The organism is Ruegeria sp. BE9 (assembly GCF_056538765.1).
Map to the genome: position 1 here is coordinate 55,613 of NZ_JBQFTS010000011.1, position 57,389 is coordinate 113,001.

Consider the following 57,389-nt stretch of genomic DNA (forward strand, 5'->3'; position numbering starts at 1 on the left):
AGGCGCGCCACCATCGCGCGGGTATTGGCAAAAATGATTGCCGTTTGCGCATCATGATACCGCAGCAGGTTAATGATGGCTTTTTCGGTGTCCGACGGTGCGACGTTCAGTGCGAGATACGAAATATCCGCGTGTTGCGCATCCTTGCTTCCGATCTCAAGACGCCGCGTATCTTCTTTCTGGTAAGCCTGAGCCAGTTTGGCGATGCCGCGTGGCACCGTCGCAGAGAACAGCAGTGTTCGGCGATCTTTGGGCGTGTGATCAAGGATAAACTCGAGATCCTCGGCAAAACCCATGTCCAGCATTTCGTCCGCTTCGTCGAGCACAACCGCCTTTAGATCAGTGAAATCGATTACGCCGCGTGCAATGTGATCTCTAAGCCGCCCCGGCGTCGCAACAATCACGTGGGCACCGCGTTCGATAGCTCTGCGCTCGGTTCGGGCGTCCATACCGCCAACGGTGGACGCGGTCACGATCCCGGCTTGACCAAAAAGCCAGTCGAATTCCCGACGTACTTGCATCGCAAGTTCACGTGTTGGCGCGATAACCAAAGCCAATGGTCCAGCCGGCGGCGCAAAGCGGCCATCCTCACCCAATACATCAGCAGCGATCGCTAGACCAAAGCCAACTGTCTTACCTGAGCCGGTTTGCGCCGAGACCAGCAGATCAAGCCCGGACAGTTCTGGATCTGTAACAGCCTCTTGCACAGGCGTCAGCGCGCTATACCCTTTTTCTGTGAGGGCTGCTGAAAGAGTTTGCGGTAGGGCGGAGAAATCTCGCATGGATCACCTGATAATGAGCAAGGCCCCGCAAATAGGGGTATCGCGGCAGGATGTATAGCCCTTTCCGCCGCCAAGCGTTGCGCACTGCTCAAACCGGCTTTGACGCATGGGCGCTTAGGTAGGGCCTTTTGAACAGGCATCACTGCTCTGACCTACACCCAGATCACCTGATCCCCACACCAAACTGGCATGCGACCGCCGAAACCCTCACTTTTCCGAGGGATCGCTTTCAGCGTAGTCCCGCAACCGTTCGATATCGGCGATCTCTGCGTGGTTTCGGTTGATCTTCACGCCCACGGGTTTGAGTCTCGAAAACGCTCTGCTCAGGCTTTCCGGCTTCATCCCCAAACGTCCGGCGATCAACATCTTGTCGTAGGGCAGCTCTACGTCGCAGCCGTCAGCCTCTTTATCGCAGAGATTCAACAGGAATTCGGCCACGCGTTGCGCGCCGGTCTGAGCCTTGAGTTGTTCCAGTTGGGCAACCAGCGCATGCAAATGCGTAAATGTTGACGCCAGGATGGAAACACCGATCTCTGGGTCTTCTTTCATCAAGGACAAAAGAACCGGGCTGGGAATGTGCATCACCTCGCAGGCAGATACGGCCTCGGCGGATACTGGATAGGGAACGTTTCGCAGGGCAACCGCCTCGCCAAAGCTTTCACCACGGGTAAAGACGCTGACCACCGCCTCAGCGCCGGTTGGAGCCATCCGGAACAGCTTGACCCAGCCTGCCAGGACCACATGAACAGCTTTTGCCTCTTCCTCCTGCAGAAAAATCGTTTCACCACGATCATAGCTGCGCCAGATGGAATGACTGAGTAGCGTGTCGACATGTTGGTCCGGTAAACTCTTGAGCAGAAGAGATTGCCGCGCGATTGCTTTTTGTGCTTCGTGAGCCACGAAGGTTCCCCCTTTTCCCTGGTCGATCTTCTGACCGGTACATCCTTCCGGCTCAGGCTATGCCAAAGCATCATGACACGCACTAGTGTTTTCACACGTCAACTTGACAATTGTCATGTCCCGCACCCCGGCACTTGCCTAATCTCGCTCCAAAGCCAGTATTCCGGGGAGCCAGAAAGATGGACTACGAGCGATTTTTTACCCAGAGCCTCGATGACCTTCGAGAAGAAGGAAACTATCGCGTGTTCATCGATCTGCAACGGCGCTGTGGGTCATTTCCAAACGCGCGTCAAACCGACGGACAAGTGCAGCGGGATGTGCGTATTTGGTGCTCGAACGACTATCTTGGCATGGGGCAGCACCCAGCCGTGACCTCGGCAATGCACGATGCCCTGGATCGCTGCGGTGCCGGCGCTGGTGGAACACGGAATATCTCGGGCACCACGCATGACCATGTTGTGTTAGAGGCCGAACTGGCCGATTTGCATGGTAAAGAAGCTGCCCTGCTGTTCACCTCGGGCTATGTATCGAACTGGGCGGCCTTGGGTACGTTGGCTTCAAAAATCCCCGGTCTGATTGTTTTCTCTGACGCTCTGAACCATGCCTCGATGATCGAAGGTATTCGCCACTCACGGGCTCAGAAAGTGATATGGAAACACAACGACCTTGAGGATCTTGAGGCCAAATTGGCCGCCGCCGATCCCCAAGCCCCCAAGATGATCGCCTTTGAGTCAGTCTATTCAATGGATGGCGATATTGCCCCAATCAAAGAGATCTGTGATCTGGCCGACAAATACGGTGCCATGACCTATCTGGATGAGGTCCACGCCGTTGGCCTCTATGGCCCACGCGGTGGCGGTATTGCCGAACGTGAGAGGCTAATGGATCGTCTGACCGTGATCGAAGGCACTCTGGGCAAAGCCTTCGGTGTCGTCGGCGGATATATCGCTGCTTCGGCCGCGCTCTGCGATTTTGTGCGCAGCTTCGCAAGCGGGTTTATCTTTACTACCGCGCTGCCCCCGTCGATTGCAGCTGGTGCCGCGGCTTCAATCCGGCACCTGAAACAATCAGACACCGAACGCGACTTGCAGAAGGCCCGCGTGGCTCAGGTTCGTGCCCGGCTCGACGCCGAAGGCATTCCGCATCTGCCCAACCCAAGCCACATCATCCCGGTGATGGTCGGCGATCCGGTAAAGTGCAAGTTCATTTCGGACACTTTGCTAGAAGAGTTCGGCATCTACATTCAGCCGATCAACTATCCGACAGTGCCAAAAGGGACAGAGCGCCTGCGGATCACTCCATCACCTGTTCATACGGATGCGGATATCGACCATCTGGTCGGCGCGCTATCGACCCTGTGGCAGCGGTGCCAGATTGCTCGGATGCCGATGGCCGCCCAATAACTCAAAGCGCCCCTCGCTTGAAAAACTGCCGCCCGACCGGGCGGCTTTTTTCGTTTCAGACCAAGTAAAGGCAGAAAATCAGAACTGCAAAACCGGTCAGGACCATTGTGAAGCCTCGCAGCCAACCGGGACTAACTTCCAGATCCAGATACCGTGCAAGGATTACCCGTGCCTTCATCAGCGCCAACAGCAAAATGCCCCCTCCGAGTACGGCGGAAGGCAGCGGGATCATGGTCAAAACCGCCGACCCCAGGCTGAGGCCCAGCAAAGCAAGCCAGGCACGTGTAAGGTTGTTGATGCTCATGCCCCTTACCCCAACAGGTAAATTACCGGAAACAGCATAATCCAAACCAAGTCGACCATGTGCCAGAATTGAGCGCCTGCCTCGATATTCCGGGCGTCATCCTTCCAAGCAACCAGTAGCAGGATTCCCACTCCGGCCAGTACATGCGCGGCGTGAAAACCTGTCAGCAGATAGTAAAAAAGAAAGAAAGGGTGCGTTTCGAAATTGATCCCCTGCGCCGCCTTGTCCGCATATTCCGTTGCCTTGATGATCAAGAAAACTACGCCCAGCATAGCTGCCCCGAACAAAGCCAGCCGTGCAGCCCCTCGCCGCGCGACTTGCCGCCAGTGTAGAGCCTGCGCGGCCAGATAGCCGGATGTGACAAGAACGGCGGTGTTGAACGCGGCGCCTGTACGATGCAGATGGGACTGCGCCTCGGCAAAGCCCGCCGGATCGGTCAGACGCACGCCCATGAAGGCGATCAGCCCGGCACCGAATACCAAAAGCTCCGAGAAGATCAGTACCCACATCAGCAACTCGCCCGGTAGCTCGTCAATGAAGGACGTGTCGCTCATGCGCCGACCAGCTGACGGTAGATTTGCGGCAATGCCATCGTCAAACGGTGTGGATCAGGAATGACGGCAAATCCGCCCTGCCCGAACATGCGCGGGAACCAACTTTTGCCCGTCTTGTCAATGGTCACGCCGAATACCGAATGCCCGGCCCTCCGCGCTTCACGCACGGCTTGGCGGGTGTCTTCGATACCGTGGCGACCCTCGTAGTGATCAAGATCATTTGGTTTCCCGTCCGTGATTACCAGCAACAACCGGCGCTTGCGGGATTGTTTAGCCAAATCGGCCGAGCAATGGCGGATCGCGGCCCCTAGCCGTGTGTAGTGCCCGGGCCGCAATGAGGCGATGCGTTGTTCGACCTTCCCACCCATCGGTTCATCAAATCGCTTGCAGCGCTGGACGTAGACGCGCTGACGCTTCAACGAGCTGAACGCGTGAATTGCAAAATCGTCGCCACAGGCGTTCAGCCCCCAAGCCAAGGCAGCCAGCGCCTCGCGTTCGATATCGATAACTGCGCGACCAGTGACGGCACTTTCGGTGGAACGACTGACATCCAGCAATATCGAAACTGCCAGATCGCGCGCAACGGGACGAGACTGCATCCAGATGCGTTCATTGCCTTCACCACTGGCCATCCTGTCGGTTTCAGCCCGAACTGCGGCTTCGATGTCCAACTGCTCGCCGTCCAGATGACCGCGTGTCATAACCCGACCGGGACGCAGAGCTTCGAATTGGCGCTTAACGGCACGAATACGGCGTGCAGTAGCAGCGTCTTTGCCAAATTCAGCGGCGTCTTCGCGGATCTCCGCGTCTGACAGCAGAACGTGAACGTGATCCGGCAGATACTGACCGGTGCGAACGTCCCATTCAGGGTAGAGGATACGACCCGACAAACGCTCTCGGTTCACGTCTTCGGGCGCAAGGTCGAGGTGCAGTTTCAACTTGGTAGGCGGCGCTTTGGAAATCTGGCCCAGCCCTATCTCTTCCTGGTCGTCCGCAGCTTTTTTGGCGTTGTCGGGATCGTCGTCATCGATCCGCCGGTTGATGTTGAGGAACTCTGCCCAGCTGAGGATCGCCTCGAACTTGTGCAAGATGAAACTATCGCTGCGTTCAGCCTGATCTGATTTGCGGCGACGTGCGCGGTGGGTTTTCTCGCCCGACTCCTCTGGTTCGCCTTCAGTTTCGGGATTCTCAACCTCGTTGTGTTCTGAAAAACCAACAGCGCGCAGTTCCGGCCATAAGGGCACTGGGCGGAAAGGCTGATAGCCTCGCTGGGCCTCGGCGTCCATTTCGAGGAATGCGAGGGCGCGATCAGACAACGGATCGGGATCGCCCAGCATGTGACGAATGATACCTTCCACAGCCGCCTCGTCGGGTGGCAAATCGGGCACTTCACGCTGATGCAGCAGACCCTTGCACAGCTCAATGTACAGTGGTCGCAAACCCGGGGCATCTTCCAGCGTGGCCTCAACCATTTGCCGGGCCGCAGCCAATGCACGCAGGTCAGCACGCAGCGGGTCATCTTCGTCAATTCGGGTTCCGGCATGGGCCGCCGCTGCAGCCAGCCAGACATAAAGCGCGCCATTTGCTTCGCGCGCTGGAAAAACCGCCAGCCTGTCCGGCAGGCGCAGCACCTCGCCATCGAACGAAGCGCGCGGCATCAGTTCAACCTCTGTCGCCAGCTTGCGACGCCAACCCAGGCGGTGACGCGAAACTTCGGGTGAGACCGGGCGTAATTCTACGCCCGGGCTACCCCCAAGCCCCCGAAAGAGGACTGCCAACCGCCCCGCGACCTCAGAAAGGTCGACCGCGGCTCCAACATGCACCTCAGGTGCATCGAGGCGGCTGGCAAGGGTGTGCCATAGTTTCCCGATCGTTTCTTCGGGTTCCCATGGCTCAAAATCGATCCTGACCATCGGCGGGCCTCACCCAAAGACAGCCGTGACAAGATCGAGGAGCCCGCGTTTGATATCCTCGTCATCTGTCAGAGGTTCGATCATAGCGGCAAGGATGGCGCGGTCGGTGGACATGCCCTGTGCGATCAACGTCGCGGCATAAACGACCAAACGGGTAGAGACGCCTTCCTCAAGATCCTGACCCTTGAGCCCGCGAAGTTTGTTCGCCAGCCGGATCAGCGGTTTGCAGCGCTCCAGCGCCAGCCCGCTTTCCTGGGCAACAACCTCGGCTTCCATCTCGGGAGACGGGAAGTCGAATTCCAGCGAGATAAAGCGTTGTCGGGTCGAGGGTTTCAGGGTTTTCAGGATATTCTGGTATCCGGGGTTATACGAGGCGACCAGCATGAAACCGGGAGCGGCCTCAAGCTCTTCGCCGGTGCGGTCGATCGGCAGGATGCGCCGGTCGTCGGTCAAAGGGTGTAGAACGACGGTGACGTCCTTGCGAGCTTCAACCACTTCATCAAGGTAGCAGATCGCGCCTTCGCGTACCGCGCGGGTCAGAGGGCCATCAACCCAGACGGTCTCTCCGCCCTTCAGCAGATAGCGTCCGATCAGGTCGGCAGCGGCCAAGTCGTCGTGGCAAGCCACGGTATAAAGTGGGCGGCCAAGGCGCGCGGCCATATGGGCCACAAAGCGGGTCTTGCCGCAACCTGTCGGGCCTTTAAGCAGAACCGGCAGGTCATTGTTATAGGCAGCGCTGAACACGTCGCATTCATCGCCTTGGGGCAGGTAGAAGGGGGCGTTCGCCGCCCCCTCATTCAGTTTTATGGAGCCGTCCATATCCATTACTCCGCAGGGGTTTCGGCTGCGCCGGGTTCAATGACCTCTTTCCGGGGAACCCAGACCGAGTAAATGAACAGCAGCGCACCAAGGACTACGACAACGCCCGAGCCGAACCGCATCCAGTAGAAGATCGCGATCTGGTCCTGCACGTCCATGAAGTAGTCTCCGACCACACGTTGCATGTGTGTCTGTACGGTTCCGCCGAAGGTCAGGACGAAAGTCATAAAGACCATGCCGCTGGTCATCAGCCAGAAGGAACCCATGTTCAGCACCTGATTATACGGATCACGGTTCTTGAGGATCGGCATCGCATAGCTGAAGATCGCCAGGTTGAGGCAGACATAGGCACCGTAGAAGGCCAGGTGGCCATGGGCCGCTGTGATCTGCGTGCCGTGAGTATAGTAGTTCACCCCATGCAATGTGTGCAGGAAGCCCCAGACACCGGCACCAAAGAACGCGAGCGTGGCACAGCCCAGCGACCACAGCAACGCGGCCTTATTGGGGTGATCACGACGGCCCTTCCAGACCATGACGAAAGCAAAAGCCATCATCGCAAAGAACGGGATCACTTCGAGGCTTGAGAAGATCGAACCAATCCACTGCCAGTACGCAGGGGTACCGATCCAGTAGTAGTGGTGGCCTGTTCCTAGGATGCCCGAGAACAGCGCGGCGGCGACGATGACATAGAGCCATTTTTCGACGATCTCGCGGTCAACGCCGGTCAGCTTCAGCATCAGGTAGGCCAGGATCGAGGCCATGATCAGTTCCCAAACGCCCTCAACCCACAGGTGGACGACATACCACCAGTATTGTTTATCCAGAGCCAGGTTGCCCGGGTTGTAGAAAGCAAACAGGAACAACAGCGCCAGACCCCACAAACCCAACAGAAGGATGTTGGTGATGGCAGTCTTCTTGCCCTTCAGAACGGTCATCGACACGTTGTAAAGGAAGATCAGCGCGGCCACGACGATGCCCGCCTTGACCCATTTGGGCTGTTCAAGGAACTCGCGCCCCTCTTTGCCCAGCAGCCAATTGCCTTCGAACAGGTTGAAGACATACGTCACAACCACGCCCAAAGTACCGACCACCAGAATGATCAGCTGCAGATAAGCCAGCTTGGTCGAATGGATCTCACGTTCAGCCTCTTCCGGGATCAGGAAGTAAGCTGCACCAAAGAAGCCCAGGATAAGCCAGACGATCAGAGAGTTGGTGTGCAGCATCCGCACGATGTTGAATGGCAGAAGCTCACTCAGGAAGTTGGGCGAAACATAGATCAGACCGGCCAGCAGGCCACCGATCACCTGGATCGCAAACAGGCCCATGGCTACCGCAAAGTAGGCGTAGGCGATTTTTTGGGATTCGTATTTCATTGCTCCGTTCCCTTTCTCAGCCGGCCTCGTTGGGCGGCCAGTCCTGAGCGTCGATATTGTCCGTCCAGATCAGGAAGTTCGCCAGATCACGGATTTCTTCGTCGCTGAGGTTGAAATTGGGCATCTGCCGGCGACCGGGAATGCCGGTCGGTTGTGCTTCCATCCAGCCCTTGAGGGTTTCAAAGGCCGATTCCGGGTCGTCCAGGACACCCCAGCGGGTCATCACATTCGCGACTTCAGGCGCAAAGTATGCCCCTTCACCCAGGATCGTGTGACAGTTGATACAAGCGTGTTTTTCCCAGACGTGCTTGCCGCGAACCACACTTTCATCGAGTTTCGCCGAATTCTCGGAATTCACGATATACCAGTGGGAATGGGCCGACAGGGCCAGGAAGATGAGGATAAAGAACAGTGACCCGCCATAGAATATGTTGCGGGCCATGCTCTTGGTCATGACTTCTCGCATTGCGCTCTCCTTTGCGCAGATTAGCTAGTCTGGTCAGCATGACGGCTGGGGCATGGTGGCTCCTTAACGAAAGTCAAGACCACCGAAAGGAAATGAATTTCAGCCCGCCTTTATAGCGCGAGGGCCGGTCAGCGCAGGCCACATGGCAATCAGGTACAGGGCAAAGGCACAGACCCACAGACCATCAGAAAGTAGCATCGCCACCATATAGCCCGCATTCAACTCGGCCCCGATCCAGCGGGACACGGCAGCCAAGGCCATGAGGCCATAAGCTACGACCATCGGCGCTGGCGCGATCAGTTCCCGACCACTGTGCCCCAGTGCGGCGCGGCTCATGACTGCCAGGGTCATGCCGCCCACACATCCAATCCCCAGAACGTGCAGCGCGGCGACTTCGTTGCCCAGGCCCAGCACCGCCAGCCCCCAGAGAATCAATCCAAATGCCAGCATCCCAAGCCCAAGGTGCAGCGCCAGCAGAATCGGTTGCCGCACCGCCCAGCGCGAACGCCAGCGTGCCATACGCAAAATTTGTACGGCACCCAAAGCCAATGCCCCTATGCCCGCTATAGTCCCGATCCCAAAAACCAAGGTGCTTATCGGCAGGAACAAGGCCAGCACCATGCCAGCCTTATCCAAAGCGGGAACCGAAACCGGCCAGCTCGCCTCGGGCGCGCCGGCGCGTTTCATGGCATTGCGGGTAAAAGCTGGTGTAATCCGCCCGCCAAGAATGGCAATCATAGCGCATAGAACCAAAAGCCCGACGCGCAGTCCTGTTTGAAGCGTGTCCGCGGTGACCCCCATCCATTCCAGATGGGTCAACAAATTCGCAACCCACAAAAGGCTCAATAGAAGAAGGAAGATCATATTATGCGGCTTTGGGCGACGAAGCAGCTGCGTCAGAATCTTTGCGGCCAGCACCGGCACAAAGGCCAGATCAACCACCGCGACAAGCACCGGTGGCAACATACCTGAAAACCACATGGCCATCCGACCAGCCAACCACAGCCCGGCAGCCAAAGTAATAAAGCGCGCTTTTGCTTCGGGTGCGCCAGTCCAATTGGGCACGGCTGTCAGAAAGAAACCGCCCAGCGCTGCGGTGGCGTAGCCAAAGATCATCTCATGCGCGTGCCACATCGGTGGCGTCATGCCATAATCCGGCGCCATATACGGCACGGCCAGCCACAGCCCCCAGACCAGCCCGACAAACAGGCCGTAGAGGCCCGCGGACAGAAAGAATACACGGAACCCCTCACCAAGAACACGGGTGACGATTGCGGGCATGGCTGCTCTCCTTGACGGTTTTACAACTCGTAGCAGCGCGACCGAACTGGCGACTTAACCAAAATCAAAACGCCGAAAACATGCCCCTAAGACTCAGATTTTCCCGAGGTTTTTTTTGGCGTTTTTTTACGGCTGGCTCTCGAATTGCGCCCCCCGTGTTGACTTTCGTCAAGGAGCTCCCCTGCGCGATGTCTCACCCTTGGACCTGCCTCACCACGCAAATGGAGAGTGATCATGTCACTTGGAATCAGCTACAACAAAACTGGCCGCGCCTTTGGGGCCGGTTTGGCGATGCTGCTGGGCAGCGTCGCTGCACCAGCCTTCGCCGAAGAGCCAACCCTCAGCGAGGAAGCGTTTGAATCATCCAAACAGCTTTATTTCGAGCAATGCGCAGGCTGTCACGGCGTTCTGCGTAAAGGTGCCACTGGGAAAAGTCTTGAACCGGTGGTCAAAACAAAGAGCGACGATGGCACCGTGACCGAATCCGGCACCCTGAAACTGGGGCAGGAACGCCTTGAAAAGATTATCGCCTGGGGGACCGAAGGCGGTATGAACAACTTCTCGGACATCATGACCGAGCAGGAAATCAAGGACATGGCGACCTACATCATGATGGAGCCGCCAAAGCCGCCTGAAATGTCGCTGGAACAGATGATGGCGACCCGCAAGGTGTACGTCGAAGAAGCCGACTACCCAACCGAGCCGCTTCATGGCCGCAACTGGGAAAACTTCTTTGTTGTCATCGAACGTGACGTGGGCAAGGTGGCCGTGATCGACGGCGACACCAAAGAAGTCCTGACTCACATCCCAACCGGTTACGCTGTGCACGTTCTGAAAGCGTCCGAGCACCATTCTCTGGAAGAACCGGAACAGCCCGGCCGCTTCTGGTACACAATGGGCCGTGACGGCAAGATGACCAAAATCGACCTCTGGCAGACACCGGACAAGATGTTGGTTTCCGAAGTCAAGATTGCCTATGACGCCCGCGACGTTGCCGTATCCGGCGACGGCAAATACGTCATCGGTGGGGGCTACTGGCCACCGCACTTTGCAATCGTTGACGCGCAGACCATGGAACCGGTCAAAGTCGTGTCCACACGTGGTGTGAACGTCGACGGGGACTATGTAGAAGAAGCCCGCGTGGCCGCCATCTACACCACCCCGAACGAACCAACCTGGATCGTCGCGGTCAAAGAGCTCGGTCAGCTGTGGCAGGTCGACTATACCGATCTGGACAACCTGCGGATCGACAAGATCGACAGCGCAAAGTTCCTGCATGACGGGTTCTTCGACCCAACAGGCCGCTATTTCCAGATCGCCGCGAACGCGTCGAACAAGATGGTGGTTGTCGATACCGAAACCCACAAGCTGGAAGCGATGATCGACACGGCTGCACTGCCGCACCCCGGTCCGGGCGCCAACTGGGTTGACCCGAATTGTGGTCCGGTTGCAGGTACAACACACCTTGGTGTCGGTACCGTAACGGTCTGGGGCAACGATCCTGAAAACCGTCCCGACGACGCTTGGAAAGTCTGCTACGAAGTGGAAACCGACGGTCCCGGCCTGTTTGTCCGTACTCACCCGAATTCGGACTACATCTGGGCTGACCAGACCAAGCACCCGGAACCTGAGATTCAGCAATCTGTCCAGGTCATCTCGAAAGAGACTGGCGAGATCGTGAAAACCATCCAAATAACCGAAGACGAAGGCAGCGCCGCTGTTCACTTCGAATTCAACGCGGATGGCACCGAGGTCTGGGTCTCCAAGTGGAACCTCTCGGACTCGAAAGAGCCCAACGGTCAGATTGTGATCTTCGACGCCAAGACATTGGAAGAGATCGGTCGCATCGAAGGGCTGTATGCCCCGACCGGCAAGTTCAACGTCTACAACCGCTCGAACCACGTCACCTGACGGCTTCGACACGAACACCGGAAAGGGCGGGCCCCTCGCCCGCCCTTTCCTCGTTTGACAATTCAGCCAAACACGCCCGCCCGACATACCGGGCCAGTCAAGACAGCCATAACGGAGCCCGGATATGACCTCCGAACCGGATAAAAAACCACCGATCTGGCGCCGGTATTTCCTGTGGGGAATGCCTGTGGCCGGCATCGCCGCGGCATTCGCCGCCGGCATCATCTTTTGGGGCGGGTTCAACACCGCCATGGAAGCCACCAACACCAAGGACTTCTGTATCTCGTGCCACGAGATGCGCGATTTCGTTTATGAGGAATACACCGGCACGATCCACGACGTGAACCGGTCTGGGGTGGGCGCGGTCTGTTCCGACTGCCACGTGCCCAAGGACTGGACCCACAAGATGATCCGCAAGATCAAGGCGTCCAAAGAGCTGTATGGCAAGATGGTCGGCACCATTAACACCCGCGAGAAATTCGAAGCCAAGCGCGTGCATTTGGCTATGAACGAGTGGGAACGGATGAAAGCCACCGACTCGCGCGAATGCCGCAACTGCCACGACTTTGAATCGATGATGCCCGAATTCCAGAAACCCCGTGCACGGCAGCAGCACCTGAACGCGATGGAGATCGGCCAGACCTGTATCGACTGTCACAAGGGTATTGCGCACTCGGACGCTCGCGATCGGGCCGACGAGGAGTACCTGGAAGAGCTTGAGGCGCCGAACCCGGACTTCATCCGTCCGATCCCGCCAGAATATCTGGCTAGCCTGGCTAAGATTGAGGCGCAGGAAGCCGCCGATGCAGAAGCTGAAAAAGTAGCCAAGGCAGCGCAGCAAGAAGCCGTTCAGGCTCAGATCGCAGCTGCTGTTGACGCAGCCGTTGCCGAAGAGCGCGCAAAGGCAAACGGCGAAGAAGCCGCAGCCCCTGCCAGCGGCGGTGGCAGCGATGTCGGTGGCAACGTCGACTGGAACGCCGTGGCAAGCGCGGACATGAAGCTGTTCTACCCCGGTCAGGCTTCGTTTGAATGGGTGCAGAACGGCAAGTTCCACGGTGGGGCTCGTCCGCTCACCAAGGGCGGCGATCAGTGCTCGACCTGTCACGCCAAGGAACTGGATGCTATCGGCAACAAGATCGTCGCCGGCGGTGATCTGGAACCCACACCGGTTCCCGGCAAACGTGGTGTGATCGACGCAACCGTTCAAGCAGCGCATGACGACGAGAACCTGTATATCCGCCTACAATGGCCGGATGCAGGCCACAATCCTGCGCCCTTTGTTGACGGCGGCAAGATGGACCCCGACAACCAGATCAAAGTTGCCATGATGATCACCGGCACCGGAATCGAGTTGGGCGATCAGGTGGGTTGCTGGGCTTCGTGCCACGCCGATAACACCTACATGCCCTTCGCTCCCGAAGGAGACGCGATTGCCGCTAATGGTGATGTTTCGGGTCGCCTGACGGCTCAGGACACGGTGACCAAGTACATCAGCGAAAGCCGCACTGAGGTTGAGGTCAAAGGCCGCCGTGGTAAGGCTCTGGGCGGTTGGGACAAGCTGCAGGCCGCCGAGCAGATCGAGCAGTATCTGGCTGACGGTACCTACCTTGACCTGATGCGTGTCTATGCGGACGGAAGCGCCACCAACGGCTACCTGCTGGAACAGCGCGTGGTCAATGAAGGTGAGATCTCCGCATCGGCCAACCTGTCCGGAGGCATGTGGACCGTGGTCTTTACCCGCCCGCTGAACTCTGGCGCGCCCGGCGACGTACCGCTGGAGGCTGGCAAGACCTACACGGTCGGCTTTGCAATCCACGATGACTTTGCCGCCGCCCGGTTCCACCACGTGACGTTGGATACCAGCCTGGCCCTGGACGACGACAGCGCGTTTATCAACGTGGTGAAGCAATAAAAAGAAGGGGGCCGGTCAAACCGGCCCCCTCCCCTTTTTTGAACAGGAGACATGGACGATGAAAACCCACCGCCTTCTTCCTGCACTAGTGTTATTGGCTGCGCCTGCATGGGCGGATGAAGTTGCCGAAATCTGCGATGAGGCCGAAGAACGCTATGTCGAGCTGTTCGGGCAGCCATCTTCTGCGGTCGAGGACGCCGAAGTGGTGCTTATGTACAAATACAATTTCTGCCCCGGCGAATTGACCGTTAAGGCGGGTACAACTGTGCGCTGGATTAATGTGGATAAACGAACCAGCCACTCGGTTCTTTTGAAGGACGGCAGCGAACCCGAAAGCGACCGACTTTTCCCCGAGGAAACAGTTGAACTGACATTCCTCAAACCTGGACCGCAGGAGTATTTGTGCGGACCTCATTGGGAAACGCAGAACATGATCGGCATGGTCACAGTCGAACCCTGAGCCGAGGCAAAACACAGGCAAGATAAAAGGAGCGCAGGAGCAAATCCTGCGCTCCTTAACTTATGTCAAGGAGGTTGGTTTGCGATTGCGTCAACCTGCCCTCATGACACGCCCGGTTCACCCAGCAACGTCCCCTTTTCGCGCGTGGAAGCTGCCGGAATACCCGGGTTCCGAAGACATTCAGACCAAGCGAGTTTGCACATGAGCGGTAAGGTTTTTCTGATAGGCGCTGGCCCCGGTGATCCCGAACTGATGACCCTGCGGGCCCTACGCATGCTGCAAGAGGCCGACGTGGTCGTTTATGACCGACTGGTGTCAGACGAAATTCTGGCCCTGCATGCAGACGGTGCGCGACTGATACCGGTAGGTAAGGCCCCCAAGTGCCACACTGTGCCTCAAGACCGCATCAACGAAATATTGCTGGAAGAAGCCCGGGCAGGTCACACCGTCGCGCGGCTGAAGGGCGGCGATCCGATGATCTTTGGCCGAGGTTCGGAGGAAGCCGCTTACCTGATAGCTCACGACACTGCGGTTGAGTACGCTCCGGGCATCACTGCCGCGCAGGGCGCATCCTGCTCGACTGGCGTGCCGCTGACACATCGCGGCCTGGCAACCTCGGTGCAGTATGTCACCGGGCATAGACAAGCTGACAAAGTTCTGGATTTAGACTGGAAACGTCTCGCCGACCCAGAGTCGACGTTGGTCGTCTATATGGGCGTGGCGAACATCGGCCAGATCGCTGTTGGTCTAATGACCGAGAACCTTCCTGGCTCGACCCCTGTTCTGGCCGTCAGCAACGCCACAACTCCTCAGGAAACCCGAATGGTCTCCCGTTTGGATCGGTTAGCATCGGATGTACGCGATTCAGCGCTCAAAGCCCCGACCCTGTTCATCATCGGCCAGGTGGTGACGCTTAGCGCAGACTACCCTATGGCCGACTTGTTGGAACAAGCTCATGGCTAGTCTTAGTCATAATAGCCTGAGCGGACGCCCGGGCTGGACGGTGCATGCGGTACTGACAACAGCAGTTGTTTTGGCCACGTCCGCCATTGCAGCCGACGCACTGGACCCCAACGCCCTAAAACGGCTGGTTCACCAAGACTGCGGATCGTGCCACGGGCTATCGCTGAAAGGCGGTCTTGGCCCTGACTTGCGGTCTGAAACGCTGCAACACTATGACCCGGATGTCCTGACCGGCGTCATCCTCGACGGCATTCCCGACACAGCGATGCCCCCATGGCGGCCCCTGATCAGCGAAGAAGAGGCCGAATGGATCGCCCGTTACCTGCTGGAACAGGAGGCACAATGAAACACCTCATTCTTGGCTTTGCAGCCACCCTGATGATGACCGCGGCCTACGCCGAACCCACCGCAACCGGAGATCTGGGCTTGGTGATTGAACGCGCCAAGGGTTCAGTGCTGTTGGTGGACCAATCCGATCGGGCCGCTTTAGCGCGTATTGAAGGGTTGGGCGACTTGTCCCATGCCTCACTGGTCTATTCACCGGATGAACGCTTCGCCTATGTCTTCGGACGTGACGGTGGTCTGACCAAGGTAGATATCGTCACCCGCCAGATCGTGAACCGCGTCGTGCAGGCAGGCAATGCCATCGGCGGCGCGATCTCGGACGATGGTAAACTTGTGGCTGTGTCAAACTATGAGCCCGGCGGCGTGCGCGTTTTTGATGCAGACACGCTTGAGATGGTGGCTGACATTCCAACCGACAGCAAGACCATCGGGCTGGTCGACGCACCCGGCCGACGGTTTGTGTTCACCATGTGGGATACGGGCGAAACGTGGATTGCAGATTTCGCCAAGGGTGATCCAGAAATCACCAAAATCACCGATATGGGCAAAAACCCCTATGACGCGCTGATAACCGCCAACGGTCGCACCTATATTACCGGCCTTTTCGGTGAAGACGGATTAACGGCGCTGGATCTTTGGGATGAAACGCCCGAGCCCATCCGCGTGTTGCCCGATTATGGGCGCGGCCAAGAGGAAATGCCCGTCTACAAGATGCCTCACCTCGAAGGCTGGGCTCTGACCGGGCGCGAATTCGTATTGCCCGCTGTCGGCCATCATGAGGTTTTGTGGATCGACTCAGAAACTCTGACCGAAACCGGACGCACCAAAACGCACGGCCAGCCGGTCTTTGCCATGGCTCGGCCCGACGGTCGGCAGGTCTGGGTCAACTTCGCCCACCCGCTAAACGACACGATTCAGGTCATCGACAGCGTTAGCAAAGAGATCATCCACGAATTCAAACCGGGACCAGCGGTGCTGCACATGGAGTTCACGCCGCGTGGCCACGAAGTTTGGCTCAGCGTGCGCGACGCCAACAAGGTCATGGTCTACGACACGCAGACCTTTGAAAAACTGCGCGAGATTGAAGCGGACAGCCCGTCCGGCATCTTCTTTACCGCCCGCGCGCACAGAACGGGGCTGTAATCGATGGAACACATCACCGACCCTATCGACCGCCGCCTGCTGGATGAGTTTCAGCGTGACTTTCCTGTAACCGAACGCCCCTTTCAAGTTCTGGGCTTTACGCTTGGTTTGGAAGAGGCCGAAGTCATTGATCGCCTGTCCCGAATGCGCGCAACTGGCCGGATAACACGGGTTGGGGCCACAATTGCGCCCGGCGCGGTTTCAGCCAGCACTCTGGCCGCCGTCTCTGCACCCGAAGAGCGTCTGGAAGAAGTCGCCGCAATGATCGATGCAGAACCTGGCGTGAACCATAATTACCAGCGTGAGGATAGCTGGAATCTATGGTTCGTCGCCACCGGCCCTGACCGGGCACATGTGAATGATACCCTGGCACGGATCAGCCACCGCACCGGCTTAAGGGTTCTGGATCTGCGGCTTGTACGCCCGTTCAATGTGGATCTTGGGTTTCGCATGTCGGGAGAAACTCGAAACGTTCCCGGCCCTCGCAAAGTGGACTGCTCGGCCATGCGGGACGGAGATCGTGCCTTGCTTCAGGCCCTCAGCTCGGGCCTGTCACTGGTCACCGACCCATTTACGCAACTGGCACGTTCGTTGGATCGAACCGCACCCGATGTGATGGCGCGAATTGAGGCCCTGCACGACGCCGGTATCATTTCGCGTTTAGGCGTAATTGTAAGGCATCGGGCGCTAGGTTGGTCAGCCAATGCAATGGTTGTGTGGGATATGCCCGCCGATCAGGTTGGCACCGCCGGCCCGGCCCTTGCTGCGCATCCCGGTGTAACCCTGTGCTATGAACGGAACCCGGTCGAAGATATCTGGCCCTACCGCCTCTATTCCATGATCCACGCCAGGTCACGCAACGAGGCGCTGGACGTTCTGTCCAGCGCCACCGAACTACCCGAATTGGCCGGTGCCCGTCACAAAGTGCTGTTCTCGACCCGTTGCTTCAAACAGACCGGCGCTCTAATCCAACCCAAAGAGGCCGCTGCATGACACTGGATAAAATCGACCGCGCGATCCTGAACCGAATGCAGGATGACCTGCCACTGACCTCAAACCCGTACGCCGCAATTGCCGCAGACCTAGGCATTTCAGAAAGCGAGTTGCTCAACCGCCTGACCCGCATGAAAGATGAGCGTGTCATTACCCGTTTTGGCCCGTTTTTCGATGCGGCCGCAATGGGCGGCGCATTCTGTCTGTGTGCGATGGCTGTTCCGGCCGAGAAATTTGAAACCGTCCTGACCAAAGTCAATGCACACCCCGAGGTTGCCCATAATTATGAACGTACGCACCGGCTGAACATGTGGTTCGTGCTGGCCACCGAAACGCCCGAGGGGATCGAGGCCGCCGCCGATGCGATCGAACGGGAAACGGGGATCGAAGTTCTCCGTTTCCCCAAATTACAGGAATTTTTCATCGGCTTCCGGGTGGCGGCATGATCGACGCGAAAGACAGAGAGATAATCCAAGCGCTGCAAGGCGGCTTGCCCCTAGTACCCGCGCCCTATGTGCAAGTGGCCAAAGGCTTGGGCATGGACGAAGAAGCGTTGCTGTATCGTTTGGCCGATATGAAATCGCGCGGCGTGATCCGCCGTATTGCTGCGGCACCGAACCATTACAAGCTGGGTATGACTTCGAACGGGATGACCGTCTGGGATGTCGCGGACGAACACGTTGCCGAATTGGGAATTCAGATTGGTCTTCTGCCCTTCGTAACACATTGCTACGAACGCCCTCGCGCCCTACCTGACTGGCCCTACAACCTGTTCGCCATGGTTCACGGCAAAGACCGCGACGAGGTCGAAGAAAAGCGCGCCGAGATAACCGCTATTCTCGGCGATGCCTGCCGAGCAAAAGATATCCTCTATTCCACGCGCATCCTGAAGAAGACCGGACTGCGCCTGAAAACGAAAGGCTGAGACATGTTCCGCCTGACCGAATACATGCATCAACTCGTTACGCCGACCCCGGTGCGCAAACGCCGCCCCGGACCGGTGAAACCTGTGGTGATCTGGAACCTGACGCGGCGCTGCAATCTGAAGTGCCGTCATTGTTATACCGTCTCGGCGGATGTGGCGTTCCCCGGTGAGCTCAACCACGAGCAAGCCATGGTAACCCTTGAGGATCTTGGCCAGTTTCGCGTCCCGGCCCTGATCCTCTCGGGTGGGGAGCCGCTGGATCGGTTCGATTTCTTTGACATTGCCAAACGCGCCCGTGATCTGGTGCCAATGCTGGCACTGTCGACCAACGGCACGCGAATTTACGATGAAACAGCCGACATGATCGCCGAAGTAGGCTTCAACTATGTTGGTATTTCTCTGGACGGCATCGGAGCTACGAATGACTGGTTCCGCGGCGTCGAGGGCGCCTTTGCCGATGCCCTTCGCGGTGTACGAGAATGTAAGAGGCGCGGCATCAAGGTTGGCCTGCGGTTCTGCCTGACCGAAGGCACCCAGCACCACCTGCCCGACCTTCTGCAACTGTGCGATGACGAGGGCGTCGACAAGTTCTATCTGTCTCACCTTGTCTATGCCGGGCGCGGCGACAAGAACCGGGGCGAGGATGCTGAACATTTGCGCACACGCAACGGGTTGGACCTCTTGCTGGACCGAGCTTGGGAGGCCGCCTCGGGTGGTCGTCCGCTAGATATCGTGACCGGCAACAACGACGCCGATGCCGGGTATTTCCTGAACTGGGTGCGTGCGCATTTCGATGCTGACAAAGCTGCGCACGTTCGCGAGCATCTGGCCGCGTGGGGAGGTAACTCAAGCGGTCTGGGTGTAGCGAATATCGACAACCTGGGCCGTGTCCATCCAGACACATATTGGTCCGACTACACAGTCGGCAACGTTAAGACGAAACCGTTTTCCGAGCTTTGGACCAGCGACGATCCAATGCTCGCCATGTTGCGCACCCGGCCACGCCCGTTGAAAGGGCGTTGTGGGGCCTGTCATCTCAAGGACGTCTGCGGCGGCAACACGCGGATCCGGGCCTTGCAACTGACCGGCGATCCCTGGGCCGAAGACCCGGCCTGCTATCTGTCTAATCAAGAAATCGGCGTAGAGGACGCGGGCGAACGCCTGCAGGTCACGCCGTTCCGGGGGAAACGTCATGATCCGGCACATCAGTTCTTTTGACACTCTGAAAATCGGCACAATCTGCTCGCTGCTATTGGCTGGAACCGCGTGGGCTGACGCCCCTAGGGACTATGCCGAGCACTGCGCCTCGTGCCATGGTGAAAACCGTTTGGGCGGGGTCGGTCCTGCGCTTATTCCTGAAACACTGAAACGGATGCGCGGCCCACGCGTGGCCGCCGTGATTGCCGAAGGGCGCACTGCCACCCAGATGCCTGCATTCTCGCACGAACTGGATGCGCTACAGATCGAGGAACTGGCAGGTTGGCTGAAATCCCCACTGGAAACCGACCCCGAATGGGGTGAGGCCGATATCATGGTCAGCCGTACTCTGGACGAAGATTATACCCCCGTCGACGCGCCCGTTTGGGACAGCGACCCGATGAACATCACACTCGCGGTTGAAACGGGCGATCACCATGTCAGCGTTCTGGATGGTGACACGTTCGAAGTGCTGGACCGGTTCGAGACCCCTTTTGCCGTGCATGGCGGCCCGAAATTCAGCCCCGATGGCCGTTATGTCTTCATCATGTCCCGCGATGGCTGGGTCCAGAAGTACGATATCTGGGCACTGAAACAGGTTGGCCGCGTGCGCGCTGGTCTCAACAGCCGCAACATCGCCATGTCGGGTGATGGTAAATGGGTGGCCGTGGCGAATTATCTGCCCAACAGTCTGACTCTTCTGTCAACCGAGGATCTCTCGGTCGCGACGGTCATCGACATCAAAAGCAAGAAAGGCAATCCCAGCCGCGTCTCGGCCGTCTATCAGGCTCCGCCGCGCGAAAGCTTCGTTCTGGCGCTGAAAGACGTACCCGAGATTTGGGAAGTCTTCTATGGTGCCAACCCTCCTCAATCCGGCTTGGGTCACGATTTCCGCATCGAAGGTCAATTCAAGAACCCCAACCCTTTCCCGGTGCGCAAGATAACCACGCCTGACTATCTGGACGATTTCTTCTTCGATCAGAGCTATGAATACGTCATGGGTGCCTCGCGCGATGGCAAGGGCGGCCAGGTAATCGATCTGGTTATTGGCCAGAAAGTCGCCGATCTGGACCTTCCGGGTATGCCGCATCTGGGCTCGGGCATTACGTGGCAGCACGGCGATACCACCGTGATGGCCACGCCGCACCTGACCGATGGTACTGTGTCGGTGATCGACATGCAGACATGGGAAACCGTCAAGCGGATCAAGACCGAAGGACCGGGATTCTTCATGCGTAGTCATGAAAATTCCCCCTATGTCTGGGCCGATGTGTTCTTTGGCCCCAACAAGGACGCGATGCACGTGATCGACAAGCAAAGCCTTGAGATCGTCAAGACTCTGCGCCCGGCACCCGGCAAAACAGTTGCCCACGTAGAGTTCACCAAAGACGGAAGCCACGCATTAGTCTCGATCTGGGAAGATGACGGCGCGGTGATCGTATACGACGCACAAACGTTGGAAGAGATCCGTCGTTTGCCGATGCGCAAACCATCTGGGAAGTACAATGTCTGGAACAAAATCACATTCTCAGAAGGCACCAGCCACTGAAGGCAAATGGCCAGTCTGGAAACTGGCCATATTGCTTTACCCGGCCACGGCTCTGACCGTGGCCATCAACCTGTTTCTGGTTGGGCTTATCGCAAACAGTGCCGGTTTCGGCGTGATTGAGCCGGTGACCGCGATCTTATGGTCCATCCCTCTGGGCGTTCCTGCATCCTGGCTGGCCGGGCGCTGGGTACGCGGCCTGATGGATGAAGCCGACGGCTAGGCTGACCCTGTAGCCCCCTGTGATCTCAATGAAAATTCTCCCAAGATTAATTTTTGGGCAGCGTGAGAACAAATGACATAAGTCAAGTATCGAATCGAGCTGACGCTCTACGACTCGGGAAAGATTGCCGAGTTGGATTCTCCATGCCTGCCCTCAACCCTCTGCACATTTCTGCCGAACGCGCCTCCCGCGTGGCTTGTGCAATGGCAGGCATCTTCCTGTTGCTATTGCAACTGCTCGGCCCGGCGCTGGCGAGTCCCGGGCAGAGCATGTGGGTAGAGATCTGCTCGGAGGCAGGCGCGGTCTGGGTTGAGGTGGACCTTGAAGAGGACACCAATGACCCAACCGCGCCCTGCCCGAAATGCGCAGACTGCGCCTTGTGCGCCGTCACTTCGGCAGCCCCTGTGCCGGACCTGCCCGTCCTGATACGCGACGGTTTTGTTCCCTCGGCACATTGCGAAAGCCGTGATCTGGTCAATGCTTACAACGTCAAGCGACTGTGGCCTGAAACCCGGGGTCCCCCGCGCGCGACCCAAAAAGAATCTGAACGCGCCCTGCGCGCGTCCATGGCGTCCACCCAAGTAATCGGAGGTGCGCCGTGGTCGTAAGTCGCGCAATCCATTTCCTGCTGGCCCTAACACTGTCCTGCCTGATGGCGATCAGCGCCCATGCCGACAGCCTCGCCAGTTTCCTGCCCGAGATTGAACCTGCGGATCTGACCCCTGGTGCTGATGCCTTTGGTCCGGTACGGGACGATGTGCAAGTTGCCCCCATTCTGAAAGGGGGAGAGACTGTCGCCTGGGCTTTCCTGACATCTGATTTCGTGGGGACCACCGGTTATTCCGGCAAGCCCATCCACGTTGTTGCAGCGATCGATGACGATGCGGTTTTGACCGGAGTGAAACTGGTCAAACACTCAGAGCCAATCGTTCTGATCGGCATCCCCAACTCGCGCATGGTCGAGCTAACCGAAGGTTATGCTGGCCTGGATCTCAAGCGTGAAGCTGAAACTGGTGGCGAGGGGCATGACCTCGACATCATATCAGGCGCAACGGTCACGATTATGGTGATCGACGACAGCCTTGTACGTGGTGGTATCAAAGTGGCCCGCGCACTGGGTCTGGGTGGTCTGTCACCCGTGCAGGCTGATGGGCCAAAGCGCGAAGTCGATATGGCGCAGGATGAGGTCTATGACTGGACCACACTGTCTGGCGACGGCTCGGTCCGGCGGCTGACACTGGATATTGGTCAGGTCAACGCTGCCTTCGAGGCCACAGGCGATCAACGCGCGATCAAACGCCCCGAACCTGGTGAGCCGGACGACACCTTTATCGACATGCACATGGCGCTGGTCTCGGTTCCGTCCATCGGCAAATCCCTGTTGGGTGAGGCTGAATACCAGAACCTCGTAGAATGGCTGGACGAAGGTGAACAAGCCATTCTTGTACTGGGACGTGGGGCTTATAGCTTTAAAGGCTCGGGCTATGTTCGGGGCGGTATTTTCGACCGAATTCAGCTGATCCAGGGCGACAACTCGGTACGCTTCTTCGACCGGCAGCAACGCCGTGTGGGAGAGGTCGCAGCACCAGATGCACCCAGCTTCACCGAATTAGATATTTTCAAAATCCCTGCCGATGCTGAGTTCGAACCGGCCGAGCCGTTCCGCCTGCAACTCTTGGTGCAGCGTGCCGTGGGCGCCGTTGAAAAAACCTTCCTGACCTTTGATCTGGGATACAAATTGCCGGAACAGTATTTGCTGCCCGTCGCGGCCCCCGTGGTGGTCGACGACGCCACCGGTGAGGCAGCCGCCAAGGCCGCCCTGTGGCAGCGCATCTGGAAAGACCGCACCGTCGAGATCGCCGTTCTGGGTGTCATGTTGTTGGTGCTGACTGCCACCTTCTTCTTCCAGTTCCACGCCACCATGAACGCGCGCGTCTTTTACTGGTTCCGCATCGGTTACCTGACAATGACGCTGTTCTTCATCGGTTGGTACGCCAATGCGCAGCTGAGCGTGGTGAACCTGATGGCTCTGGCGGGCAGCCTGCGTTCAGGCTTCTCCTGGGATGCCTTCCTGCTCGACCCGCTGGTCTTTATCCAGTGGTTCGCCGTGGCCGCTGCCCTGCTGTTCTGGGGCCGGGGTGCCTATTGCGGCTGGCTCTGCCCATTCGGCGCCCTGCAGGAACTGACCAACAAGATCGCGCGTGCGCTCAAGGTCCCACAATGGACCCTGCCCTGGGGCCTGAACGAGCGCCTGTGGCCCGCAAAATACATGATCTTCCTTGTGCTGTTCGGCATCAGCTTTGTCTCGATCCCATTGGCCGAGAAATACGCTGAGATCGAACCGTTCAAGACCGCGATCATTCTCAAATTCATGCGCGACTGGCCGTTTGTGGTCTTTGCGCTGCTGCTGCTTGGGATCGGGCTGTTCATCGAACGGTTCTACTGCCGCTACCTCTGCCCGCTAGGCGGAGCGCTGGCGATCCCTGCCCGTATCCGCATGTTCGATTGGCTGCGCCGCTACAAGGATTGCGGCAGCCCCTGTCAGACCTGCGCCAACGAATGCCCCGTTCAGGCGATCCACCCCACCGGTGAGATTAATCCGAACGAGTGCGTCACCTGCCTGCATTGTCAGGTGCTCTACCAGTCCGAGGACAAATGTCCCGTCGTTATCCGCCAGCTCAAACGGCGGGCCAAGACAGGGTCGGTCAACATCAAGACCCCCCTCGGACAACCACCGGCGAACCATCCAAACGCCAAACCGCAATCCGTTTCCTAAAAAGGAGGAACGATCATGTCGGACAACGAAAACAAACTGAACATCACACGCCGCGGAATGCTGGGGGCAACTGCCACCGGTGCCGTGATCGCCGGGACCGGCCTGGGCTCGACACTGATGACAGCACGCGAAGCCAGCGCTGCCGCCAATGCTCATCTGGAGCCCGGCGAGTTGGACGAATACTACGGCTTCTGGTCGTCGGGTCAGACCGGTGAACTGCGTATTCTGGGCGTTCCATCAATGCGTGAGTTGATGCGGGTACCTGTGTTCAACCGCTGCTCGGCCACTGGTTGGGGTCAGACCAACGAGTCGCTGAAAATTCTGACCGAAGGTCTGCTGCCTGAAACCAAGGAATTCCTGGCCGCCAACGGTAAGGTTACCTACGACAACGGCGACCTGCACCACCCGCACATGTCATTCACCGATGGCACCTATGACGGCCGCTTTCTGTTCATGAACGACAAGGCCAACACCCGCGTGGCCCGCGTGCGCTGTGACGTGATGAAATGCGACAAGATCATCGAGATCCCGAACGCGCACGACATCCACGGCCTGCGTCCGCAGAAATATCCACGCACCGGCTATGTCTTTGCTAATGGTGAGCATGAGGCGCCTCTGGTTAATGACGGCCAAGTCCTCGACGATCCGTCACAATACGTGAACATCTTCACCGCCATCGACGGTGACACCATGGAAATTGCATGGCAGGTGATGGTGTCGGGCAACCTCGACAACACCGACTGCGACTATCAAGGCAAGTACGCATTCTCGACCTCGTACAACTCGGAAATGGGCATGAACCTGGCCGAGATGACCGAGAACGAGCTGGATCATGTAGTCGTGTTCAACCTCAAAGGCATCGAAGACGCGATTGCCGCGGGCAACTATCAGGAGCTGAACGGTGTAAAGGTCGTGGACGGGCGCAAAGAGGCAGGTGGCAACCTGACCCGTTATATCCCGATCCCGAACTCGCCGCACGGTGTGAACGCCGCACCCGACAAAAAGCACATCATGATCAACGGTAAGCTTTCACCGACCGTTTCGGTAATTGATGTTGAGAAAGTCGATGCGCTGTTTGCCGAAGATGCGGATCCACGTTCGGCCATCGTGGCTGAACCGCAGCTGGGTCTTGGCCCGCTTCACACCGCGTTCGACGGCAAGGGCAACGCCTACACCACCCTGTTCCTGGACAGCCAGGTGGTGAAATGGGACATCGCGAAGGCCATCGAAGCCTATGCAGGTTCGGACGTAGACCCAATCCTAGACAAAGTGGACGTGCAGTATCAGCCAGGTCACAACTCGACCTCGATGGGTGAAACTGCTGAGGCTGATGGCAAGTGGCTGATTTCGATGAATAAATTCTCGAAAGACCGCTTCCTGAACGTGGGTCCGCTGAAGCCTGAAAATGAGCAGTTGATCGACATCTCGGGTGACAAGATGAAGGTGGTTCATGACGGCCCAACCTTTGCCGAGCCGCACGACTCGATCCTTGTTCACCGGTCTAAGGTGAACCCAGTCAATGTGTGGGATCGCAACGATCCGATGTGGGAAGATGCGCGTAAGCAGGCCGAGGCTGACGGCGTCGATCTGGACTATGGCGCGGATGAGCCCATCCGGGACGGCAACAAGGTGCGGGTCTACATGACCTCTGTGGCACCTGTGTTCAGCATGGAGAAGTTCACCGTCAAGCAGGGTGACGAAGTCACCGTCTATGTCACCAACCTGGATGACGTGGACGACGTGACCCACGGCTTCTGCCTGTCGAACTTCGGTGTCGCGATGGAGGTTGCGCCGCAGGCCACCGCTTCGGTCACATTCGTTGCCGACCGTCCGGGCGTACACTGGTTCTACTGTCAGTGGTTCTGCCACGCGCTGCACATGGAAATGCGCGGCCGGATGTTCGTTGAGCCGCGGAGCGCATAAAAATGCGTTGGTCCCTGCTCATATCGCTCCTGCTCGGCTCGCCCCTTTGGGCGGCGGACTGGGATGTGCCCAACCGGGCGGGGGCCATCAACGAGATACTGGCGCAGGCGGCGGATGGAGACACCCTTCGCCTGAGCCCCGGTGTTTACACCGAGCAACTTGTTCTGGACCGGCCCATCATCATCGACGGGCTGGGACAGGCCACCATTGACGGCCAAGGCGAGAACAGTGTCATCACAGTAACCGGGCCGGGCGTTACCGTGCGCGGGTTGACTGTGATCGGCTCCGGTTCGGGTCATGATGAAATTGATAGCGGCATCAAACTGACCAAGACGGCCCAAGCGCCAGTAGTCGAGAATAACGTACTGCTCGGCAATCTCTATGGCATCGACATCCACGGCGCCAAAGACAGCATCGTACGTGGAAATCGGATCGAAGGGCGGCAAGACCGTCACATGAACGCGCGCGGCAACGGCGTCTACGTCTGGAACGCGCCCGGAGCTGTGGTCGAAAACAACGACATCCGCTACGGCCGCGACGGGATCTTTGTGAACTCGTCGAAAAAGAACACTTTCACCGGCAACCTGTTCCGCGATCTGCGCTTTGCGGTGCATTATATGTACGCCGATGACTCGGTCGTCAGCGACAACGTCTCGATCGGCAATGATCTGGGCTATGCGGTAATGTTCACCACTAATGTGACCGTCGCCAACAATGTTTCGATTGGTGACCGCGAACATGGCGTGATGCTAAACTACGCCAACAAAAGCACCATCACCGGCAACGTGGTGAAAGGTGCGAAAGAGAAATGCACCTTCCTCTATAACTCGAACAAGAACGATTTCACCGATAACTGGTTCCAAGGTTGCGGTATCGGCATCCACTTTACTGCCGGGTCTGAACGCAACCGGATCGTCGGCAACGCCTTTGTCGGCAACCGGACACAGGTGAAATACGTCTCGACCAAATGGGTCGAGTGGTCAGAAGACGGGCGCGGAAACTACTGGTCCGATTTCGCGGCCTATGATGTGGATGGCAACGGTATCGCCGATGCCCCGTATCGCCCCAACGACAGTATGGACCATGTGCTGTGGACCCAACCCGCAGCCAAAATGCTGCTCGGCTCCCCCGCCGTGCAGTTGGTGCGCTGGTCACAATCGGCCTTTCCGGCACTGCTGCCGGGCGGCGTGATGGACAGCAACCCACTGATGCAAGCCCCTGAACCCCCAGCAATGAAAAAGGTGCCTCATGACGGATAAGGCCCTAAGTATCGACCACGTCAGCAAGGACCGCGGAAAAACCCGCGTTCTTGACGATATCACCCTATCTCTTGCCCCCGGACAGCGCGTGGCTCTGCTGGGCCATAACGGTGCTGGTAAGTCGACTCTGATAAAATCCATCCTCGGCCTGACGCCGATCCACGGCGGGGCCATTCGGATCGGAGACGCCGCCCCCGGCTGCTCGCAAGCGCGGCGCGAGACGGCATATCTGCCCGAAGCCGTATCGTTTCATCCGGCCTTGACAGGTCGCGAGCAACTGACGCTGTTCGCAAAACTGTCCGGGACCAAGGCCGACGTACCCGGCCTGCTGAACCGTGTCGGTCTGAGTGACGCATTGGATCGGCGGATCGGCACCTATTCCAAAGGGATGCGGCAACGTCTGGGCCTCGCTCAGGTTCTGCTGGGCCAACCAAAGGTCGCGCTGCTGGACGAACCAACGAGCGGTTTGGATCCGATCTCGCGTCAGGATCTCTATGCCATCATCGACGAACTGGCAGCGCAGGGCACGGCCGTTCTGATCGCGTCTCACGCGCTGACCGAAGTCGAAGCGCGAACCGACCGAATTGCCATCATGCGGAAAGGCCGGATGGTCGCTGATGACACGTTGAACAACCTGTCTGCACTCGCCGGTCTGCCGATCCGCCTGCGGGTCCGCGCAAGCGACAACCCGGATGCACTGGCCGCTGAACTGGGCGGCAATCGGATCAACGGTGCCTCGGTTGAGCTGCTTTGCTCGCCAGACGACAAAATGGAGGCCCTGCGCCGGATCGCCGGAAAGGGTGACGCGGTGGCTGACGTGGAAATGACTCCGCCAAAGCTGGAAGACCTCTATCGCCACTACGCACAGGAGGAGATGCAATGACCCGCTTCCTCGCCATTACCCGTACCGAAATGTTGATCCTGCGCCGCAACCGCTGGCTGTTGGTCGCCACGCTGATCATGGTTCTGTTCGCACTAGCTCTGACATTTGCGGGCAGCGCGCCGACTGGAACGCTGGGCGTCGATATGCTGACCGTCTCGGTCGCGTCGATGACCACTCTGTCGGTTTACCTCGCACCCTTGCTGGCGCTGATGATTTCTTTCGACGCGATCGCTGGCGATGTGGACCGTGGCAGCTTGTCTCTGCTGTTGTCCTATCCAGCCGGGCGCGGAGAAATCCTATTGGGCAAATTTACCGCCCACCTTGCGGCACTGGCTTTCGCAATGACTGTCGGCTTTGGCACCGCTGGCGCTGTGGCTGCGTTCTTTGGCGGTGCAGGACCCGACAGCCTCATGGCTTTGGTCCGCCTCATCCTCACTTCCATCCTGCTGGGCGCTGTTTTTCTTGCGCTGGGTTACCTGCTGTCCGCCTTGGCAAGGGGAGCCACGGCAGCAGCAGGTCTGTCGGCCGGGCTCTGGCTGGTTTTTGTCGTCCTCTATGATCTTGGGCTGTTGGGAGCCGTCGTCATGGACAAGGGCGGCACCTTCACCCAATCCGTCTTTCCATGGGTGATGGTAGCCAACCCGGCCGACGCATTCCGTTTGTGGAACATTGCCGCAACCGAAGGTGTCGCGATGGCCTCTGGCATGACCGGAGCTGCGCAGGCCTTGCCCGTCTGGGCTGCGCCTGCATCCCTCTTGATCTGGCCGGTTATCGGCTTTGCCCTCGCCCGCGCGGCCTTTCGGAGGGTCGAGCCATGAAACGCTTTGCCCTGATTGCTTTGATCGCCATAAGCGCATGCAAAGAAGAAGAGATCGCCGCACCCGACCCGGTTGATCTGACACCAAATGCGCTCAGTTTTTTCTGCCAGATGAACATCGCAGAACATGGAGGGCCCAAGGGCCAAATTCACTTGGAAGGCTACCCGGCACCTCTGTTTTTTGCGCAAGTGCGGGACATGGTGGCCTATCTCAAAAGCCCTGAACGCGACGCCGAAATCACCGCCGTGTATGTCAGCGACATGGGGGTTGCCCCCAATTGGCGGCAACCTGGTATTTCCAACTGGATCGCCGCAGATGGTGCGACCTTCGTCGTGGGGTCCAATGTGGCTGGCGGTATGGGTGCCCCCGAGGTTGTGCCCTTTGCTGACATTAACGAAGCAAAGACCTTTATCGGTCGATACGGTGGAGAACCCATGCTGCTCTCGGACATTCCTGCCGACGAGGTTCTTGGACCTGTGGACCTGGACCAAAAACTGGAGACCCCTTCATGACCGCCCTGTCCCGCCGTCGTTTCCTAATGATGTCTGCCGCTTGCGCAGCTGTACCAACTGCGGCGGCGGCTTCTCCAGTGGCCAACTGGCGCGGTGTCGCGCTGGGTGCGGCGGCCAGTTTGCGGTTGGAAGGCCTGACTGAAACACAGGCCGCACCAATCTTTGTAGCCGTCGAGTCTGAGCTGAACCGGCTGGAGGACATTTTTAGTCTTTACCGGCCGCAATCCGAACTCAGCCGCCTGAATCGTGACGGTCAGTTGTTGGCGCCAACGCCGGAATTGCTGGCAGTCCTTAGCCTTTGCACATCATTGTATGAGGCATCGAACGGGGCATTTGACCCAACGATACAACCCGTCTGGACCGCGTTGGCAAACGGCGCCGATCCAGCCGATCTTAAATCCGCGCAGGAATCCATTGGGTGGAACAGAGTTGAAATTCAGGCTAACGCTGTACGCCTTCCAAATCCGGGACTTTCCGCGCTGACGTTGAACGGGGTCGCGCAAGGCACCATCACAGACCGTATCAGTGCTGTGCTTACGGCTCATGGCCTAGAGGATGTTCTGGTGAACATGGGAGAGGTTGCAGCAAAAGGGCGGCGTGGCGACGGCAACGACTGGCGCGTTGGCCTGGCGGGTCCGGAAAGACAGGTTCAGAAAACCATAACTCTGAAAGATCGGGCCGTTGCAACCTCGGATTCGAACAGCCTTATGCTGACGGATGCAAAGGGCCACATCCTAAACCCCAACGGCAGAAAACTATCCCACCGGATTGCATCCGTATCAGCGCCCAGCGCGGCCATTGCAGATGGATTGTCGACAGCACTATGTGCCTTGCCCGATCAACATGCGTCCTCTCTGGTCAATGCGTTTCCAGAGGCCACACTGGAAATGTATATGTGAGCGTTAGTCTGAGCTTGGGTCAGAACCATCTGCGTAGTTGCGGGCCTTGGACATTTTGCCAATCCCGGGATTGAACGAATTGGTCGGGTCGCAGCACTTGTAGTGCGCGGCAAGGTCGGGCTTGGCCGGGTATAGATGCCCGACATTATGCTCGGCCGGGTATTCCGCTCCGCGTTCGTCAAACAACGCCAGCATCGCGGACTTCAACGCTTTTGGATCGGCCCCTTTGCGCACCACGTAGTCCTGATGCATCACATGACACATGAAGTGCCCGTAGTAGAGCTTGTGGACCAGTTGGTCACTAATTTCCGGTGGCAGGTTCTCAAGCCAGTCACGGTCGTTGCGGCGAAGTGCAACGTCTAACGCGATGATATCTTCGACTTCTGCAGCGTGGATCGCCATATAGCGAACGGCAGCTCCGGCAGCAGCAAAACGGTGCAGACCTGCAATCTTTCCCTCACGTTGGGTGCATTCAAAGAAACCTGCGCCCCGCTCAGTCAGAAAGCTTGGCAACCAGGTACGGACCTCTTCTATCCCGCCCTCTTTCATCTTGAGTATCAGGTGGTGCTCATACCTGTCCCGAAATTCAATCATCCGCTTTGGCAGGACTTGTGGCAGGACACTCACCGCCATCTGCATAAAACGGTCTGTGAAGTTGCGCAGAAACGGTATGCGCCGCAAGCGTGCATCCACCGCCCCCTTGAGCGCAAAGAACATTGGCAAACGGTCAGTACCCAGTTTGTCGATCATCCAGACCGTATCTTTGCCATAGGTCTTGGTGATGTCGAACACCTCGCGGTGCATATATTCAGCTGAAACTGGCAGAGACTTGAATTCGGACAAAATATGGCGGCGCAGGTCGGCCAAGTCATCAGGGTTATTGGTCCCGATGTAAAAGACTTGCTCGGCCTTGTTCTTAGGAAAAGTATCAAGACGCACGGCAAAAACGGCAAGCTTTCCGGCCGAGCCGGAGGATTCGAACAATTTGGCTTTGTCTGCGTTGAACCGTGCTGGTGTCTCTGCGTCCACATCGCGGACGATCTGCGCGTAATCACTCGCCGAGGCACGTTTATTGGTTGCCTCGGGCGTGCGGCCAAAGGTGCCGTTATCGAGGTTGGTCAGTATCTCTTCTGGCGTGTCCCCAAGGTCGATACCCAAGTGGTTGACCAACTCGAGGGCGCCATCTTCGGTCACCCGGGCATAGACCGAAAGTTCAGTGTAAACTGGGCCACGCTCGACCAAAGATCCTCCCGAGTTGTTGCAAACCCCGCCCACAATCGATGCACCGATGCAGGACGAACCGATAACAGAGTGCGGCTCTCGCCCAAGCGGCGCGAGCATCTTTTCCAACGCAAAAAGGGTCGCGCCGGGAAAGCTGACAACTTGCCGTCCGTCGTTCAACGGCACCAGGGTATCCATACGGCGGGTGTTGATCAGCACCACATCCCGGTCATACCTGCCCGATGGGGTGGAGCCTTCGGTAAGGCCTGTGTTGGCCGCCTGCATTATGACGATCTTGTCCGCCGCCACACAGGCCTGCAGCACTTTCCACTGTTCCAGCAAAGTACCGGGCTGAAGAACACATAGTGCTTCGCCCTCACCCGATCGGAACCCCCGCCGAAACCGTTCTGTAGCACGCGCGCCCGTCAGCACGTGGCGCGAACCAACGATGGCGCGAAACGTGTCTATGAGCGCGCCGTTAGTCATGCTGCGTCACGAAAGCGGATGTTGTCGCGTGTTAGCTGGTCAACCCGGGTAACGCCCATCAGCTTCATATCCCGTTCGATCTCGGCCCGCATCAGGCCAAGCGCGCGCTCCACTCCAGGCTGGCCAGCAGCGGCCAGAGGATACAGATACTGACGTCCGACACCCACTGCTTTGGCACCAAGTGACAGCGCCTTTAGAACATGGGTGCCGCGCTGGATGCCACTGTCCATCATTACGTCCAGCTTATCGCCGACTGCGTCTACAATCTCGGCCAGTTGGTCAAACGGCGTGCGAGATCCGTCGAGCTGACGACCGCCGTGGTTGGACAGGATGATGCCGGTACAACCAATCTCAGCGGCTCGCTTGGCGTCTTCTACAGTCATGATACCTTTCAGGCAGAACTGGCCGTCCCAATCACGCACCATCTGTGCGACGTCGTCCCAGTTCATGGACGGATCCAACATCTCGGTAAAATAGCCGCCGATCGAACTGGCGCCACCGCCCATATCCACGTGCTCGTCCAGTTGGGGCAAACGGAATTTTTCGTGTGTGACATAGTTGATGCCCCACATTGGCTTGATGGCAAATTGGATCATGCCGCCCAGCGTCAGGCGAAACGGGATAGAGAAGCCCGTACGCAGATCTCGCTCGCGGTTCCCGCCAGTGATGCTATCCACTGTCAGCATCATCACCTCGACTCCAGCCTCTTTGGCGCGCTGCATCATAGCCGAGTTAAGGCCGCGATCCTTGTGGAAGTAGAACTGATAGACCTGCGGATTCTTGTGCTTCTTCCGCAGCTCTTCCAAAGACACGGTCCCAAGCGACGACACCCCGAACATGGTTCCGTATTTCTCGGCTGCCGCGGCCACTGCACGCTCGCCCTGATGATGGAACAAGCGTTGCAGAGCGGTGGGAGAGCAGTAGATCGGCATGTCCAGCTTTTGGCCCATGACCGTGACGGACATATCCACGTCATTCACACCGCGCAGAACCGAAGGCAACAGATCGCAGCGATCAAACGCGTTGGTGTTTTCGCGATACGTGACCTCATCATCAGCGCCACCGTCGATGTAGTTGAAGATCGGCCCCGGCAGCCGACGCTTGGCCAGTTGCCGGAAGTCGTGAAAGTTATGGCAGTTTTTCAGACGCATAACGTATCTCCTCAATACGCGACGGAGGGCAACCAGGTGGCGAGGGTCGGCCACAGGAAGACAAGCGCCAGTCCGGTCAGCTGCAGCAGCACAAAGGGGATGATACCTTTGTAGATGTGCATCAGCTTGATCTCGGGCGGGCAAACGCCTTTCAGGTAGAACAGCGCGAAGCCAACCGGTGGGGTCAGGAAGCTGGTTTGCAGGGTCACCGCGACCAGGATCACGAACCAAACCAGAGCAGGCTCATCGAGCACCCCGAAGCCCGGGATGTCGATGCCCAAACCGTTCACGATTGGACGCATCAGGGGGAGAACGATCAGAGTGATCTCGATCCAGTCCAGAACAAAGCCCAGCAAGAATACGATGAACAGAATGAACAGGATCGTGCCGTTGGCGCCGAAGCCAGTCGACTGCACCACATGCTCGATCAGCTCGTCCCCTCCCAATTCACGCAGAACATAGGAGAATACGGTCGCGCCAAGGAAGATCGCAAAGATATAGGCCGTGGTGTTGAAGGTCGAAACCAGAACGTTCCACAGTTTCGCAAAGGTCAATTTGCGGTAACCAAGCGCCAGCACGGTGGCACCAAGGGCGCCAATACCCGACGCCTCGGTCGGCGTGGTCAATCCAGCAAAGATTGAACCCAGAACGGCGAGGATCAGCATCAAGGTTGGGATGACCGCGATCAGTACGTCCTTAACCGCGTCCCAGTCAGGGGCTTTTGCACCTTCGGGGACAGGGGCTGCATCACGCTTTACCAATGCCAAAATGAAGATGTACGTCAGGTACAGGCCGCCGATGATGACGCCCGGGAAGACGGCCGCCATGAACAGGTCACCGACCGACAGGGCCATCTGATCAGCCATAATCACCAGCATGATCGAAGGCGGGATCAGAATACCCAACGTACCCGAAGCCGAAACCACACCCGCAGCGAGCGTCGGCTGGTATTTCTGCTGCATCATCGAAGGTAGCGACAGAACACCCAAAAGCACAACCGACGCGCCGATAATACCTGTCGAGGCCGCCAGAATGATCCCGATCAGGGTCACGGTGATCGCCAGTCCGCCACGCACAGTTCCAAACAGGCGCTGCATTGAGGTCATCAAACGCTCGGCCACACCGGACTCGTCCAGCATCAGACCCATGAAGATGAACATCGGCAGAGCAACCAGAACCGCATTCGACATGGTCGCATAGACACGGTTAACTACCGCGCCCAATGTCAGGTAATCGAGGCCGGTGAAGGTGCTTTCCAACCCGGTCCAAAGCATCAGGTCGTTGTCGAACAGATAGGCAAGACCACAGAATGCAACGCCGACCCCGGCCAAAACCCATGCGACCGGATATCCGGTGAATAGTAGCGCAATGAAGGTTAGGAACATTGCAATCACCAACTTTTCCTCGGTTGTTTCAACGAGGAAGGTCAGACCAACGCAAACTGCTGCAAAGACGGCTAGTACCAGAAGAATACGGCGCAGAGGCGCGCCCTCACGTTCTGACTCGGGTCCATAAAGCAACGCGTGCCCGTCGTGGATCAAGCGCGCCAACGCGGCAAGCGCCAACAGGACGAAACTGACCGGAATTACCGCCTTGAACGCCCAGCGCGCCGGAAGGCCGGTGGGGCTGTCAGAACGCTCGTTTACGCGGAAACTTTCGTAGAAATAGTCATAACCCTGGTCAACCATCAGGTAGATGAACGGTGTCAGCAGGGTCAGAATGCCGATCACCTCGATGACCCGCTGTGCGCGACGCGACAGTTGCATATGCAACACGTCAACGCGGACATGGCTGTCCGTGATCAAGGCATAGGAAATGCCAATCATCGTAACCAGACCGTAAAAATGCCACTGGATTTCGTCCAGTTTGGGATAGTTCTGGCTAAACAGATAGCGCAGCGACACCTGAGAGAAGATTGCAGCCATCAGCAGGACATTGGCCCACATTACGACATGCCCGATGGCCTTGACGCTCGTATCGATGGCGACGGCGACTTTCTGGCGATCGGTATCGGGATGCTCCAGGAGCCCCTCATAGGCTTCGACCGGATCGTTAAAATTCTTCTGCGTGGCCATGATGATTCCTCGCTCGGTTGGCCGACATCGGCGGCCAAGGGGTTTAAACCCGAAGATCAGGGAAAATCCGGGGCGGCGGAGTTAACCGCCCCGAAAGCGTCAGCAAATTAAGTTACTGACGGGGGAGGAAAGCGTTTGTTTTCCACAGGTCGTAGCCGTCCCGGAAATCGGTCATGTCGGCCAGAACCTTCGCAAAGAAGGCGTCGTTTGCAGCTTCTTCTGCAGCAACTTCTTCCCAAGTTGTGCGGAATGTATCCAGCATCTCAGGCGACCACTGTTTGATGGTAACACCGTTGTTCTCGACGTTGTCGATCAGAGCAGCGTGCTGGATGGCCTCACCTTCAGCAAAGCTGTCCGCCATCGACGCTTTACACGCGTTTTCGATGATCGCCTTGTGCTGATCACTGGCTTCGTTCCAAACGTCCTTGTTGATCATCAATTCAAACACTGTCGCCTGCTGGTGCCAGCCGGGGAAATAGTTGAATTTGACCAGTTTGTGGAAACCCAGACGCGCGTCGATAGCAGGCATCGAAAATTCGGTTGCGTCGATCGCGCCTTTTTCAAGCGCAGGGAAGATTTCACCACCAGGCAACAAAGAGGTTGCAACGCCCAGCTTCTGCATCACTTTACCGCCCAGACCAAAGAAGCGCATCTTGAGGCCGTTCAGATCTTCGGGAGAATTGATTTCTGTGGCGAACCAGCCCGAAGTTTCAGGTGCGATGATGGCGCAGGGGATGACGTGAACGTTGTAACCCGCTTGATCATACATCTCTTGATACAGGGTCAGACCGTTACCGTAATACATCCACGCCATATATTCGCCAGCCTCGGGGCCAAACGGAACAGCCGAGAATAGCGGAGCAGCGGGGATTTTGCCTGCCCAGTAACCAGCGGTGGTGTAACCGGAGTTGATCTTGCCGGTGGAAACAGCATCCAGGATTTCGAAGGGCGGCACCAATTTCCCGGGCTCATAGACCTTCATCTTCAGAGTGCCACCAGACATCACGTCCAGTTGGTCGGCAACGCGGGGAATCGGTGAGCCGAGACCAGGCAGTTCAGTCGAGAATGCGATCGGTGTCTTGAGCAGCAGCTTGTCTGCGGCAAGCGCAGGAGCCGCAATCAGGCTGGCGGCCACGGCAAGGCTCGTCAGGGTCTTTTTCATGGTTTCTCCTCCAAAGTCGGTCGGACGCCACGTCCGATAAATTTGTGACGCGGGTCATCCGGCGCCCTAAGTGGTCAATAAAGTTTACCAACGCAACCAGTCAACAACTTTATTTACCACTGGCTAAGCAAGACATAGCGAATTCGGGCCTGCAATTGCTCGCTATTCGAACTGGTTAGTTTCCTGAGCAATCTTTGGTTCAGAAGTTCATTTCCATATATTTCAGCCTGTTAAGAAACCTATTCACCCCGACAATCAGAAATGGAAACTTGTTGAAATGAAGCTCATGAAAGGTTACTTTTATTTACCACATGACATTGTTTGGCTCACAACTGTTAGGGCGACTGCTGATGACACCTACGGCGATTTTTGAACCGATTGGCCACGAATCACTTGCCGACGCCGTTGTGGCGCAGATCGAAGACCTCATTGCTTCGGGCATCCTGAAACAGGGTCGTAAGCTACCTTCCGAACGCGATTTGGCGGAAATGCTACGCGTCTCGCGACCAAAACTGCGCGAAGCTTTACACACGCTGGAAGAACGCGGACTTGTCACCACCCAACATGGTGAAGGCACGTTTGTTGCGGCCTTGACCGGCAGCGCAATGCTACCTGCCCTGCTCGCTCTGTACGAACGCCACGAACCCGCATTTTTCGACTATCTTGAATACCGCAGGGAACAGGAAGGTTTTGCCGCGCGCCTCGCTGCACGCCGTGCGACAACAGCCGATATAGAGCGGATTTCTGAGATCCTCGCCGAAGATGAACGCGCGTGGCTGGAAAAGGACGCTTTGGCATCTCGCGAGGCAGACTTTGCTTTGCACGCAGCAATCGTAGACGCCAGCCAAAACGCGACACTCATTCATATGATGGCCTCAATCTATGAACTTACCCGCCAAGGGGTTTTCTACAATCGAGAGTTCCTCAAGACCATTGACGGGACAGGCAAACTCTTGATGGAGCAACACCGCGAACTTGGGCAAGCTGTTATCAAAGGCGACGAGGACCGGGCTGAAAAAGCGGCACACGATCATATTGATTTCGTCGAAGAGTCTTTCAAACTCGGGCTGGAACGCCGCCGTCGCGAAGCTATGGCTGAAAAGCGCCGAATGCTGTCGGACCACAAACCCCAAACAACGCCCGCCCCCAAATAATATACGCAGGCAATCGGCCTCACGTTCCCTAGGCAATACGGAGTCCGCGGAACGAGCACCAAGCCGCACCTTCGAAACGTGAAACTGTCTCACGTCACTCGTTTGTGTCGTCATCAAACCCGCTTCATTTGGAACGGGCCGGCCCAATACCTGTCGCTGTCATTGATACCCAAGCACGAACGAGCTGACCTAGGCTTACTGGCAAAGCACGGATTGCTTTTAGAGCGTCCGCGGGATGTGTGGGCTTATGCAGTCAAAGATGACCCTCGTGGAACAAGAATTCAAATCTCTGACGAAATCAGGAAATAAGGATTTTCTTCATTGGCAGGTGAGCAGAAGACAAACTAAAACACAGCATTCGCTCAACAAGACAACTGAAACGGGTTTTTTTTGCCACAAGTATGAGGTTGATGGCGGAGACGAAGCCAGCACAACTAAGCCTGCAAATTATTGTTAAATAACCGTTAAATTGCAGCATAAAGAAATCATACCACTATAAATACCACACGGCGCTCGATTTAGACCGAGGCTTAGCGCAGAGTGTCATACGACAGAATGTTGGTAAAACACCGTAGCAGACACGCAAACTGAATGCAGCAAACGACCGCTCCGAGCCCGTAGCGACGGGTGCTGTGAAAGTCATGAATGGCGACTTGTGCGGTCGACGTGGTCGCCGTAGAGTTTTCTTTATGGCTATGGGCTCGTTTTGGGACACGTTCCGGACTGCGCAACAAGCTGTCCGACCACCTGCGCGAGCTGCATCTCGAGTTCACATACCACGGGAGACCCTGAGATGAATGACCGAACACCTCAACCCCGTCTAACCGCAGCCGATTTCGACCAAGAGCTCCTAGAGCTTTACGATTACTACGCCCACGGCAAGATTTCGAAGCGCGAGTTTCTCGACCGTGCTGGCAAATGGGCTGTAGGGGGTCTGACGGCGGCAGCGATCCTTGGCACGCTTGCGCCCAATTACGCGCTCGCGCAGCAGGTAGCCGAAGATGATCCAGGCATCCAGGGTGAAGACATCACCTACCCCAGTCCGAGCGGAACAGGCGAGATCACGGCCTATCTGGTCCGGCCAACGGAAATCGACGCCGACCGCCCACCGGGTGCCGTTCTGGTCGTCCACGAGAACCGCGGACTGAACCCATATATCCGAGATGTGGTGCGTCGCCTCGCCAAGGCAGGGTTCGTCGCGATGGGCCCAGATGGGCTCTCCTCGCTCGGCGGCTACCCCGGTAGCGACGATGAGGGTCGTGAGATGCAGCGAAGCCTCGATCAGGAAGCGCTTCTGAACGACTTTTTCGCGGGGTTCCAGTATCTACAGGCGCTTGAGGGTATTAACGGCAAGGTGGGGGCTACCGGCTTTTGCTACGGAGGCGGCGTCGTGAATAAGTTGGCGATCGCCTACCCTGAGATGGCGGCAGGCGTTCCCTTCTACGGCGCGGCCCCCGACAGCGGACAGGTCGCGCAAATCGAGGCCCCACTGATGATCCAGCTCGCCGCGCTAGATCAGCGGATAAACGCCATGTGGCCGGACTTCCAGAAAGCGCTGGAGGAAAACGACAAGCGGTACGAAGCACATATCTACCCCGGCGTGAACCACGGCTTTCACAACGACACCACGCCGCGTTACGATGAGCAGGCCGCTCGTCTTGCCGAAGAGCGCATGATAACCTGGCTCCGTACGTACCTCGCCGGGTAAGCCAGATCGCGAAGAAATCGCGGTGAATTCCCCGTGTGCTGTGCTTGATTGGCTCCTCCACCTATATACATATGGGAGATTGCAGAAGTACGTTTTTGAGACTGCAGTTGGGAGAGATCGACATGACAACCCCATACGTGACTCGGAGAGCTGTCGTTTCAACCGCGGGTGCCACGCTTCTCATTGGCGCCTCCGGCCTGACTTTGCCGGCACGTGCGCAGACGGTCGCGGCCACTCCGACGATGCGGGGAGGAGCTAACAATTACCGCCCTGGCGCCCCGATCATGGAAAGGATTGGCAATGGCGGCTTTTGGACCACCGGAACCGTGCGACGCGCGGGCGACGGTGCGCCCCTTGCCGGCCGGCGCATCCAGGTGTGGGCCCATACGACCGAAGGTCACGAACGGGACGCGCGGTCTCATGGCGCGACGCTCACCGACGCCGACGGCGTATTCCGCATTGAGATGCCACAGATTGTACCCGCCTTCGGCCAGCCGCATGCGCATCTGGCTTACGATGCAGAATACGATGATGGCGGTTTCGAGACAGTTTTTTTGCGGCCTGTGATGGAGCGGGCGTCGGACACGAGCCTGCATGTTGAGTTCGTTCTGCGTCCTGTTTGATGACCTTGTTGCGCGGCGTGGTCGCATGGGGGGCTCTGGTCTTGGCAATTGCGGTGCCCTTGATCGCCGCGGCGCAAAGCCCGCTTCTGCAATGGCGCGAGCCGCTCTATGTCATTGCCGGGTTTTCCGGGATCGTCGGATTGGCGCTTTTGCTTGTTCAGCCTCTTTTAGTCACCGGCGTGCTTCCAGGGATTCCGGCGCGGCGCATCCATATCTGGACCGGAACGGCGCTGGTTTTCGCTGTGGTTGTCCACGTGGCGGGCCTTTGGGTCACGAGCCCACCGGACGTGGTGGATGTCTTGCTGTTCCGCTCTCCGACTCCGTTTTCCGTCTGGGGTGCGGTGGCAATGTGGGTCCTCTTCGCAACCGCCATTCTTGCTGCCGTGAGAAAGCAACTGGGACTGCGAATCTGGCGCCTCGGCCATAGCGTGGCGGCGGTCGTGATCGTCACAGGCACAGTCGTACACGCCTGGCTAATCCAGGGTGCGATGGAGTACGTGACGAAAGGGGCACTCTGCCTAATCGTTGTAGGTGCAGGAGCATGGGCTCTGTGTCGCCGCCGCGTATGGCGAATGCTCCGCTAACCGCGGCGATAACAGATCGTGCGTAGCGGGCTGTTCGTCGTCCACCTTCAGGAAAGTCGGTGCAAGGAACTTTTAAGTAGCTGCGCAATTCCCTGAACCGGATGGCTCAAACGGACGTTCAGAAAAATTCTGCGTGTGACCGCTTCGAGCCCGAAGAAGTCTCTCCAAAAAAACGACAAAACACAATGGTGACGCCTGAAGGCAAAAAGCGCGCCCCGCGCAGGTAAAGGCCGCCAACGGCAACAAATCGCAAGATAGTGTCACTACTGTACACGACTGAATGCTCCACGGTGATCAAACAAGCTTAACTTACGATCGAGTCATTGCTCTATGTTTCGACGCGATGCCAAACGCGCCTGAAGCTTACGTGTCTCGAGCATGAGAAGCAGAAATCCGATTGAGCACAATAGTTCTCTAACCTCTGCCTGGCGCAGATCAGTTTCGGGCAAGATCCTGTATATCAGAGCGTTTTCGTGCAATGATGCGATGAAGAAGCCGGCAGCTAACCCAAGCGATCCAATGGGTAATCCGGTATAGTCAACTAGCCTGTGAATGAAGTCGTATCGATAGGCTAACACAGGTATCAAGATGCAATAGGTTACGACCGAAGCCCGGAAAAGGTGATCCACGGCATAACCGAAAGAGTTGTGGAAGTTGGCCTCACCCTGCACGTTTTTTGCAAGCAGTGCATCTGGCGTAGCGTAGTCAAAAACTCGCTGGCCCCAGCTCAGTTCTTCTCCGAAACATAGAAAGAAAAAGATAGCCATTAAGTAGAGAACCAGTTTCCGCATTGGAACCGTTTCACGCGTGGCGAGAAAAAAGGCGATTATCGAACAGAGCACGAACAGAAGTGCGGTAATGTATTCAACCAGCCCGTCTTCAATTAAAACCACTTCGGGCAGTAAGATGGGGTAGACCGAGCCAAGAGCAGTCAAACACAACATAAAGATAGATGCAGAAAACATAATCTTGAATGATCTGTTCAGCACTCCATCGTCAGTGAGCGGGTAGGCTGATCGTGCGTAGACTTTTGCAACAAAACGCGAATTGGACAAGTCTTCCCATTTCAGCCATGTCAACGCAGACAGTACGCTGACGGTTACAAGAAGCCCGCGCAGAAAAGCAATTTCAAACAGAGTCACGCGAGCAAGCCATCTTTGCGCTTCTATCGGAGAATTCAGCCTTTCTGGTGGCGGACCAAGGTTTGGAAAGAAGGTTTCAGACAGCGCAATACTGGCTAAAATCGCAAGGAAGCTGACAACTAAAAGAACTCTAGGTCGTTCCGTCGAAGACATGGCAAGGTCATTTAAGCTCAGGTTTTCATGTGTGCGATGTTTCATAATCGATAACGTCTTTCACCAATACGTCCAGAAAAATACTCGGACAGGAAAAAACTTCTCCGCACCAGTTTTGTGGAAGCTTTAACTCGAAGATACTTAAAATCTTATCTCCCGAGCGCGCGGCTGACAGTAGAGCATGCCCTGAATGGCACGCTTGGAAGTTGAAATTGCTCATATTTTTTTCAGTTTTTCAGTCGCCAAAACTTCTATTCTGCGTTCTGGTTTTTTGAAAATTTGTTGCGCCAACGGGAACTAAGCGACCAAAAAGAGATTATTGTTGCGATATTCAGTCTAAAATGCACGTGCTTGTCGCTAGAAATGCAAGCTCTTCTCGGTGACGACCGCTCTTAGTGTAACGCAGAAATTCAAGCGTTATCATCTAACGGCGGCATAGTCCGCATTGCGGTCATTTTTCGAAACCGAACCGCAGCATCTCGCTTACCAACGAACGACCGCTTTGGGCCGTCCTCAAGAGAGCGTTCTAGTCCTCAACGAAGATGCCGCTCTTGCCTAAAGGTCTGCCTTGAGCCCAAGCCGGACCTGTCGAATGCGCTTTAACCGACTTTCTTGGAGTACATGTGCGAATTCGTTGTTGAAAGGTCAGGTGATAATTCGAAACCCGCCTTTTCAAGCACCCGAGCACTTGCCGGGTTTTCAATGCTGACACCTCCCAACAGTCTCACCGGGCCGTTCTTTTCTGCCGCTGACACCAAGCCTTGGACGAGTTCTGTCGCGACCCCCTGACCCCAAGTTGCTTCACCGAGCAAATAGCCAATATGAAGTTCTGGCACTTGCGCGTCACTGGGGTCGGACGCCAAAATCAACAGTCCGACTAATTCGGAGCTGCGCCTCCAGTTGACAAGAAAAATGTCGCTTTCCTTGGCGCGTTCGTCCACCCAAGAAGCAATATCGTCATCTCCGCTCAGGTGCAGAGGTGACGGAAGATGCTCAAGCACACGGCGTGACAATATCGCAGACAAAGCAATCTCCAGCCCTCGGCGCGCCTCCTGGTCTTCCAATGTCGATTGCCAACTGTGAACCGAAAGCCTTTCAGTGTGGAACGGATCCATTTGTCAGGTACCAGCGTTTGAACTGAAGATGTCGTGAAGATACCGGATCACGGTGAAAAGTCGAAAGTCCGTTTCGTCCGCAAAGCGGTCGTTCGCGTTGCAGCGCATTAATTACGACTATGCGGATAGAGCTGACTACCGTCACTTATGGGTTGGCTGGCACAAATAAAATCTCAATTGCCTGAGGGCCTCTGCATTTAGAAATTTCAAGGCGGTTGCTCCAACGTTTGAGAGCTTTATGCTGGAATCATGGCCAAACGTACCCTGCTAATTCTCAATAGGAAGTCCGCAGCAAGACCCGATCTGCGTTCTGCTGTCCGCCCATTGGAAAAAGAGCTTGGTATTAGGGTGTGTATTCCTTGGTCAGGAAAAGACTTGAAGAAGACGCTTCGAGAAGCCGTGGGTGATGGGGTAACCCGGATAATCGCTGGCGGTGGTGATGGCACTTTGAACTCGGTGGCGAGTGCTGTTTTGAAGTTGAAGGTAAAGTCGCCTGTCTCGCTAGGTCTTGTTCCCCTAGGCACTGCGAACGATTTCGCCCGGTCGTTCGGTGATAAAGGTTTGGACTTGGCAACATCTGTTCGAGTTGCCGCATCAGAAGACGCGCAACCTATTGATGTCGGATACATAAACGGCAGACCATTTGTGAATGTTGCCAGCGGCGGTTTTGGAGCGATGATCACCGCAACAACACCAAAGGAAATGAAGAAACGCCTCGGCGGACTCGCGTACACACTGTTTGGGCTAGCTCGTCTATCTGATGCGAAGTCCGTTCCGGCGAAAATCGCAATCGATAGTGGAGACCCGTACGACGTTTCCATTTCCGCAATCGCGATTGCGAACAGCCGCTATGCAGGTGGCGGTTTTGACGTGGCACCTGAAGCGGAAGTGTCTGATGGGTTGCTGGATTTAAGCGTGCTCTCCACGGAGAGATTGATGCCAGAAAACCTGCCCTTTGGCAGACTGCCGGATATCTCGGATCCCACAGATGGTGTTGTACAGCGCTCCCGTCTGAGATCTATGGTTTTGGAAACCTCCCAGCCGTTTCATATGAATCTGGACGGCGAGCCGATGATTGATCAACGCTTTGAGGTTTCAATTAAACCAAATGCGTTAAACTTCGTTTTTCCGAACGGCAAATAGTTCGGATTTATCCTTAAACTCAAACTTCGCACGGTGTTTGAATTTAACGAGCCGAGCCGAAGCGTACGTTAGCCAGATTAGTCAGGCAAAAACCGCCGTCCAGTACAGCGAACGTCTTTCGGACTTAGCTGTTTGCTGCGTCAGAGTTGCTTATCTTCCCATCACCGGACATCAGTATGGCGATTGGCTGAGTAGACGGGACGTTCGAAAGCACAATCATGATGCACACGGTGATAGGAACACTCATTAACGCGCCGGCAATCCCCCAGATCGCAGTCCAAAACGTGAGCGCCAAAATGACCATGAAAGGCGACAAATTCAGGCTTTTCCCAAGTAGCATTGGCTCCAGGATATTGCCGATAGAGAATTGAACAGCGCCACAACCAATTAGAACAACAAGAAAGGGCACGACTTCTTCAAACTGTACCAGTGCGACAATGGAAGGAAGCGCGACGCCCAAGATAGAGCCGACTGTCGGGATAAAATTCAACAAGAATGCAAGAACGGCCCAGGTTTCAGAGAAGTCTAGGCCGACGGATGCCATCACGGCATAACTGCCCAAGCCAGTCAGTGCACTCACCAGCGTTTTGATGCCAACATATCTTTGAATGCTGTCGGATGTGCTCTCAAGCACGCGGCGAACTTTTTCAGCGGCTTCCCTGTCTTTGATTGCGAGCTTGACTTTGGCGCGCATTGGAACGCGTTCAACCAACATGAAGGGCACATAGAGCAGCACTAGGAAAAAAGCGCTTAGGAATGCCCCAGCAGACCCGATCACTCCTTTCGCGAACCCAGCCAGGTTGATTTGTTCCAAGGCCTTTACCGCAGCTGCATAGTTGTCTTGCCCAACTAGTGACACCAGCTTCGCTACTATGCTAGAAAACCGTTCCTCGTAGCGCGGAAACGCTTCCGAAACCTCTCCGGCTTGACTCGATAATATCGACAAAACAAGCGAGAGGCCGATTAACACAATTGAAACTGCGGCCAAATGTGCAAGCCACTTCGGAACGGTACTTCCAAAAATCTTCAATCTGCCAATGCGATCCGCAGTCGCTGTGAGGAGAACGAACAAGAGGGCCGCAAAAAACAGGGGAACCAGTACAGACGAAGCGAGGACTAACGACGCTATTGTCAAGAAAACAAGGACGACCAACTGATACCAGAACGTGAGCCCCCAGAAACCTGGAGCGGGACCTTTATCATTTGAACCCTGAATCATTCACAAGCTCCATAAAAGGTTGGGTGTCGTCCTGCGGACTTCCTTTTCAAAAATCTATTAGGTCGCCTTGAACGTAACTTGGCAAGTAGTTCAGTTACTACCTCTCGATAGCGAATAGTGGAGATTTTCAGGTAAAAACTATCATGTTTTTGCCGTGAACCTGCTGTCGATCTGAAACCTGCATCTCACAGGCTAAAAACGATAGTTTGGTTCTTCAGCCACCTACTGAGATCGGATATCTGATAGCCCGCTTTGGGCTCTTCGTCGTTATTCGCCGAACTCAGTAAGAACGCCCATTTACCGGACTTTGCAGCCATCCGCATTTTTACTCCAAAGGACCGCAGTTAGCCCAAAGCGAACATCTAAAACTGGGCTTTGCAATTTTTCTGAGATGCGCGGTAAAGCCGCCTGTTTTCTTCCGCGTATTGCTGTTGCAGCAACTACTCGCAGTTTAGGTAACTCTGCAAGACGCGCAAATACATGGCTCCGTAGTGCGAGCCCACTCTGTTTGGAGGAGTTTGTTTTCGGTTAATTTGAAGCTCTATGTAACTCTTGTGGAAAGGGCTTCAGTCGCAGTACTTTCGTACTTCAGTATCCCTAAGCCCGGTTGCCACAAGCATGCATCTGTTTCGCGCCTCGTAATAATACCCACGGGCATACCACATGACAGCTTCGGGCTCATTTCCATCCGAAACCATCCAGGCGCCACGCAGGTATTTCACGGCGTACGTCAGATTGGTCTGAGCGTCCAAAAGGTCGGAGGGCTGTCCGCGAAATCCCATCTGGCGCGCTGTGGCAGGCAGAATCTGCATCAGCCCGTAATAGGGACCATTTCGAGCATTGGGACGATAGTCGCTTTCTCGCTGGATCACACGGTGTACAAGGCTCCGCGGTACACCGTTTGCGTCCGCAGTTTCGTTGATAATCACGCGCAGCTCAGGGGTCTCACCCGGATAAAGTCGGGCTATTGGCTCTGCGGATTCATTGACGCAAGCGTTAAGAAATAGCGCAGCAAGAATGACTGTGTATCGCATCAAAATTCTCATCTCATTAATGACAAGATTCATCAGCACTCAACTGTGATTGATATTCAATATCCCAGGGTATTTTTGAGCGGCTTTTGGCCAGAATTGATTTGGCACCTAATACCGACGATGCACTCTCTTTTCAGTTACAACGTGCCTCTTTTTCTGACGCTCACGCAAAAAGACAAACAGTCCCGCCCCCAAGATAAGTGAAATCCCGACTGCGACAGGCAGGTTTGGGAGCTCGCCCCAAATGACCCATCCCCAGAAAATGGCCATGGGAAGACCGACATATTCAAACGGTGCCACTGTAGCTGCGTCTGCCATGCGGTAAGCCTGGCCAAGGCAATACCCGACAATTGCAGAATTGAATCCGAGGCCAATAAACAACCATCGGTCAGTCCCTTCGGGCCAAACCCAGGCACGCAGTAAGAAGATCAAGCTTTCGTTCTCGAGCTCGCTGGCAAAACGCCCATCCCCGGCTACTGACCAGAACAATAGACTGACAACGATAAAGCACGCTTGTATGTACACGGCCATTGCTGAGGCTTTGGACTTTGCGCCGAGAAAACGGGTCATCACGTTGTTGAGGGCATAGGTGAAAGCAGCAAGTACCGGTAAGGCATACATCAACAGGCCAACTTCACGCTCGCCGCCGGCCTCCCATGGGCGGGTCATGATCACCACGCCCAAAAATCCCACAAGCACAGCACCAATCCGCATCGGCCCAACTTTTTCGCCAAGCAATGGGATACTCAGCAAGGTGATCATCAAAGGAGCTACGAAGAAAACAGCCGTGGCTTCCGCCAGGGGCATTACCGCCAGGGCTGTAAAGAAAGTCAGATTGGCAACGACAATCAGCAGGCCGCGCAGAAGGTGAAGTCCCGGCTGATCGGTTTTCAGGATGCGCCAACCGCCCTCCATCTGGACCAGGGCAAAACTGAACCCGATCCCGATCAACGATCTTGTAAACACCATCTGGTGCAAGGGGTAACCGCCAGACAGGAATTTGATCAGCATATCATTGACAGAAATCGCCAAAATTCCGATCAGTACGAACGCAATACCAGCTGTCGGGTTTTGTAGTTTTTGTGCCGTTGTCATGGAGTGCCCCTTCGTTAGGCCACTACCATGGGCCACAGAAATGGTCACGTCGCTTTGCGATACGGATTTTGCTCAAATATCCGCGACGCGTATCTCTGACAGGTTGCAGCCCGAAGCGGACGTCAAACTGGTGTCTCTTTGCCAGTAGTTTTAAGACAAAATAGGTATCTGAATTCTGCCTCAGTGTTTTGGCAAGTATCGATCCAACAGAGCATCGACCAACCCTTCCTGAAGTTGGTAGCCCGCGGCTTCGTCCACGCGCAAAATGTCTTCAAGAATAATAAGTTGCTCCATACCCGTCGTCATGGACAACCGTTTTGCCAAGTCGTCAATTTCCTTCGGCTCCATCATTGAATGAACTGGTGCAAGTGCTTCCGAAAACGCCGCCACTCTTCTGGCGCCACGCATTTTGACAGTTCCATTTTCTAGTGATGCCTTTAGCGATTCAGCCAGAAACTGTCGGAAGTGCGCCTCATGAACCCGCGAAAAATCCAGGTAGTAGCGCGCGACGACATGTACACGGATCCTAACGTCACCCAGTCCCTCAAGAAGTTCTGACGTCGGAGTGACATCAAGATCGAGCGTCGCATCCAAAGCCAAGACACTTGGGTCAGAAAAGTAACGATAGACCGTCGCACGGCTAGTTTTGGCGCGTTCAGCGACTTTTGCCAGCGTGACTTCCTTGCCTTCCGACATCAGGTCACGTGCTGCCGAAAGTAGTGCTTCTCGCGTTCGGTTGATTTGATTTGTTCGAGGTGCCAAGCTCAAGCCTTTTGTGATACACTTGTCTCATAAGTGGATATATGTATCATAAGAGTAGTATGTTTCAAGTAAAGGGAGTCGCATTAATGACTGAACCTCGCCCGCGAGTTTATCATCTTCTTGGGAACCTTTTGACCTTTCACGCCTTTCCCAGTGAGACAGGAGATCGTTGCACAATCGTTGAGATAAAGACGGCGCCGGGTGCCGGTGCACCGCCCAATCATCATGCTGGCGAAGATGAGAGCTTTTATGTGCTCGATGGTGAATTCGAGTTCTTTTTGAATGGTGAGACAGTCAACGTCAAATGTGGTGACTTCGTCAAAGTTCCGGACGGCGCAGTGCACGCCTTCACATGCACTGGAGACCGGCCTGGGCGGTTACTTTGCATAAACGCCCCCGGCGCGATGCATGACACTTTCTTTACTGAAGCCGGTGAAGCAATGCCTGACGGCACGACCGATATTCCGGCGCCAGATGGACCACCAGACATTCCGGCGATCATGGCCGTGGCTGGTCGAGTGGGAATGACGATCCTGGCGCCTGCGGACGTTCCCAGCTAACGAACGCGCGTTCATAACTCCGGGTTGGGAAGCGGAGGCTTTGGAGCAAAGCTTCTGCCGTACACCCTACCTTGTAATACTAGCTCAATCCGAAGCCGACATTCACGACGAGACCTCGCGATTTTGGATAGCGGACATTCGCGGCGCTTTCCAAAAATGTCTTCTATGTGAACCAGAGCAATCGTTTAAGCGTAGGCGTGATAGCGGCTTAGATTGTCTGCTATCAGTGCTTGGTTAAGTTCGTTTTGGCGTGAGAACGCTCAACTCAGCATTCTTTCCGAAACGTCCTCAAGAAGGGTATGAAGATCGAACTCTTCGCCTTTCTCCGCAAGCCCTTTGTCATGCAGAATGAAGGACAGCCCGTGCACGAAACTCCACAACAAAAAACCACGGCGGCGAACCTCGTCTGTGATTCCCGGTTCACCGAGACACTTTGCTACCTCAGTCAAAAGAATCCCAAAACTTTGCTGGCCGCCTTCTTCCAGTCGGGGATCCGCGATGCGGTCTGTGAAGCCGCCAAATTTCAGTCTGAAGATCCCGGGCTCATTTAAGGCGAAGGCAATATACTCCATTCCTATGGCAGTAATGCGCTCGGGAGATCCTTCAGGAACGCCTTCCAGTGCGGCAAGCATTTTGTCTCGGTGCCGATCCATTCCTTCATGGACAGTGGCGACCAACATTTCTGTCTTGTCTTTGAAGTGCTTGTAAGGTGCCGCGGTTGATACGCCCGCGCGTCTGCACGCCTCGGATACAGAAAAGCTGTCCGGACCTTTTTCTTCAACCAACTGTCGGGTTGCTTCGATCAGTGCAGCGCGGAGATCGCCGTGATGATAGGCTTTCTTGCTGACGGAAAGACCAGCCGTTTGTCTGCTTGTCGGATGATTTTTTTCGGTGCTGCTCATGATCCAACATGTGCCAGATCACGTATCTCTTGTCAAAGTGAGAACTTCTAACATATGTTAGAGATGCTAACTTGATGAGGTCCCCAAATGCCGAATCCTGCAAATTCATCTACTGAAGCGACCAAACCGAGCCTATTTGCACGTGTGTTACGCGGCACTGTGCGTCTGGGAGTGACCGTCAGCTTTATAGCCGTTGCAGCGGCCGCTGTTCACTTCGGCGCAACCGAGCTCACGCGTCGAGCGGAGGCAGTACCCGCACCGGATGCCGCCGCTGTGACCCCGGTATCCGTGACACCGATCACGTCCGAGAGCGCCTACACAGTCGACCGTGTTTTCATCGGGCAGGTCGAACCTCGGCGTTCGGCAGATATCTCTTTCGAACTGAACGGGACGCTGAATCAAATTCTAGTGGATGAGGGTGACGAGGTTGCCAAGGGTCAACTTCTTGCGACACTGGACATCGCACTGCTGGAGGTCGAACGCGACCGTCTGACAGCATCACGTGATGCCATTGCAGCCCAGCTTGCATTTGCAAGAAAGACGGTTGAGCGAAACGCGAAACTCATTGAAGAAGGCTTTACCAGTCAAGCCCGTTTGGACGAGGCCGTTTCTCAGCAGGATGAATTGCTATCCAGGATTGGCGAGTTAGATGCTGCCTTGCGTGATGTGACCGTTCGGATCGAGAAATCCAGTATCGAGGCTCCGTTTGCCGGTCAAATAACCGCGCGACACGTGGATGGCGGTGAAACTCTGCGCTCGGGCGAGTTGGTTTTGGGTATGGTCGAGGTCGTGTCGCCGCAGGTTCGGATCGGTATCCCTCTCGATGTTGATCCGGCGCTGCTGACTGACGTTGAAATCGAAATTGCAGGTCAAAGCTATCAGGCTGAGCTTGCAACTTTGCGGCCCGATATTGACCCGGTGACCCGAACCCGAACAGCGCTGTTCGATCTAAAGAACGCGCCGGGCGTTGCTTTCGGACAAACCGCACGTGTGCATGTACTCGATCCTGTCCAAAGTGCGGGAACCTGGGTGCCCACAACATCGCTGAAGGAAGGAACGCGCGGGCAATGGACACTGCTCATTGCCGACGCGCAAAAGACTGTGCGCCTGGCGACTGTCGAAGTTCTGCATGCCGAAGACGACCGCGTCTTTGTGCGTGGCGCGTTTCCGGAAGGCACCGTCTTGATTGACCAGGGGCCACAGCGAGTCAGCGTTGGTCAGCGCGTCGCCTTCAACAGCGGCGAGTAACGGAGCGATCTGATGGAATCCCTTACCTTTCGCCATCCCCGGCTGGTTGCCCTGATCATTTTGGTACTTGTATCTGCAGGGCTGTCTTCGTTCCTATCGCTTGGACGGCAGGAAGATCCTACGATCACCAACCTCTTCGCAACTGTAACGACACAGTTCCCGGGCGCAGACCCAGAACGGGTTGAAGCGCTGGTTACTACAGAAATCGAAGAAGAGCTGCGAAAGATCGCCGAGGTGGATGAGGTCAGTTCCGTCTCCCGCTCGGGCGTGTCTGTCGTTTCGGTAGAATTGCTGGAGACGCTAGACGAAGCCACCATTGAGCAGGTTTGGGCAGAGGCTCGGGACGCCGTCGAAGATGCGCGCCAGAACTTCCCGGCAGGAGTATTGCCGCCAGAGTTTGATGCCGAGGGTATTGCTGCCTATTCCGCTGTCATTGCAGTTGCGGCCGAGGACCCCGACTTTCCGCTAACTTTGCTGTCTCGTCATGCCGAAGCATTGGGTGACAGATTGCGCGCGATACCTGGGACACGAGCTGTGGACTATTTCGGTCAACCGGAAGAAGAGGTGCTCGTAAGTGTCGATATGGACAAGGCCGCTGCGCTTGGGCTTGGCGCTGCCGAGATTTCCCAACGGATCGCCGAAGCAGATGGCAAGGTTCAGTCTGGGCGGCTGCAATCCGATGTCGACCTGACCATAGGCGTCAGCGGAGAAATTGAGACTTTGGATCGCATTCGAGGAATCGTCCTGCGTGAAAACGCAGACGGTGCTGTCGTGCAACTCAGAGATATTGCCAGCGTAGACCGGGGCGCACGTAAACCGCAGTCCTCAATCGCATTTGCCAACGGAAAGCCCTCCGTTTTGGTCGGGATTCTGGCGCAGGACGGCGTGCAGATTGACCGCTGGACAGGCTTTCTACGGGATGAGCTTGAAGCTGGCGCCGCATCGGTACCTTTGGGAATACAGGAAATACTGCTGTTTGATCAAAGCCAGTACACAACGGATCGTTTGTCAGAGGTCGGGATCAACATGGCCATTGGCGTGGCTCTGGTCGTGGCAGTTTTGTTTGTCACGTTGGGGGTTCGGGCGGCCGCGATCGTGGCTTTGGTTTTGCCTGTTGTTTCATTGGCAACTCTGGCAACGATGAACATGATTGGATTGCCAATTCATCAGATGTCCGTAACGGGCCTGATTGTTGCCCTCGGTTTGCTCGTTGACGCCGCCATCGTCATGACCGATGAAATTCGACGTCGTCTGCAGGATGGCATGGAGCGACTTGCAGCCGTGCGAGACGCTGTTCGCAGGTTGGCCGCACCATTGCTGGCATCGACTGTCACAACGGCGCTTGCCTTCACACCGATGATCTTGCTGCCGGGACCCGCCGGTGACTTTGTCGGCGCCATCGCTATCGCCGTGGTTCTTATGCTTGTCTGGTCTCTGGTTGTGGCCTTGACGGTTACTCCGGCGATTGCTGGATGGTTACTGTCCAATCGCCCAGACGCAGGAATGCTGAGCCGCGGTATCAGCATCCCGCCGCTCGCCCGAATGTTCGAGGCCTCAATTCGATTGTCAGTCGCCAATCCGGTGCGATCCATCGCCATGGCATTGGTCTTGCCTTTGCTTGGCTTTGCGGCCTTTCCAACGCTGACCGCGCAATTCTTCCCGGGCGTCGACCGCAACCAATTCTATATCGAAGTCGACATGCCTGGTGGAACGTCGATTTCCACCACCGAAGCAACCGCCCGCCAGATCGATGAAATGCTGCTGGCTGACGACGGCGTCAAAAGTGTCTACTGGACCGTCGGAGAGTCCGGCCCGGCATTCTACTACAACATCGTTGGAAACCGCTCACGCGAGCCTGGGTTTGCACAAGCTATGATCACGACTGACACGGCAGACGACGCCGCCCGCCTTGTTAGAACGTTGCAGAGTCGTCTGGATACCGACTTTCCTAACGCGCAGATCATCGTTCGCAGTCTTGTTCAGGGCCCTCCGGTTGACGCACCAGTTGAGGTCAAAATTCAGGGGCAGGACATCACGGTTTTGCGTAATCTGGGCGACGAGGTGCGTTCAGTTATGGCCAATCTCGATCTGGTGACACAAGCGCGCGCCAGCGTGAACGGCGGCAACCCCCAGATCCGGTTCGAGATTGATGAGGTCAAAGCCCGTCTGCTGGGCCTGGACGTGGCGGATATAGCAGGTCAGCTGGACACGGCGCTTGTTGGTATCACCGGTGGATCGCTTATAGAAGGGACTGAACAGTTGCCAGTGCGTGTTCGCTTCGGTGACGAGGTGCGATCAGACCTAAGCGCTATTGTAAGTATGCCCATCCTGCTGCCCAATGCTGCCGCCATATCCGCCACTGGTGTTTTCCCTGCTGTGCCGTTGTCGGAACTAGCCAGACCGGTAATCGAACCTGCGGAAAGCGTAATAACCCGAACGGATGGCGTGCGCGAAAACACTATCCAAGCGTTTATCGTACCCGGCGTTTTACCCGAAGAGGCGTTACAGGACGTATTAGAAGCGCTAGATGCGTCCGGGTTTGTGCTGCCGCAAGGCTATTCGATGTCCCTGGGTGGCGACAGTGATGCGCGATCCAATACCGTGGGAAACTTGCTCGCCTCTGTCGGGTTGATCGTCACACTCTCCATCGCGACCATCGTGCTAACCTTTAACTCGTTCCGGCTGACCCTAGTGACCTTGGTCGTTTGCGTTTTGTCTGCGGGGCTTTCAATGCTGTCGCTGGCCGTTATGCAATTCCCGTTCGGAATAACGGCAATCATCGGGGTCATCGGCTCAATCGGAGTTTCGATCAACGCGGCGATCATAATTCTAACCGGGTTGCAACAAGACGTTGACGCGAGCCAAGGCGACCGAGCAGCCATGGCGCGTGTTGTGACTGGTTCAAGTCGGCATATCATCTCGACAACGGTCACAACCTTTGGCGGCTTCCTACCCCTGATCATAGGTGGAGGAGCATTTTGGCCACCATTCGCCGTTGCAATCGCCGGGGGCGTGCTGTTGTCGACTGTCGTTTCGTTTTATTTCACTCCGCCGATGTTCGCTTTGGTGTATCGTGGAAAGCTCGACCAACCGCTCGAGGCAAACAACCAACAGTCCCAGCCTCAAGAAGCAATTGTCACGCTTGTGGCAGAATGAGTATTGAGATTACTTCACCTTGCGACTTGGTATGTTTCAAAGCCGTAGTTGTTCGACGCAAGGTTCAATTTCTGCTATGGGCCGCACGCCGGACTTTGCAAAGTCTGGTTTCTGCGCATTGCTGTCATCGGGTCATCGTGCAGCATTGGTCAATTTGGGCTCGAAGCAGTCGTTGTTTGAAATCAACTCAATGTCTGCTCTGCGGGTAAAATAGACATTGGCTGCGCGTTCCCGAAAGGCTGCTTTGAAGCGCTATCCGGCAGCGCACAACGGGATCGAAGTGCTGAGCTCGCGTGCGATTTCGTCGATAAGTGCCTTTACGGGTTCAGTTCTTCTTTTGGGATGGATACGAGCGACAAAGGTTATGTCAGGTGGAGGTGGAAATACACCCTCGATGACCTGGATACCATCAGACAGGTGCATCCCATTCAATAGCGCCACCCCAAGCCCAGATTGGACGGCGGATTTTATTCCGGCGGCGCTGGGGCATTCCAACACCTGTTCAAAGTGATGCCCCTGCGCTTGGCCGTCAGCACAGCCCCATTGCCTGTAAAAGCAGTCTTTGTCGAACGATAGAAATGGAACTGACCCCAAGGGGTTCAGGGGCAGGTCAGGAGATTTCACCCAATGCAGACTGTCTTCAAAAAGAACGAGGTCACCCTTCGCGACATCGGAGTTGAAAACCTGCATTACTGCAACGTCCAGTTCACCTGCCTCGAGCCAGGCCTGAACATTCAGACTTTGGCTGGTTCGAGTTCGCACGTTGACCTCAGGAAAAAGTCTTGTGAATCGCCCTAGAATCCGGGCGATGTCGCTGGTGGCTGTATCCTCGGTCACGCCTAGTCGGATGGTCCCGGCTAGAGGTTTCTTACCCAAATCAGAAAGGGCTTCGTCGTGCAGGTCAACCATGCGGCGCGCATAGTCACAAAGCCGCTTACCCGCCTCGGTGAACAATGGCCCACCCGCTCGACGCGCGAGCAGGTCGCAATCCAACGCTTGTTCCAGGCGTCTCATCTTGTGACTGACGGCGGATTGCGACAACGCCAGATGTTCTGCTGCCCGCGTAACACCGCCGTAGTGAGCGATGGCGAGCAGGGCTCGTAGTGCATCTATTTCAAGTCTCTTAGACATTCTCTCAACCAACCATGACATTTCGCAATCAATGCATGACAATCATTCATTTGCTTCATATGGTATCGCTTGGCTAAGGTTTGCGAAAGCTAAAAATCCAGAGCATCGCCATGACCCACCTAGTTAATCAAAATGTCATCATCAACGGCACACGCATCTCTCATGGTGTGCATGGTGAAGGGATCCCCGTGGTTCTTATCCACGGCACACCGTCCTCCTCATATATCTGGCGTAACATTTTGCCTTCGCTGGTCTCCGCTGGATACAAAGTTCATGTCTACGACCTGTTGGGATTTGGGCTGTCGGAACGCCCTTGCGACCCGGCCATCGACACGTCCGTCACCGGCCAAGTGCCAATTCTTGAAGGATTGCTCGACATATGGGGTCTGGATGATCTACACGTCATCGCCCATGACATCGGAGGTGGTGTTGGACAGCGCTTTGGCATCCAGTCGCCCGACCGGGTTCGCACGCTGAGCATGATTGATGTAGTGAGCTATGACAGTTGGCCCTCTAAGCGCACAAATGAGCAAATGAAGGCTGGTTTAGAAAAGCTGATCAAAGCACCAGATGCCGATCATCGTGAGCATTTCCGCGAATGGTTCTATTCGACGGTTCAAAACAAAGAGCGTTTGGCAGAAACGTCGATGGAGACCTATTTGGATTTCATCTGTGGTCCGGTTGGTCAGGGAAGCTTTTTCCAGCATCAAGTCATGCATTACGACCCCAAACACACAGACGAAATTGCCCCGCGTTATGCTGAGCTCGGCAAGAACCCAATTCAACTGATTTGGGGGGCTGATGATGCCTGGCAGGTTGTCGATTGGGCGCATCGACTGCATGACGCAATCCCAGGTTCAGAACTCCATGTCTTGGAAGACTGCGGTCACTTCTCACTGGAAGATCAACCCGAGAAGATTTCAGCCTTGCTGGTAGACTTTCTGCAAAGACAGTGCTGAGCGATGACGGAGATCGCACAAACAAAAGTCGTTGGGCGCGATAAGCGAAAGCTCACATCGCTCTTCGAGATCACTGGTTCCGTCTTGGCGATGGTTTATGCGTTGTCGATTGCACTCAACGTGGGAGCAGAGATGCTTGGGTTCTCGCTACTGCTAGTGTCTTCAGGCCTGTTCGCAGGATGGGCAATCTTAGACCGGCGTTGGACTTTCCTTTTGCTCCAAGTCTTCTACGCAACGTCGGCAGTTATTGGGTTGATCCGTTGGGCCTGACAACAATTCAGCGAAAATGGTCGTACCAACAAGAAGGAGGGATACTGTGAAACTGACGGACTTCAAGGTTCTAGCATTCGACGTTTATGGCACGCTGATCGACTGGGAAAGCGGCATGGTCACAGCCCTCAAACCATTGACAAGAAAGGTCACTCAAAACCTGACACGCGACGAAATTCTTGAAGCGCACGCCTATCATGAATCCACGACACAGCGCTGGACACCCAACAAAAAGTACTCCGATCTTCTTGCAGTCGTTTACCGTCGTTTGGCTGAAGAATGGGGTGTCGAAGTGACTTGGGAAGAATGCCAAGCATACGGCCTCTCGGTGCGCCAGTGGCCTGCATTCGACGATAGTTGTGACGCACTCGCCTATCTCAAACAACACTACAAACTAGTCGTCCTGACCAACACCGACAATGTAAGCTTTTCAGGATCGAACGCGCGACTCGGCGTTCATTTTGACAGCGTTTATACCGCAGAGGACGTCGGTAGCTACAAACCCAATGATCGCAACTTCGACTACATGCTGGAAACCCTTGCACGGCAGGGCATCGCCAAAGAAGACATTCTTCACACCGCCGAAAGCATGTTCCATGATCACGGTCCGGCCAACAAACATGGGCTGCAAAATTGCTGGATTTACCGCCGTCATAAAAAGGAAGGGTTCGGAGCAACAATGAACCCGGGTGAGATGCCCAGCTACAATTTCTGTTTCAACAGCATGGCCGAACTGGCGGACGCACATGTGGCGGAGTTGTCGGGACAATAACACTGCACCGGACTGCGAAGCCGACATTCGCTGCAACTAGTTGTTGTTGTAAGTTTGGGCTCGGTGCGGTCATTCGACTGG

Annotated in this window: 53 protein-coding genes (1 of these 53 cut by a window edge); 32 read left to right on the forward strand and 21 right to left on the reverse strand. The window is 56.1% G+C overall.

All coding sequences use genetic code 11. The features are described 5' to 3' along the window. Together ACR0EO_RS20925 and ACR0EO_RS20930 are read right to left on the reverse strand one after the other, a co-directional pair. Positions 1–782 carry the start of a DEAD/DEAH box helicase gene (locus tag ACR0EO_RS20925; protein WP_480692843.1) on the reverse strand. 1,261 nt of this gene lie to the left of the window's left edge, so the window shows 782 of its 2,043 coding nt (coding positions 1–782); its start codon is at positions 780–782; its stop codon lies off the left edge, out of view. Positions 783–989: 207 nt separating this feature from the next. Further along, entirely contained in the window at positions 990–1,682 is a 693-nt protein-coding gene (locus ACR0EO_RS20930) for a Crp/Fnr family transcriptional regulator (RefSeq protein ID WP_480692845.1), read from the reverse strand. A 179-nt stretch (positions 1,683–1,861) separates the two neighbouring features. On the opposite strand from ACR0EO_RS20930, the gene hemA reads away from it, so the two are divergent. Then, entirely contained in the window at positions 1,862–3,085 is a 1,224-nt protein-coding gene (gene hemA / locus ACR0EO_RS20935) for a 5-aminolevulinate synthase (RefSeq protein ID WP_480692846.1), read from the forward strand. 55 nt (positions 3,086–3,140) lie between these two features. Here hemA and ACR0EO_RS20940 read toward each other — a convergent pair whose 3' ends face one another. The 7 genes from ACR0EO_RS20940 to ACR0EO_RS20970 form a co-directional block, all read right to left on the reverse strand. Continuing rightward, positions 3,141–3,389, reverse strand: coding sequence for a cytochrome C oxidase subunit IV family protein (locus tag ACR0EO_RS20940; RefSeq protein WP_480692848.1), 249 nt, complete (start codon positions 3,387–3,389; stop codon positions 3,141–3,143). Between the two features lie 5 nt (positions 3,390–3,394). Next, entirely contained in the window at positions 3,395–3,943 is a 549-nt protein-coding gene (locus ACR0EO_RS20945) for a cytochrome c oxidase subunit 3 (protein WP_480692849.1), read from the reverse strand. Then, positions 3,940–5,856, reverse strand: coding sequence for a nitric oxide reductase activation protein NorD (locus ACR0EO_RS20950; protein ID WP_480692850.1), 1,917 nt, complete (start codon positions 5,854–5,856; stop codon positions 3,940–3,942). Before ACR0EO_RS20950 ends, ACR0EO_RS20945 begins: the two co-directional genes overlap by 4 nt. 9 nt (positions 5,857–5,865) lie before the next feature. Then, complete coding sequence (locus ACR0EO_RS20955) at positions 5,866–6,675, reverse strand: AAA family ATPase (RefSeq protein ID WP_480692852.1); 810 nt, start codon at positions 6,673–6,675, stop codon at positions 5,866–5,868. 5 nt (positions 6,676–6,680) lie between these two features. Continuing rightward, entirely contained in the window at positions 6,681–8,048 is a 1,368-nt protein-coding gene (locus tag ACR0EO_RS20960) for a cbb3-type cytochrome c oxidase subunit I (RefSeq protein ID WP_480692854.1), read from the reverse strand. 16 nt (positions 8,049–8,064) lie between these two features. Beyond that, positions 8,065–8,514, reverse strand: coding sequence for a c-type cytochrome (locus tag ACR0EO_RS20965; RefSeq protein WP_480600711.1), 450 nt, complete (start codon positions 8,512–8,514; stop codon positions 8,065–8,067). Positions 8,515–8,613: 99 nt separating this feature from the next. Continuing rightward, the gene (locus tag ACR0EO_RS20970; RefSeq protein WP_480692855.1) at positions 8,614–9,795 is read right to left on the reverse strand and encodes an NnrS family protein; all 1,182 of its coding nucleotides are present in this window, start codon (positions 9,793–9,795) and stop codon (positions 8,614–8,616) included. 234 nt (positions 9,796–10,029) lie between these two features. On the opposite strand from ACR0EO_RS20970, the gene ACR0EO_RS20975 reads away from it, so the two are divergent. The 20 genes from ACR0EO_RS20975 to ACR0EO_RS21070 all read left to right on the forward strand — a co-directional run bounded on the left by ACR0EO_RS20975 (position 10,030) and on the right by ACR0EO_RS21070 (position 30,483). Continuing rightward, positions 10,030–11,706: a cytochrome D1 domain-containing protein gene (locus tag ACR0EO_RS20975; RefSeq protein WP_480692856.1), complete on the forward strand. Its 1,677-nt coding sequence runs from the start codon at positions 10,030–10,032 to the stop codon at positions 11,704–11,706. 124 nt (positions 11,707–11,830) lie between these two features. After that, positions 11,831–13,618 (forward strand): NapC/NirT family cytochrome c, encoded by a 1,788-nt coding sequence (locus ACR0EO_RS20980; RefSeq protein ID WP_480692858.1) that lies wholly within the window; start codon positions 11,831–11,833, stop codon positions 13,616–13,618. A 58-nt stretch (positions 13,619–13,676) separates the two neighbouring features. Beyond that, a complete protein-coding gene (locus tag ACR0EO_RS20985; protein WP_480692860.1) occupies positions 13,677–14,078 on the forward strand; it encodes a cupredoxin domain-containing protein in 402 nt (133 codons plus the stop codon). Between the two features lie 201 nt (positions 14,079–14,279). After that, positions 14,280–15,041: a uroporphyrinogen-III C-methyltransferase gene (gene cobA / locus ACR0EO_RS20990; RefSeq protein ID WP_480692861.1), complete on the forward strand. Its 762-nt coding sequence runs from the start codon at positions 14,280–14,282 to the stop codon at positions 15,039–15,041. Beyond that, entirely contained in the window at positions 15,034–15,387 is a 354-nt protein-coding gene (locus ACR0EO_RS20995) for a c-type cytochrome (protein WP_480692863.1), read from the forward strand. The genes cobA and ACR0EO_RS20995 overlap by 8 nt, the downstream gene beginning before the upstream one ends. Beyond that, on the forward strand, positions 15,384–16,529 hold the full coding sequence (locus ACR0EO_RS21000) for a cytochrome D1 domain-containing protein (RefSeq protein ID WP_480692865.1): 1,146 nt from the start codon (positions 15,384–15,386) through the stop codon (positions 16,527–16,529). The genes ACR0EO_RS20995 and ACR0EO_RS21000 overlap by 4 nt, the downstream gene beginning before the upstream one ends. 3 nt (positions 16,530–16,532) lie before the next feature. Next, positions 16,533–17,522: a siroheme decarboxylase subunit beta gene (ahbB, locus tag ACR0EO_RS21005; protein ID WP_480692867.1), complete on the forward strand. Its 990-nt coding sequence runs from the start codon at positions 16,533–16,535 to the stop codon at positions 17,520–17,522. Beyond that, complete coding sequence (locus ACR0EO_RS21010) at positions 17,519–17,968, forward strand: Lrp/AsnC family transcriptional regulator (protein WP_480692868.1); 450 nt, start codon at positions 17,519–17,521, stop codon at positions 17,966–17,968. The genes ahbB (ACR0EO_RS21005) and ACR0EO_RS21010 overlap by 4 nt, the downstream gene beginning before the upstream one ends. Next, positions 17,965–18,447, forward strand: a complete 483-nt coding sequence (gene ahbB / locus ACR0EO_RS21015) for a siroheme decarboxylase subunit beta (protein ID WP_480692870.1) — start codon at positions 17,965–17,967, stop codon at positions 18,445–18,447. The genes ACR0EO_RS21010 and ahbB (ACR0EO_RS21015) overlap by 4 nt, the downstream gene beginning before the upstream one ends. Positions 18,448–18,450: 3 nt before the next feature. After that, entirely contained in the window at positions 18,451–19,665 is a 1,215-nt protein-coding gene (nirJ, locus tag ACR0EO_RS21020; RefSeq protein ID WP_480692871.1) for a heme d1 biosynthesis radical SAM protein NirJ, read from the forward strand. Continuing rightward, complete coding sequence (locus tag ACR0EO_RS21025; protein ID WP_480692872.1) at positions 19,640–21,193, forward strand: cytochrome D1 domain-containing protein; 1,554 nt, start codon at positions 19,640–19,642, stop codon at positions 21,191–21,193. Before nirJ ends, ACR0EO_RS21025 begins: the two co-directional genes overlap by 26 nt. Further along, positions 21,150–21,413: a hypothetical protein gene (locus tag ACR0EO_RS21030; RefSeq protein WP_480692873.1), complete on the forward strand. Its 264-nt coding sequence runs from the start codon at positions 21,150–21,152 to the stop codon at positions 21,411–21,413. The genes ACR0EO_RS21025 and ACR0EO_RS21030 overlap by 44 nt, the downstream gene beginning before the upstream one ends. A 143-nt stretch (positions 21,414–21,556) precedes the next feature. Continuing rightward, on the forward strand, positions 21,557–22,021 hold the full coding sequence (locus ACR0EO_RS21035) for a DUF2946 family protein (RefSeq protein ID WP_480692874.1): 465 nt from the start codon (positions 21,557–21,559) through the stop codon (positions 22,019–22,021). Between the two features lie 44 nt (positions 22,022–22,065). After that, positions 22,066–24,189 (forward strand): 4Fe-4S binding protein, encoded by a 2,124-nt coding sequence (locus ACR0EO_RS21040; RefSeq protein WP_480692917.1) that lies wholly within the window; start codon positions 22,066–22,068, stop codon positions 24,187–24,189. Positions 24,190–24,204: 15 nt separating this feature from the next. Beyond that, positions 24,205–26,112 (forward strand): TAT-dependent nitrous-oxide reductase, encoded by a 1,908-nt coding sequence (gene nosZ / locus ACR0EO_RS21045; RefSeq protein WP_480692875.1) that lies wholly within the window; start codon positions 24,205–24,207, stop codon positions 26,110–26,112. Positions 26,113–26,114: 2 nt separating this feature from the next. Beyond that, the gene (locus tag ACR0EO_RS21050; protein WP_480692876.1) at positions 26,115–27,371 is read left to right on the forward strand and encodes a nitrous oxide reductase family maturation protein NosD; all 1,257 of its coding nucleotides are present in this window, start codon (positions 26,115–26,117) and stop codon (positions 27,369–27,371) included. After that, complete coding sequence (locus ACR0EO_RS21055) at positions 27,361–28,254, forward strand: ABC transporter ATP-binding protein (protein ID WP_480692877.1); 894 nt, start codon at positions 27,361–27,363, stop codon at positions 28,252–28,254. The genes ACR0EO_RS21050 and ACR0EO_RS21055 overlap by 11 nt, the downstream gene beginning before the upstream one ends. Beyond that, positions 28,251–29,072 (forward strand): ABC transporter permease, encoded by an 822-nt coding sequence (locus tag ACR0EO_RS21060; RefSeq protein ID WP_480692878.1) that lies wholly within the window; start codon positions 28,251–28,253, stop codon positions 29,070–29,072. The genes ACR0EO_RS21055 and ACR0EO_RS21060 overlap by 4 nt, the downstream gene beginning before the upstream one ends. Next, a complete protein-coding gene (locus ACR0EO_RS21065) occupies positions 29,069–29,584 on the forward strand; it encodes a nitrous oxide reductase accessory protein NosL (RefSeq protein ID WP_480692879.1) in 516 nt (171 codons plus the stop codon). The genes ACR0EO_RS21060 and ACR0EO_RS21065 overlap by 4 nt, the downstream gene beginning before the upstream one ends. Further along, complete coding sequence (locus ACR0EO_RS21070) at positions 29,581–30,483, forward strand: FAD:protein FMN transferase (protein ID WP_480692880.1); 903 nt, start codon at positions 29,581–29,583, stop codon at positions 30,481–30,483. The genes ACR0EO_RS21065 and ACR0EO_RS21070 overlap by 4 nt, the downstream gene beginning before the upstream one ends. 3 nt (positions 30,484–30,486) lie before the next feature. Here ACR0EO_RS21070 and dld read toward each other — a convergent pair whose 3' ends face one another. From dld to ACR0EO_RS21090, 4 genes are all read right to left on the reverse strand, one after another. Next, positions 30,487–32,190 carry a D-lactate dehydrogenase gene (gene dld / locus ACR0EO_RS21075; protein ID WP_480692881.1) on the reverse strand — a complete coding sequence of 568 codons (1,704 nt, stop codon included), beginning with the start codon at positions 32,188–32,190 and terminating at the stop codon, positions 30,487–30,489. Continuing rightward, positions 32,187–33,341, reverse strand: a complete 1,155-nt coding sequence (locus ACR0EO_RS21080; RefSeq protein WP_480692882.1) for an alpha-hydroxy acid oxidase — start codon at positions 33,339–33,341, stop codon at positions 32,187–32,189. The genes dld and ACR0EO_RS21080 overlap by 4 nt, the downstream gene beginning before the upstream one ends. 11 nt (positions 33,342–33,352) lie before the next feature. Continuing rightward, positions 33,353–35,416, reverse strand: a complete 2,064-nt coding sequence (locus tag ACR0EO_RS21085; protein WP_480692883.1) for a TRAP transporter large permease subunit — start codon at positions 35,414–35,416, stop codon at positions 33,353–33,355. Positions 35,417–35,528: 112 nt separating this feature from the next. Further along, positions 35,529–36,578 carry a TRAP transporter substrate-binding protein gene (locus ACR0EO_RS21090; RefSeq protein ID WP_480692884.1) on the reverse strand — a complete coding sequence of 350 codons (1,050 nt, stop codon included), beginning with the start codon at positions 36,576–36,578 and terminating at the stop codon, positions 35,529–35,531. A 350-nt stretch (positions 36,579–36,928) separates the two neighbouring features. Between ACR0EO_RS21090 and ACR0EO_RS21095 the strand changes: the two genes are divergently transcribed. The 4 genes from ACR0EO_RS21095 to ACR0EO_RS21110 all read left to right on the forward strand — a co-directional run bounded on the left by ACR0EO_RS21095 (position 36,929) and on the right by ACR0EO_RS21110 (position 40,647). Beyond that, a complete protein-coding gene (locus ACR0EO_RS21095; protein WP_480692885.1) occupies positions 36,929–37,732 on the forward strand; it encodes a FadR/GntR family transcriptional regulator in 804 nt (267 codons plus the stop codon). A 793-nt stretch (positions 37,733–38,525) separates the two neighbouring features. Beyond that, positions 38,526–39,440 carry a YghX family hydrolase gene (gene yghX / locus ACR0EO_RS21100; protein ID WP_480692886.1) on the forward strand — a complete coding sequence of 305 codons (915 nt, stop codon included), beginning with the start codon at positions 38,526–38,528 and terminating at the stop codon, positions 39,438–39,440. A 122-nt stretch (positions 39,441–39,562) separates the two neighbouring features. Continuing rightward, on the forward strand, positions 39,563–40,063 hold the full coding sequence (locus ACR0EO_RS21105; protein ID WP_480692887.1) for a twin-arginine translocation pathway signal: 501 nt from the start codon (positions 39,563–39,565) through the stop codon (positions 40,061–40,063). Further along, complete coding sequence (locus tag ACR0EO_RS21110; protein WP_480692888.1) at positions 40,063–40,647, forward strand: ferric reductase-like transmembrane domain-containing protein; 585 nt, start codon at positions 40,063–40,065, stop codon at positions 40,645–40,647. Before ACR0EO_RS21105 ends, ACR0EO_RS21110 begins: the two co-directional genes overlap by 1 nt. A 320-nt stretch (positions 40,648–40,967) precedes the next feature. On the opposite strand, the gene ACR0EO_RS21115 is transcribed toward ACR0EO_RS21110, so the two are convergent. Beyond that, positions 40,968–41,987, reverse strand: a complete 1,020-nt coding sequence (locus ACR0EO_RS21115) for a hypothetical protein (protein WP_480692889.1) — start codon at positions 41,985–41,987, stop codon at positions 40,968–40,970. 554 nt (positions 41,988–42,541) lie between these two features. Beyond that, entirely contained in the window at positions 42,542–43,057 is a 516-nt protein-coding gene (locus ACR0EO_RS21120; RefSeq protein ID WP_480692890.1) for a GNAT family N-acetyltransferase, read from the reverse strand. A gap of 249 nt (positions 43,058–43,306) precedes the next feature. Here ACR0EO_RS21120 and ACR0EO_RS21125 point away from each other — a divergent pair, with 249 nt between their 5' ends. Beyond that, positions 43,307–44,200, forward strand: a complete 894-nt coding sequence (locus tag ACR0EO_RS21125) for a YegS/Rv2252/BmrU family lipid kinase (protein WP_480692891.1) — start codon at positions 43,307–43,309, stop codon at positions 44,198–44,200. A gap of 124 nt (positions 44,201–44,324) precedes the next feature. Here ACR0EO_RS21125 and ACR0EO_RS21130 read toward each other — a convergent pair whose 3' ends face one another. The 4 genes from ACR0EO_RS21130 to ACR0EO_RS21145 form a co-directional block, all read right to left on the reverse strand. Continuing rightward, complete coding sequence (locus ACR0EO_RS21130) at positions 44,325–45,419, reverse strand: AI-2E family transporter (protein ID WP_480692892.1); 1,095 nt, start codon at positions 45,417–45,419, stop codon at positions 44,325–44,327. A 566-nt stretch (positions 45,420–45,985) separates the two neighbouring features. After that, entirely contained in the window at positions 45,986–46,453 is a 468-nt protein-coding gene (locus tag ACR0EO_RS21135; protein ID WP_480692893.1) for a transglycosylase SLT domain-containing protein, read from the reverse strand. A 108-nt stretch (positions 46,454–46,561) separates the two neighbouring features. Next, positions 46,562–47,548 (reverse strand): DMT family transporter, encoded by a 987-nt coding sequence (locus ACR0EO_RS21140; protein WP_480692894.1) that lies wholly within the window; start codon positions 47,546–47,548, stop codon positions 46,562–46,564. 180 nt (positions 47,549–47,728) lie between these two features. Continuing rightward, positions 47,729–48,316, reverse strand: a complete 588-nt coding sequence (locus ACR0EO_RS21145; RefSeq protein WP_480692895.1) for a TetR/AcrR family transcriptional regulator — start codon at positions 48,314–48,316, stop codon at positions 47,729–47,731. Positions 48,317–48,396: 80 nt separating this feature from the next. On the opposite strand from ACR0EO_RS21145, the gene ACR0EO_RS21150 reads away from it, so the two are divergent. Then, positions 48,397–48,870 carry a cupin domain-containing protein gene (locus tag ACR0EO_RS21150; RefSeq protein ID WP_480692896.1) on the forward strand — a complete coding sequence of 158 codons (474 nt, stop codon included), beginning with the start codon at positions 48,397–48,399 and terminating at the stop codon, positions 48,868–48,870. A gap of 260 nt (positions 48,871–49,130) precedes the next feature. Here the strand turns inward: ACR0EO_RS21150 and ACR0EO_RS21155 are convergent, their stop codons facing one another. Then, the gene (locus tag ACR0EO_RS21155) at positions 49,131–49,772 is read right to left on the reverse strand and encodes a TetR/AcrR family transcriptional regulator (RefSeq protein WP_480692897.1); all 642 of its coding nucleotides are present in this window, start codon (positions 49,770–49,772) and stop codon (positions 49,131–49,133) included. An 87-nt stretch (positions 49,773–49,859) separates the two neighbouring features. Here ACR0EO_RS21155 and ACR0EO_RS21160 point away from each other — a divergent pair, with 87 nt between their 5' ends. Both ACR0EO_RS21160 and ACR0EO_RS21165 read left to right on the forward strand, forming a co-directional pair. Continuing rightward, positions 49,860–51,020, forward strand: a complete 1,161-nt coding sequence (locus ACR0EO_RS21160; RefSeq protein WP_480692898.1) for an efflux RND transporter periplasmic adaptor subunit — start codon at positions 49,860–49,862, stop codon at positions 51,018–51,020. Between the two features lie 12 nt (positions 51,021–51,032). Next, a complete protein-coding gene (locus ACR0EO_RS21165) occupies positions 51,033–54,176 on the forward strand; it encodes an efflux RND transporter permease subunit (protein WP_480692899.1) in 3,144 nt (1,047 codons plus the stop codon). A gap of 252 nt (positions 54,177–54,428) precedes the next feature. Here ACR0EO_RS21165 and ACR0EO_RS21170 read toward each other — a convergent pair whose 3' ends face one another. Beyond that, positions 54,429–55,307: a LysR family transcriptional regulator gene (locus ACR0EO_RS21170; protein ID WP_480692900.1), complete on the reverse strand. Its 879-nt coding sequence runs from the start codon at positions 55,305–55,307 to the stop codon at positions 54,429–54,431. 110 nt (positions 55,308–55,417) lie between these two features. Between ACR0EO_RS21170 and ACR0EO_RS21175 the strand changes: the two genes are divergently transcribed. Genes ACR0EO_RS21175 through ACR0EO_RS21185 form a run of 3 tightly spaced genes read left to right on the forward strand, consistent with a single transcriptional unit; the run spans position 55,418 to position 57,308 of the window. Beyond that, positions 55,418–56,266 carry an alpha/beta fold hydrolase gene (locus ACR0EO_RS21175; RefSeq protein ID WP_480692901.1) on the forward strand — a complete coding sequence of 283 codons (849 nt, stop codon included), beginning with the start codon at positions 55,418–55,420 and terminating at the stop codon, positions 56,264–56,266. A gap of 3 nt (positions 56,267–56,269) precedes the next feature. Further along, positions 56,270–56,536 (forward strand): hypothetical protein, encoded by a 267-nt coding sequence (locus tag ACR0EO_RS21180; RefSeq protein WP_480692902.1) that lies wholly within the window; start codon positions 56,270–56,272, stop codon positions 56,534–56,536. Between the two features lie 46 nt (positions 56,537–56,582). Then, positions 56,583–57,308 (forward strand): haloacid dehalogenase type II, encoded by a 726-nt coding sequence (locus ACR0EO_RS21185; protein WP_480692903.1) that lies wholly within the window; start codon positions 56,583–56,585, stop codon positions 57,306–57,308. The last annotated feature ends 81 nt before the right edge of the window (positions 57,309–57,389 follow it).

Excerpts from the sequence above, each read along its gene's own strand:
- ACR0EO_RS21035 (WP_480692874.1), top strand. The coding sequence starts at position 21,557 with ATGCCTGCCCTCAACCCTCTGCACATTTCTGCCGAACGCGCCTCCCGC.
- ACR0EO_RS21050 (WP_480692876.1), top strand. The coding sequence starts at position 26,115 with ATGCGTTGGTCCCTGCTCATATCGCTCCTGCTCGGCTCGCCCCTTTGG.
- ACR0EO_RS21155 (WP_480692897.1), bottom strand. The coding sequence starts at position 49,772 with ATGAGCAGCACCGAAAAAAATCATCCGACAAGCAGACAAACGGCTGGT.
- ACR0EO_RS21040 (WP_480692917.1), top strand. The coding sequence starts at position 22,066 with ATGGCGATCAGCGCCCATGCCGACAGCCTCGCCAGTTTCCTGCCCGAG.
- ACR0EO_RS21110 (WP_480692888.1), top strand. The coding sequence starts at position 40,063 with ATGACCTTGTTGCGCGGCGTGGTCGCATGGGGGGCTCTGGTCTTGGCA.
- ACR0EO_RS21055 (WP_480692877.1), top strand. The coding sequence starts at position 27,361 with ATGACGGATAAGGCCCTAAGTATCGACCACGTCAGCAAGGACCGCGGA.
- ACR0EO_RS21010 (WP_480692868.1), top strand. The coding sequence starts at position 17,519 with ATGACACTGGATAAAATCGACCGCGCGATCCTGAACCGAATGCAGGAT.
- ACR0EO_RS20980 (WP_480692858.1), top strand. The coding sequence starts at position 11,831 with ATGACCTCCGAACCGGATAAAAAACCACCGATCTGGCGCCGGTATTTC.
- yghX (WP_480692886.1), top strand. The coding sequence starts at position 38,526 with ATGAATGACCGAACACCTCAACCCCGTCTAACCGCAGCCGATTTCGAC.
- ACR0EO_RS21060 (WP_480692878.1), top strand. The coding sequence starts at position 28,251 with ATGACCCGCTTCCTCGCCATTACCCGTACCGAAATGTTGATCCTGCGC.
- ACR0EO_RS21150 (WP_480692896.1), top strand. The coding sequence starts at position 48,397 with ATGACTGAACCTCGCCCGCGAGTTTATCATCTTCTTGGGAACCTTTTG.
- cobA (WP_480692861.1), top strand. The coding sequence starts at position 14,280 with ATGAGCGGTAAGGTTTTTCTGATAGGCGCTGGCCCCGGTGATCCCGAA.
- ACR0EO_RS21070 (WP_480692880.1), top strand. The coding sequence starts at position 29,581 with ATGACCGCCCTGTCCCGCCGTCGTTTCCTAATGATGTCTGCCGCTTGC.
- ahbB (WP_480692867.1), top strand. The coding sequence starts at position 16,533 with ATGGAACACATCACCGACCCTATCGACCGCCGCCTGCTGGATGAGTTT.
- ACR0EO_RS21115 (WP_480692889.1), bottom strand. The coding sequence starts at position 41,987 with ATGAAACATCGCACACATGAAAACCTGAGCTTAAATGACCTTGCCATG.
- hemA (WP_480692846.1), top strand. The coding sequence starts at position 1,862 with ATGGACTACGAGCGATTTTTTACCCAGAGCCTCGATGACCTTCGAGAA.
- ACR0EO_RS20940 (WP_480692848.1), bottom strand. The coding sequence starts at position 3,389 with ATGAGCATCAACAACCTTACACGTGCCTGGCTTGCTTTGCTGGGCCTC.
- ACR0EO_RS21170 (WP_480692900.1), bottom strand. The coding sequence starts at position 55,307 with ATGTCTAAGAGACTTGAAATAGATGCACTACGAGCCCTGCTCGCCATC.
- ACR0EO_RS21160 (WP_480692898.1), top strand. The coding sequence starts at position 49,860 with ATGCCGAATCCTGCAAATTCATCTACTGAAGCGACCAAACCGAGCCTA.
- ACR0EO_RS20995 (WP_480692863.1), top strand. The coding sequence starts at position 15,034 with ATGGCTAGTCTTAGTCATAATAGCCTGAGCGGACGCCCGGGCTGGACG.
- ACR0EO_RS21125 (WP_480692891.1), top strand. The coding sequence starts at position 43,307 with ATGGCCAAACGTACCCTGCTAATTCTCAATAGGAAGTCCGCAGCAAGA.
- ACR0EO_RS20950 (WP_480692850.1), bottom strand. The coding sequence starts at position 5,856 with ATGGTCAGGATCGATTTTGAGCCATGGGAACCCGAAGAAACGATCGGG.
- ACR0EO_RS21135 (WP_480692893.1), bottom strand. The coding sequence starts at position 46,453 with ATGCGATACACAGTCATTCTTGCTGCGCTATTTCTTAACGCTTGCGTC.
- ACR0EO_RS21000 (WP_480692865.1), top strand. The coding sequence starts at position 15,384 with ATGAAACACCTCATTCTTGGCTTTGCAGCCACCCTGATGATGACCGCG.
- nirJ (WP_480692871.1), top strand. The coding sequence starts at position 18,451 with ATGTTCCGCCTGACCGAATACATGCATCAACTCGTTACGCCGACCCCG.
- ACR0EO_RS20955 (WP_480692852.1), bottom strand. The coding sequence starts at position 6,675 with ATGGACGGCTCCATAAAACTGAATGAGGGGGCGGCGAACGCCCCCTTC.
- ACR0EO_RS20965 (WP_480600711.1), bottom strand. The coding sequence starts at position 8,514 with ATGCGAGAAGTCATGACCAAGAGCATGGCCCGCAACATATTCTATGGC.
- ACR0EO_RS20970 (WP_480692855.1), bottom strand. The coding sequence starts at position 9,795 with ATGCCCGCAATCGTCACCCGTGTTCTTGGTGAGGGGTTCCGTGTATTC.
- ACR0EO_RS20960 (WP_480692854.1), bottom strand. The coding sequence starts at position 8,048 with ATGAAATACGAATCCCAAAAAATCGCCTACGCCTACTTTGCGGTAGCC.
- nosZ (WP_480692875.1), top strand. The coding sequence starts at position 24,205 with ATGTCGGACAACGAAAACAAACTGAACATCACACGCCGCGGAATGCTG.
- ACR0EO_RS21085 (WP_480692883.1), bottom strand. The coding sequence starts at position 35,416 with ATGGCCACGCAGAAGAATTTTAACGATCCGGTCGAAGCCTATGAGGGG.
- ahbB (WP_480692870.1), top strand. The coding sequence starts at position 17,965 with ATGATCGACGCGAAAGACAGAGAGATAATCCAAGCGCTGCAAGGCGGC.
- ACR0EO_RS21095 (WP_480692885.1), top strand. The coding sequence starts at position 36,929 with ATGACACCTACGGCGATTTTTGAACCGATTGGCCACGAATCACTTGCC.
- ACR0EO_RS21065 (WP_480692879.1), top strand. The coding sequence starts at position 29,069 with ATGAAACGCTTTGCCCTGATTGCTTTGATCGCCATAAGCGCATGCAAA.
- ACR0EO_RS21025 (WP_480692872.1), top strand. The coding sequence starts at position 19,640 with ATGATCCGGCACATCAGTTCTTTTGACACTCTGAAAATCGGCACAATC.
- ACR0EO_RS21180 (WP_480692902.1), top strand. The coding sequence starts at position 56,270 with ATGACGGAGATCGCACAAACAAAAGTCGTTGGGCGCGATAAGCGAAAG.
- ACR0EO_RS21130 (WP_480692892.1), bottom strand. The coding sequence starts at position 45,419 with ATGATTCAGGGTTCAAATGATAAAGGTCCCGCTCCAGGTTTCTGGGGG.
- ACR0EO_RS21030 (WP_480692873.1), top strand. The coding sequence starts at position 21,150 with ATGTCTGGAACAAAATCACATTCTCAGAAGGCACCAGCCACTGAAGGC.
- ACR0EO_RS20975 (WP_480692856.1), top strand. The coding sequence starts at position 10,030 with ATGTCACTTGGAATCAGCTACAACAAAACTGGCCGCGCCTTTGGGGCC.
- ACR0EO_RS20985 (WP_480692860.1), top strand. The coding sequence starts at position 13,677 with ATGAAAACCCACCGCCTTCTTCCTGCACTAGTGTTATTGGCTGCGCCT.
- ACR0EO_RS21165 (WP_480692899.1), top strand. The coding sequence starts at position 51,033 with ATGGAATCCCTTACCTTTCGCCATCCCCGGCTGGTTGCCCTGATCATT.
- ACR0EO_RS21090 (WP_480692884.1), bottom strand. The coding sequence starts at position 36,578 with ATGAAAAAGACCCTGACGAGCCTTGCCGTGGCCGCCAGCCTGATTGCG.
- ACR0EO_RS21105 (WP_480692887.1), top strand. The coding sequence starts at position 39,563 with ATGACAACCCCATACGTGACTCGGAGAGCTGTCGTTTCAACCGCGGGT.
- ACR0EO_RS20945 (WP_480692849.1), bottom strand. The coding sequence starts at position 3,943 with ATGAGCGACACGTCCTTCATTGACGAGCTACCGGGCGAGTTGCTGATG.
- ACR0EO_RS21175 (WP_480692901.1), top strand. The coding sequence starts at position 55,418 with ATGACCCACCTAGTTAATCAAAATGTCATCATCAACGGCACACGCATC.
- ACR0EO_RS21120 (WP_480692890.1), bottom strand. The coding sequence starts at position 43,057 with ATGGATCCGTTCCACACTGAAAGGCTTTCGGTTCACAGTTGGCAATCG.
- ACR0EO_RS21140 (WP_480692894.1), bottom strand. The coding sequence starts at position 47,548 with ATGACAACGGCACAAAAACTACAAAACCCGACAGCTGGTATTGCGTTC.
- ACR0EO_RS21080 (WP_480692882.1), bottom strand. The coding sequence starts at position 33,341 with ATGCGTCTGAAAAACTGCCATAACTTTCACGACTTCCGGCAACTGGCC.
- dld (WP_480692881.1), bottom strand. The coding sequence starts at position 32,190 with ATGACTAACGGCGCGCTCATAGACACGTTTCGCGCCATCGTTGGTTCG.